The sequence below is a fragment of the Paenibacillus dendritiformis genome (genome assembly GCF_015845845.1).
Taxonomy (GTDB): Bacteria; Bacillota; Bacilli; order Paenibacillales; family Paenibacillaceae; genus Paenibacillus_B; species Paenibacillus_B dendritiformis_C.
This window is the reverse complement of sequence record NZ_LDIG01000095.1, coordinates 1-57,671: the sequence shown is the minus strand read 5'-3', so window position 1 is coordinate 57,671 and position 57,671 is coordinate 1. Positions and strand designations below refer to the sequence as shown.

The following is a 57,671-nucleotide window of genomic DNA, read 5'->3' as shown; positions in this document are numbered from 1 at the left end:
CATCAAAGGGATTGCGGCCTATTTGAAAGCGCAGCTGAAGCTGATCTCGATTACGTTCGGCATCATTTTCATCTCGCTGCTGCTTCTTGGCGTGAGCAATGCGTTTCTTATCGGCCTCTTGTCCGCTTTGTTCGATCTGCTGCCGCTGCTCGGGGTTCCGGTCATCTTTATTCCGTGGATCGTATACCTGTTCATCGCGGGGAACAGCTGGCTCGCCATCTGGCTCACTGTCGTTCTGGGCGTCACGCTGATCACTCGGCAAATACTGGATCCGAAAATTACGGGCAATACGTTAGGCGTGTCTGCGTTTACGATGCTCTCCTTTATGATATTGTCTTTGTCGTTATTTGGTGTCGTCGGGGTCGTGCTGTCGCCTATTCTTCTTATTTTGGTCAAGGCTCTCTATGATCAAGGGTATTTGAACAAATGGATTCGTATGCCAAAAGAAGAGTTCGATGCCTCCCCGTTTCCGGAAGGACCGGCGGCGAATGACGGAGCCGCGCGGGATTCGGACAATAATTAATTTTCCCGCCGGCACGAAGCGCAGCGCGCAGGACAAGCCTGAACAGGCGGTTACCGCGTGCTGCGGCTCGGCAAGCCGGAATTTTCATGGGCCGCGAGCAAATCCATCACTTTGCCGAACAAGGCGGTTGCCCGGTGGTGGGACGTCCCGGCAGGCTCATCCTCAAAGACGACGCTGACCGCATATTTGGGCTTCTCGACCGGACCATACCCGACGAACCACGTATGAAGCCGTCCGCTTCCGTAGGCATCCGCCTGTGCGGTTCCGCTCTTGCCCGCCAGCCGCCACGCCGCTTGGCGAAGCGACCGCCCCGTCCCGTAGGCGACGGTATCCTCCATCCAACGGCGTATCTGTCTCGCCGTCTGCGGCTTCATCACCCGTTCGCTTCCCGCTCCGGCAGCGAAGCGGGCGAAGGAAAGCCCGTTCGCATAGCGGAGCTCCTGAACGAGGCGAGGCTCCCCTTCGGCTCCGTCCTGAAGCAGAGTGGCGACGTAATTGGCAGCCGCCAACGGCGTCAGACGCACATTGCGCTGTCCTATGCCAAGCTGCGCCCGCTCTCCCCCGTCTATCATCCCGTTATCCTCTCCCGCCGCAAATATCCGGCTCGTCTCCTCTCCGTCAAAATGCTTCAACCCGTTGTGCCCGCGGCCATCCGAAGAACTCATGCCGACAGTGCCTGCCAGCCCTGCCCGCCTGGCATACGTCTCCAGATCGGCGGCGCTCATTCGCTCGGCAAGCTCGGCGAAGACGACATTGCAGGATTCCGCCAGCGCTTCGCGCAGCGACAATGTTCCGTGCCCGTCCTTAAGCCAGCATGACAGGCCGTATTTGCCATAGTCTCCGCTGCAATGGAATTGCTCCCGCGGATCCGTGACTTGAGCTTCAAGCGCGGCAGCGGCGATGAAAAGCTTATACACGGAGCCCGGGGGCAGCGCCTTGACTGCGCGGTTATTCCAGTTCTCCTCCTCCGGCGTCACATGATTCGGGTCGGCGGACGGGCGGGACACCATCGCTACGACATCGCGCGTCGCCGCATCGAGCACGACGACAGAGCCCTTCTTCATCCCCGCTTCATCCGCGGCTCGCCCGATAGCAGCCTCGATCTCGCGATCCGCCGTCGTGACAAGCTGCACCGGATAATACGGATTGTCCGGACGGCGGAGCCGGACGTCGAGGCCATAGAGCGGGCGCTGATCCGCATCGGTATAATGAACGAGAATCGTAGGTCCGAGACTCCGCAGCAACGGCTCGAACGACCGCTCCAATCCTGACATTCCGCTCGTCCCGGACACGCCGGTCTCGGCTTGCCCCCCGGCTGATTGCGCGACAAAGCCGATCCATTGCGGCGTATCCTTGCCGAGCGGATACCGCACCGTGATCGGAAGGGATCGCACCCCGTCCCAGCCGGAAGCATTCAGCCGCCGGGACTGCTCCGGCGTCAGCGGATAGGGCAGCTTGCGGTCGCGGGACGATGGCCATACGAGCGGTTCGGCCGCGTTCTCCCAGCGCGCCCGCACGTCCCGTTCCGTCGTATGGAACCAGAGCGCAAGCGTGCGCACCGCTTCGGATGATATCGAATCGCGATGAACGGGGAAAAGGACGGCGGCCTGCACGGCCGCTCCGGTATAGGGACGGCCGCGGCGATCCAGGATCGGCCCCCGCCCGTCATCCAGCACAATGCCTCGTTCCCGCTGTATAATGGAACGCTGCAGCAGCGTATGTGCGCCCCCCTGCACGGCACGATGCGGCTCGATCAACTGCAGCCAGCCGAGCCGCATAACGTAGACGCCGAGCACGACGGCAATCAAGAAGCTTGCCGCCGCTATGCGTCCCCGGGCAAGCGACAGCAGCCCGGCGAGCTGCGACATGCCGATTTTCCATTTGCTCCCCTTCATGCCAACCCTCCTTCCATCGATGATCCTATCGAATATGCTTCTACGTCCAGTATCGACGGAAACGCATACAAAAAAACTGCCCCCCTTCAAATAGAGGGCAGTGTAAGACCGGCATTTCTTTAATTCAAATGAAATTGGGCGAGCCGCTCCATCAGATGCTTCGAGACGGCTTCCAGCTCTTGCGACAACGAGACAAGCTGCTCGGATACCGACTTCTGCTCCCCGCTCAAGGAAGCGACTTCCTCCGTTGACGCCGCCGACTCCTCCGCCACTGCCCCGACATTCGTCATCGCTTCCGTCAGCATGCGCTGCGTCTCATCCAGCTCGTTGACCGCTTCCGTCGCCTGATCCAGCTTCGCCATGAAGAGGCCCATATGCTGCTGAACTTCCTGGAAGAGCGAATCGGCTCCATGCACGGCAGCGAGCTGCTCCTCGAACACCGGCCGGACCCCGCTCAGCATCTCAATCGTCTCCGACATCTCCCGTTCAATCGCTTCCGTTCGTTCCCTGACATGCTCAATCGCCCGCGCCGACTCATCCGCCAGGCTGCGGATTTCATCCGCGACGACCAGGAATCCGCGTCCCGCAGAACCTGCCCGCGCCGCCTCGATCGCGGCGTTCAACGATAAAATATTGGTCTGCTTCGCAATCTGCGTCAGCAGGTCAAGGATATTGCGAATCGCCCCCGACCCGCTCTTCAACGCATCGACCTTGCCGACAAGGGCGTGAATGCGTCGCTCGGTCAGCCCGGTTTTGCGCCCAAGCTCTTCCATATATGCGGAGCCGCGCTGTCCGGCCGCCTCCACTTCCGCTGCCGCACGGTACATTTCCACGTTCAAATCGATGACATGCAGCATCTGCGCCGACGTGCGGCCGGTCCACTCATTGCCCCGCTCCGCTTCGGCGGCCAGCATCGTCGAACCGCGCGCAATCTCTTCCGTCGCCAACGCAATCTCCTCGGCGGACTGAGAAGTCGCGCGGGATGCCTCCGTCAGCTTCCCTGCCGTCGCCAGCACGGCCTTGGCCGACTCCTCCGTCCGCCCGACCAGTTCGCCGATTCGGGCCATCATCGCATTGAAGCTGGCCGCAACCCGCCCGATATCATCCTGGGAGCGGTGCTTCATCTGCAGGCCGAGCCGCCCCCTCGCACCCTCCTCCATCAGATGACTCAGCCGTTCAAGCGGGTAGCCGATGCTCCGGATGACATACCAGCCGATGAGCAGCGCGACGCCAAGCGAGATAGCGATCGCCGCCCACGAAATATTCCGAATCGTGATCGTATCTTGCAGCAACACACTGGACGGCGTGAAGGCGTTCAATGTCCAGCCGGTTACCGGGGAACGGTAATAAGCGCCAAGAAGCTCGCTCCCGTTCGAATCCAAGGTCCGACCCCGCCCGCTCGCAGTGTCCGCCTCGGCCTCAAGCCGGATGCGCGGCGGCTCGGCCTCAAGCCGGATGCGCGGCGGCTCGCTAACGGCTTCCGTCTGCTCCGAGAAGACCAGCTTGCCATCGGCATCGATAATCTGGGCAAAAGCGCCCTCCTCCGTTTTCCAGCGGATCTGCTCCTGCAGCCCCGACAAATAGATTTCCACCAATACAACATATTGCGTTTTCCCCGTGTATGTATTTTTAACGGCTCGGGCGAGCCCGAACGCCGGATCCGGGCTGCCGCCGGAGATTCCTGTCGCCTTCGTAGGCAGCCACAGCACCTCTCCCGGCCGCTCCTGCGCCTCCGTGAACCAATTCTCCTGGCGCATCTCCTTAATCCCTTCCGACGATGCGCCGGATGCGCCGGATGTGAAGGAAGGCTCTTTCTCACTCACGGGTAGCAAGTAGATGCCATGCAGCGTCGGATTGCCGATCACATAGGATTTCAAGTGATTCTCGACCCGAACCCGATTTTGGAGCTTCTCATATTCATTGCCCTCACGCTGAAGCGCCGCTTCCAAAAAAGCGGCCTGTATATCTTGGTTGAACAGGATCTGCGTGGATAATTCGGAATAGTTGGTGAAGAACAAATCCAGCTTCTCCCCCACTTGAATCAACGTCTGTTCCTGGGCCTGAGCGCTCTGGCTCTGGATGATGCTTCGCGCTTGAAAAAACGAGAACAGCCCCACAGAACCGACAAGAAGCGCAATACTTACGAAAAAGATGAGAAACAGCTTCATCCCGACCGAACGCAGCGGATGGAAAGAATGTCTCGTACCAGAAGCACGCTGTTCCCCGGCCTGAAGCGGTTCGGATTCGCTTAATGGTGTACGCATGGACAGCACCTCTCCTCCAACACAATATCAAGGTCATTGTACCTACAACTATGTCTTATGCACTACTTCGACAGCTCCGTACAAAATCCCTTTCTCATATTTGGAAGCGCATCCACGATTTTGTGACTAAATATGTAACAAAATGAAATTGCATAGTACAAAACGCTAATATAATGAAGCAGCTAAATCGCCCTTCCCGGATTCCTGCCTTATTGTTGTCCTTCCAGCGCTCAGGATGTCCTGGCACAGATCTTATGAATATTCTCCCAACCGTTCAGGTACGGCATATCTTTTGCTGAGTCTCCCAACCAGTCAGATTCCTACACTAGTCTTAATGGAAACTGCCAACCGCCCAAGAGAAGTTGGTTCACAAACTAAATTGTGCTTAGTTAACTTCCTATCCAACGGGGATTCTGCTCATATGGAGCATTCACGGCATACTTGATGACTTCCTGCCCCACGGGGATAGCGCTCTTAAGGCAGCCAAGACTGCATTGAACACATTTTCTGAGCAGAAGGGATATTGCACATCCGAACAAATACGAATGGCGCACCTGAGGCCCAAAAGTTTGTTAAAGTTATAAATAGAAAAAGCCTCCCCCCTGAATGGGAGCAGGCTCAGATTCGGTTAGGCCTTTGCTGTCTTTTTCCGCATCATATCGAAGTAGCGAACCGGTTCGTTGACCTTCATTCGCACAAGCTGCAACGGATGGCGTGCGGCATCCAGTTCATTGCCCTCGGTATCCCACAGCTTGTCGATCGTTTGCTTGAAGAAGGTGCCGTTCGGGCCGAAGAATTCGACTTCCGCCCCCGGCTTAAAGTGGTTCCGCTGCTGGATCGTCGCCATGCCCGTCGCCGGATCATAGTCCATGACCAGTCCTGCGAAGTCATATGGCGCCGACTTCTCTTCCGGTTCATAGATATGATCCTCGTGATCCGGCTCGTCATAGAAGAAGCCCGTATTGACGGGACGGTTCGCCGCCTTGCGAATCTCGTCCAGCCATTCCTGCTTCAATTCATAATTGTCCGGATCGGCCATATAGGCATCGATGACTTGGCGGTACACGTTCACGACCGTAGCCACGTAGTGAATCGATTTCATCCGGCCTTCTATTTTGAAGCTGTCGACCCCGGCATCGATCAGATCCGGCAGATGTTCAATCATGCACAGATCCTTCGAGCTCATCGAGAAGGCATGATCCTCCTCATCCGCAAGGGCGAGTTGGTTCACGCCGAGCCGGAATTGTTCCAGCACCGGAGAGCCTGCAGCCTCCTCCGGAGTGACGACCCGATCCGGATCCGGCCGCCCGTCTTCGAACAGGTCATATTTCCAGCGGCACGATTGGCAGCAGCCGCCCCGGTTCGAATCCCGGTTGGTGAAGTGATTGGACAGCACGCAGCGCCCCGAATAAGAGGAGCACATCGCGCCGTGGATGAACGCCTCGATTTCGATGTCAACATGCTGCTTGATCTCCACGATCTCTTCCAGGCTCGTCTCCCGGGCCAGGACGACGCGCGGCGCGCCTTCTTCCTTCCAGAATTGGACCGTCTGCCAATTGGCAATCGACTGCTGGGTGCTGACATGCACCTCGAGCCCTGGCGTCACGCGCTGTGCCGTCTCGATAATAATCGGGTCCGCGGCAATGATGGCGCTGATGCCGACCTGCTCCAGCTGGCGCAGGTAGTCCTCAATGCCTTCCAGATCTTCATTATGAGCATAAATGTTCGTCGCCACGAATACTTTCGCTCCGTACTTCCGGGCGAACTCTACGCCTTCCCGCATTTCCTCGAAGCTGAAATTGTCTGCGTTCGAGCGCAGACCGTATTTCTGTCCGCCGATATAGACGGCGTCTGCGCCATAATGAATCGCGAACTTCAGCTTTTCCAGGTTCCCGGCGGGAGCGAGCAATTCGGGCTTATCCAGTCGATACCGCTTGCCTTTCCATTTGGCAGGCTTCGCTTCGGTTGTCATCGCTGTTCGCTCCCTTCTCAATACACCTGATCTTTATAGAAAAATCCAAACGACAGCTCGCGCTCCGGATCCTGTACGGCCCGGATGCGATCCATCCACTCTTCCTTGAAACGGTACTGCTCCGGATCGCGAAGATAACTGTCAATCGCTTCCCGATAGACCTTCACGACCGTCTCATTATAGGATACGGATTTCAACAGCCCCTCAATCTTGAAGCTGTCCACCCGCGCGTCCAGCAGCGGCTTCAGATCCTCAAGCACGCAGATGTCATCCGAGCTCATAATATGCGTGCCGTTCGCATCCTCGAAGATCGGATATTTCTCTTCCCGACGTTCCTGCTCAATAAGGAACAGCTTCCGGCTCATATCGGTACGGCCGATCTCGTTATGCTCCCCGATATGCGCGAAGTAATGATTCACCAGATGCCGCTTGGAATGATAAATATTCGTCATGCCATGCACTTGAATCTCCACATCCATGTCCGGCAGCTGCTGCTTCATTTCCAGCACCTGTTCCATATTCAGCTCTCGCGCCGCGACGATGCGGCTCGCACCGCGCTTCTGCCAATATTTCGCCGTCTTGTAGTTGGTGGACGTCATCTCGGCATTCCAGTGCAGCTTCAGCGAAGGCGCGGCTGAGCGCGCGGTCATCAGCACGGCAGGATCGCCGAAGACGATCGCATCCACCTTCAACTGCTCCAGGCGGCGCAAATAGTCGGCCAAATCTTGAAGCCTGTCGTTGTGAAATATATTGTTCACCGCAACATACAGCTTCGCCCCGCGGGCGTGCGCATGCGGCAGGCTTGCTTCAATGCGATCGGGCGTCATGTTGCCCGGCAGACGCACTCCGTACTTCTCTTCCCCTACCACGACCGCAGTCGCGCCGGCTTCAAGCAGACGCGCGACCTCTTCCGTGCTGCCGGCGGTGACGAGCAATTCGGGTTGATACGTCATCGTTCCTTCCCCACTTTCTATTCCCCTGCTGTCTGTTTGCTTTGCTCGATATTTTTTAAATGCTCTTCATACGTTTTGGCGAACAAATGAGTGTGGCTGCCGTCTTTTTTCGTCACATAGAACAAATAGTCGGAAGGCTCCGGATGCAGCACCGCCTCCAGCGACGCGCTGCTCGGACTCGCGATCGGACCCGGCGGCAAGCCGTCAATCTGATACGTATTATAAGGGCTCTGAATATCCAAGTCCTTATAATACAGCCGTTCCTTCGGCTTGTCCAGCGCGTACTGGACCGTAGCGTCGATCTGAAGCTTCATGCTCTGCTTCATGCGGTTGAAGATGACCCCCGCCACAAGCGGACGCTCCTCATCGACGACGACCTCCCGTTCGATGAGCGACGCGGCCGTCAGCCATTGATGAAGCGTTAAATTTTGCTTTTGCAGCTCGGCTTCCCAGTTCGGGGAGATATCCGCTAGCCGCTGCTCCATCTCCTCCAGCATGCGGACGATGATCTCTTCCTCGCTGCTGCCCTCTTTCAGCTCATACGTCTCCGGGAATAAATAACCTTCCAGCGGATGCTTGATGTCATCGTCGGTCGGAATATGCGCCGCCAAATCGGATTGCCCTGACAACCATGCGATATCATCCGTCAGCTTGAGGAAGGTTTCCTTGTTCACATACCCTTCGTCAGCCAGCTTTTCGGCAATTTGCGCGATCGTATAGCCCTCGGGAATCGTAAAGCGGATCATTTTATCCGGAACGACATCGCCCTGATTCAGACGGGCAATAATCTCGTCATACGTAACACCCGGATAGAAAGCATAGGTCCCGGCCTGAAAGCGGGAGCCTTCATTTTTATATCTCAAATATCCTTTAAAAATAAGTGCATTCTTAATGATGCCCTCTGCTTCCAGACGGGAAGCGATGCTTGACGTTCCCGTGCCCGGCTCGATAGTGACTCTAATCTCGCGATCCTCGGTCGGCAGGGGCTGCATGCCGTTCCACACATAACCGATTACGCCGGCTCCCGCCACGATTATCAGAATGAGGAAAGCGGTCATCACCTTCGTTCCTGTCTTCATTCATCCACGCTCCTACATGGAAAAAGAGCGGATACTCCGCCCTTTTTCACGAGTTCAATATCACTGTCTGCGATGAAGCGGCTAGAATTGATCGGCGAACGCGATCTCGTCGTAGCGCTCCATCACGTCTTCCCATTCTTCGTCATCGTCTATCGTCTCAAGCTGCCAGCCGCCATCGCCTTCCGGCACGATGCGGAACAGATCCGGCTCCGCATCCTTGCCTTCGCCCGGTTGCAGCACGGCGTACGCCCGTCCGCGGTACTCGAACTCCGCGACAAGAGACCAGGTTCGGCTCTTCCCGCGCTCGTCCGTCATCTCCAGCGCATCGCCATAGACGCTCTTCAACCGTTCAATGAACCGGATGCCCTCATCGGTGCTCACGCTTCATCCTCCTCGGAGCTGACCAGCGTATTGAATGTCTCTTCTACGATATTCCATTCTTCTTCATCTTCGATGATGTACAGCTTGAGATCATCACCGTCTTCTTCATAGCGGAACGCATATACTTCATCGGTCTCTTCGTCTTCGGAATCAACAGGAACTACCATCATATATTTCCGATCAGAACCATCCACTTCGAATTTCATGATGACCTCAAATTCTTCTTCATTGCCCTCATCGTCCGGGATATAAATAATTTCCGGTTCCTCTTGCAAATAATTGTCCTGTGTCATGGTAACCCCTCACCTTCTTGATTGATAGTCAAGATACGTCTGCAAAATTATGGTTGCCGCCATCTTATCAATGACTTGTCGGCGCTTCTTCCGGCTTACATCCGCTTCGAGCAAAGCGCGCTCCGCCGATACCGTACTCAAGCGCTCATCCCACAGGTGAACGGGCAATCCGAACGACTGCTTCAAGACTTCAGCATATGTCATACTTAATTCGCCCCGCGGTCCAATCGTTCCGTTCATGTTCTTCGGCAATCCGATAACAATTTCCTCGACGCCGTGCTCCTTGATGATGTCGCCAATCCGGCGCAGGTCGTCTTCGGGCTTCCGCCGAACAATGACTTCGAGGCCTTGCGCCGTCCAGCCGAACGCGTCGCTGACCGCGACCCCGATCTTGCGGTCCCCGTAATCCAAGCCGAGAATCTTCATTATCGTCTCCTATGTCTGCTTCCGATGAACTCGGGAGCCCGTACGCTTCTTAGCGGTGATGATTGAGATAGAAGCGCACCAGCTCCTCGATCAATTCATCCCGCTCCTTCTTCCGCACCAGGCTTCGAGCATTGTTATGCCGCGGGATATAAGCGGGATCCCCGGATAGTAGGTAACCGACGATTTGGTTGATGGGATTGTATTCCTTCTCGACAAGGGCATCGTAGACAGACAGCAATATATCTTGGCTGGATGCCTCCTGTTCCTCTGCCTTCACATTGAACTTCATCGTCTTATCCATGGAATTCATCGCCGACACCTCGCTTTACTCTTATCATAACACATACCCGAACAAACGCGAAAATATTCCGCTTCATAGCCTGTCTTATTCAATAAATTTTTGTCGAAACGATGAAGCGGCGGGTTTGCTCTTATTTTACTATTTTCCAACCCGCTGGATCAACAGCCCTATTTGCCGCTTTCCGCCTGCTTCGCCACCAGCTCGTCCAGCAGACGAAGCGCCTCGTCGATCTTGGCCGGATCCTTGCCTCCTGCCTGGGCCATGTCCGGACGGCCGCCGCCGCCTCCGCCGCAGACGGAAGCCAGCTCCTTGATCAGCTTGCCGGCATGCAATCCTTGCTTCACCAGCTCCGGGGCGACGGCGACGACCAGGTTCACTTTGCCGTCGGCTGCGGATGCCAGCGCGATGACGGAGCCTGGAAGCTTCGCCTTCAGCTCGTCGGCCGTCGTGCGCAGCGCGTCCATGCCGCCGGCGTCAACCTGCGCCGCCAGCACCGGAATCCCCGCCACCGACCGGACCCGGTCGGCAAGTTGACCCGCTTCCAGGCTGCTCAGCTTCGCCTTGAGCGATTCATTCTCGCGCGCCAGCTCCTTTTCGCGGGCGAACATCGCCTCGACTCGCTTCGGCACGTCGGCTGCGTTCGCCTTCAACAGGCCGGCCGCCTGCTTCAGCAGATCCAATTGGGACTCCATATACTGATAAGCGTGGCGGCCCGTAACGGCTTCCAGACGGCGGACGCCGGAGCCGATCCCGCTCTCGCTCACCACTTTGAACAATCCGATCTCCGACGTGTTGCGGACATGGCAGCCGCCGCAGAGCTCGATGCTGTAATCGCCCACTTGGACAACGCGCACGATATCGCCGTACTTCTCGCCGAACAGCGCCATCGCGCCCATCGCCTTCGCTTCGTCAATCGGCTTGGACTCGATAAGGACGCCGATGCCGTTCCAAATCTGCTCGTTGACGCGGCGCTCGATCTCTTGCAGCTCATCCGGTTGGATAGCGCCCAGATGCGTGAAGTCGAAGCGAAGCCGCTCCGCCTCCACCAGGGAGCCGGCCTGATTGACATGCTCGCCGAGCACCTGCTTCAGCGCTTTGTGCAGCAGATGGGTCGCGGTATGATTCTTCACGATGTCTTCCCGTTCCGCGCGGGCGACCGCCGCCTGCACGGTCATGCCCATGCGGAGCGAGCCTTCCGTTACCCGGACGACAAGCACATGCTGTCCGTGAGGCGCCTTGAACACCTCTTCCACGACGGCTGCCGTCCCCGGTGCGGTCAACGTGCCGCCATCGCTCACCTGTCCGCCGCTCTCCGCGTAGAACGGCGTGCGATCGAGCACGATCTGGCCTGTGTCTCCCGCCTTCACTTCCTCGACGGCTTCATTGGCAGCGAACATCGCGACCACGTTGGATTGGGTTACCAACTCATTATAACCAACGAATTCGCTTTTAATCGTCAACTCCGACAGCGGTCCGCCCTGAATCTTCATGCTTGCCCCGTCCTGTCTCGCGGCACGGGCCCGTTGGCGCTGCGCCTGCATCGCTTCATCGAAGCCTTCATGGTCGACCGTCAACCCGTGCTCGGAGGCATAATCCTCCGTCAGATCAAGCGGGAAGCCGTACGTGTCGTACAGCTTGAACGCTTCCGCGCCGGTAATCTGCGTCCGGCCTTCCGCCCGAGCGGCTTCCGCCATTTCCCCGAGAATGGCCAAGCCGTCGGCCAGCGTCTCGTGGAAGCGCTCCTCTTCATTGCGAATGACCTTCTCGATGAACTCGCGCTTCTCGACAATGTCCGGATAGTACCCTCCCATCACGTCGCCGACATGCGGAACGAGTTCGACGAGGAACGGACGGTCGATTCCGAGCACTTTGCCATAGCGGACCGCCCGGCGCAGCAAGCGGCGGATGACATAACCGCGGCCTTCATTGGAAGGCAGTACGCCGTCGGCGACAGCGAACACCACCGTGCGCACATGGTCGGCAATCACCTTCAGCGCGATGTCGCGCTTCTCATTGTCCTTGTAAGTAACGCCGGCAATGCGGGCGGTAGCCTGAATAATCGGCTGGAACAAGTCGGTATCGAAGTTCGAATCGACATCCTGCAGGATGGAAGCGAACCGTTCGAGCCCTGCGCCGGTATCGATATTTTTGTTCGGCAGCGGAGTATAGCTGCCGTCCTTGTCGTGGTTGAATTGAGAGAATACGAGATTCCATACTTCAAGATAGCGCTCGTTCTCGCCGCTTGGATAGCATTCCGGATCGTTCTCCAGCGTGCCGTATTTCTCGCCGCGATCGTAGAAAATCTCCGTGCAAGGACCGCAAGGCCCTTCCCCGATATCCCAGAAGTTGTCGTCGCCGGTCTTGATAATATGATCCGCCGGCAGCCCGATTTTCTCACTCCACAGCTTGTATGCCTCTTCGTCCTCGTTGTAGACCGTGACATACAGCCGGGACGGATCGAACCCGATCCAACGCTTGTCGGTCAGGAACTCCCATGCCCAGGTGATCGCTTCTTCCTTGAAATAATCGCCGATGGAGAAGTTGCCGAGCATCTCGAAAAACGTATGGTGACGGCGGGTTTTGCCGACATTCTCGATATCGTTCGTGCGGATGCACTTCTGCGAATTGGCGATCCGCGGGTTGTCCGGCTTCACGCGCCCGTCGAAATAGGGCTTGAGCGGCGCCATGCCGGCATTGATCCATAACAAGGACGGATCGTTATGCGGGACGAGCGAAGCGCTCGGCTCGATATGATGGCCTTTGCCTTCGAAAAATTCCAACCATTTTGCGCGAATCTCACTGGCTTTCATGCGTACTGACGCCTCCATTTATCACAAAGTTATTCTTATAGCCCGGGGTGGCTGCGAGGAAGCCGTTCTTGGTCTGCCGCTGCCAAGGCCCCTTATAATGAGACTTCAAAAAGCCGGTTTTCAGCACGGACTGATTGAATCGCCCCATATACAAATAAATCGCCCCTGAGAAATCAGGGACGATTGAATCCATCGCGGTACCACCCTGGTTATCCCCCGGCAAGAGACCGTCCCCGGACGGGCGGCTCGTCGTTCAGTCATGCCGCGGTGTCCGGCGGCCGTCCAGCGGGCGATCGCCTTAGCGTTGATAACGGGTCCGACCCGGTGAAGTTCGTTCACGCTCCAAAACTAGCGTTCAGCTGTTCTTCTCGATGAAGATTCTTCCACCCGGCTCCTCAAATCGATGCCGGAATCTTCTCTCTGGATCAAGGGCTGCAGCCTACTATGGGTTTTGTCTTCGCTTTATGCCTATTTGTGCCTATTTATCCGATAACATAGTATAAATAAACCGGAGACGCTTGTCAATAATTCCGCTGCTCCACGGAAGCCAGTCTGAAGCCGCGTCCGATTCCGATTTCTGAAGCGATGGCCGGCGCCGTCCCGGGCGAGTGTCATTGGACCTGCCAGATTCGGCTATGGGGACTTGCTTACGACGCCGAAAAGCACTGCAAAACTACAGCTTTTCCCCGCATCCCCCCACCGAAAAGAAAAAATCCTGCCAGGATGCATCAATTTCACATTTTTCTCGCTTGTTTTAGGCCAAATCCGGCGAAAGGATGCAGTTATGCAGCAATTCTATCGAATTCATCACGCAAGTGATAAAAAAACTGCACCCGTGCAGCTTTTTTCAATTGGGTGTACCACGATGTGCATTCGAGACAGGAAATCGCCAGCGCGACTTCGGAATCAGTGCTCCAGTTCTGCGCCCGGAGCCGGTTCATTTGCTCCGGTCGCCGCTCCCCACGCAAAAAGAGCCCCCTGCCGAAGCCTTCTCTCTTCGACAGGGGGCCGACGGCCGCCCAAGGGCGCCATAAGCCAAGCGCACTGCAACAAAAGCGCCAGCTAGCCCAAATATTTAATCTGCTCCAACATCCGCTTCAGCATCGCGGCCGCTTGCGCCCGCGTCGCCGTGCCCTTCGGGTCGAAGGTGGTCGACGTCATGCCCTGCACGATGCCGCTCGTCACCGCCTTGCCGACCCCGGTCACGGCATAGCGTCCGATCTTGTTGCGGTCCTTGAACCGGTTCAGGGCCGCCGGATCGGCGGTAACGGCATAGCCGGCATAATCCATGGCGCGCACCAGCATGACGGCCATCTGCTCGCGGGTGATCGACTCGTTCGGCCGGAAGGTCCGATCCTCGAAGCCGCCGATAATGCCAGCCTTCGTCGCCGCGCCGATATACGGCGCCAGCTTGCCGGACGTGCTCACGTCACGGTAGCCGCCGGCTGCGCCCGCATCGCCCTGCAGCCCGAGCGCACGGGCGAGCAGCGTCGCGAACTGGGCGCGCGTAATGTTCGCGTTCGGCGCGAAGGCGGTGGAGCTGACGCCTTCAATAATATATTTGGAAGCCAGCTCGCGGATCGCTTCCCGCGCCCAATGGCTTCGAATATCTTGGAAATCCTTGCTGCGGTCCATCATCGCGACCGCTTGATTGCCTCTGAATTGGAAGCCGAACACCGTCACTCCGGCTGCCTGCTTCATCACGGTCGGCACGAAGCCCGCTTTCGCCAGAGCGGCATCGTACCGGACAGCCGAAGCGTTGCCGCTGTCGACATAGCCGGTCGTGCGCACCTTGTAATCAAGCTGCGCGTCAAGCGCCCGCGGGCCGGCCGATCCGGCGTAGGTCGAAGTGTAGAAGTCGATCGGCTGCACGCGGATGTTCGCCCCTGTCGCCTGGAGATAGCTCGTAAGCGCAGACGCGTCCGACCCGGACGCCTTCTCCGCCTGCAGGAGCAGATAGGCGGCGCTGCCGCCCCACTCGCGCTCAAGCCGGCTGAAGTCGAGCTCGCGAAGCGGCACCGAGTACAGGATGTCGCCGTACCGGATCGAGAAGACGGCATCGCTCGCTTTTAGTGTATACATCCTTCAGCGCAGACAGCGGAACGGCCACCATCGCCGCGCGCTCGGAGACCGGCACATCGAATGCCAGATGGTTGCGCGAGCCGTTATGCATGACATAGTCGAATGAGGACTTCAACTTGCTGGCCGGCAGCGTATACCGCTTGACGGACTGGCCGTAGCGCGAGCGAGCGGAGGCCGTATCCGCCGCCGAGCTCGACAGCACATACCATCCGCTGTCAAGGAACCAGTCATACGAAGCAGGCTGAAGGTCGCCGGGCCGCACCGAGCCGTCCGTCTCATTCGTTGCCGCCGCGTTGGCGAACGAGGAGACCGCATTGCCGTTCAGATCCCGCAGCGGATTCGTCCCCGGCGCATAGGAGACCGTTACGGCGCTGTACGGGTTCACGCTCTCTTCGAGCGCGAGCGTCACCTTGTCGCCCTGGACGGAGGCGCTCTTCACCCGCATCCCGGCATGGTCCGCCTGAACGGAGAACTGGGATGACGCCGGCGCCGGCGATTCCCGCAGCTTCTCCGTGAAAGTCAGCGTCACGGTGGCGCCTTTGACGGAGGCGCTGCGCAGCGCCGGCGCCTCGTTGTCCGTCTTGTTCGCGACCTTCGCCAGCGTGAAGGCGGCGGCCGCATTGCCCGACAAATCCCTCAGACGGGGCTCGGCCGGCGCATAGGATACCGTTACCTCGTCATGGTCGGAGACGCTGGAATCAAGCGCCAGCTCCACGACGTTCCCCCGGATCTGAACAGCATGGACGTAGCGTGCCGTCCGGTTCACGAGCACGGAATAATGGCTGCGATGCGGCACTTGATCCGCCGCCAGCCCTTCGTTATATACAAGCCGCAGCAGGCTGCCGTTCACTTCGGCCGCTTCCAGCACCGGAGGCTTCGTGTCGTTCAGATTGCGCACATATTGCTCGCTTATCGCGGGTACCGGATTGCCGGCCCGATCCTTCAGCGGATACCGGTCAGGCGCATACCGGATCTTCACGACCTGGCCGTTCGTAATGAGGTGAAGCAGCGACAGCGTCACCTTGCGCCCGTCCTGGGAAATGCGGGCAATGGCTCTCGTCTTGCCGTCCACCCAGACGGTGAACTGCTCAGCGGCCTTGGACGAAACCGCATCAAGCTCTTTGTTGAACTCGAAGACGACCTGCGTCCCCTTGGCCGTCACCTGCTGCAGCTTCGGCAGCGTCGCATCCGTCGTATCGCTGACCGGCGTCCGGTCAAGCGCGGCTGCGGCGTTGCCGGCAGCGTCCTGAATATTCCGGTCCTTGCCCGGCGTATAGCTGATCCGCACGTCTTGACCGTAGGCGATCCCGCTCTTCAGCTTCACGTCGACGGCGCTTCCCGCTACCGCCACATTGGCGACGCTCCGCGAGTCTCCGTTGACCGTGACAGAGAAGCGGGATGGCGGCGGTACCGATGCGGGGTCAAGCCGCTCGTTGTAGGTCAGCCGGATCGTATCGGCACTCTGCATCGAAGCCGAGACCAGCACCGGCGCCGTTACGTCCTGCTTGCCCGTGGCGAACCGCCAGGCGTTGTCGCCCTGCAGCCCGGGATAGGCCTGTTTGGTGCCGTTGCGCAAGGCGCCTGCCGTAATTTCCACGATATATTCCGTATCCGGCTTCAGATCCAGCACCGGATCGATCGTAATCGTCTTCGTGCCGTCCCCGCTAATCCGGTTCGATGACACGGAGACCGCCTCATGCACCTTGCCGTCCTTGTCCGTTTTGATGAGAACGCTGCCTTCCGCCTTCCATACCGGTTCATTGAACGTCAGGACGAGATTCGCATCGGAGCGCACATCCTTCTGTCCACGGGCGGGCGACAGCTGCTCCAGCACCGGAATGCCCTGCTCCGCCTTCGTGGTGAACGACCAGACCGCCGGATCATAAATGCCAAGGAATGCCCCATTTTCGTTCGTGAAGGCACTGTAGTCGACCTGCACCGTATACGTTGTGCGATAATCCAGCTTGACCGAAGGCGTAACGACCGCCTTGGTTTGTTTGTCGTCGAGCCGTACCTGATCGCTTTCCACCGCAATCGTCTCGACGGCTTCGCCGCTCCGCTTTTTGATCGTAATATGTCCCTTGCCCTTGCTTACCGCCTCGCGGAACTCCATGGTCAGCTGCGGTTGAATGTCGATGTCTTCCGAGCCGGAACGCGGCGTGACGGAATCAACGATAATGATATGCCAGCCTTGATCTGCGCGAGCAACTTCGTCGGGTGACTGCGCCAAGGCCGTGCTGATGGACAGCTCCATCGCCATTGCCGCCGTGAGTAAGACGGCCACTGCTCTTTTCACGTGTGAACCCCTCCTTTGGTCGAACCGACCGATGTATCCATGCGGATATGCCGTACGGCGGTACTCCTTCGCCGCACCCACTTTCTTTAACGCAAGCGGGGCACGAATTGTTGTTCGCCAGAGAGAGGCCTTAACAATTTCACATCTTAGGTAGGGGGTCAAAAGTTCGGCTGGGGCCTGTTCATTTCCGGCGCTGCTCTTCGATTACTGCTATAGTCCTCCCGACTTCGGTCATACCGTTTTGCGCCGCACGTAATAGGTGAACACATGGGACAAGACGACTTTCAGCGCCGCAAACACCGGTACGGCCAAAATCATTCCGATGATGCCGGCGAGCTGTTCTCCGACGAGCAGGGCAAATATAATCGAGAGCGGATGCATATGCAGCGTCCGGCCAACCACCTGGGGGGAAATAATGTTCCCTTCGAGAATTTGGCAGACCGTATTGACGGCAATGACGAAAATCATCATTTTCAATGACATGGTCGAAGCGACGATCAGGGCAGGAGCCGCTCCGAAATACGGTCCGAGATACGGAATAATATTGAAGATGGCCACGAACAGCGCCAGCAGCAGCGGATAAGGCAGTCCGATCAGCCAGTAGCCGATATAAGCCAGCACCCCGATAATGGCGCAGACGAGGACTTGCCCCCGGATATAGCTGCCGAGCGCATTATCGATTTCTTTGAGCATCATCACCATATGCTTGCGGTGCGTCTTCGGCATATAGGCGATAACGGTTCGTTCGAACACATTGAAGTCTTTCAAAATATAGAAAATCAAAAAAGGAACGATAAGCGCCATCATAAGGATGTTGAGCATATCGCCGAGGTTGTTCATAAATTCCGTGATCACCTTGCCCACCCGCTGCTCCATGCCGTAAATCCAGTCGTTCAGACTGCTCCGGACCGACGTCGGCATGAGAGACGACTCGCTGAGCCCGTCCATCAGCTCCGCCGCCTTCGCATTGAAGTGAGGCATCTGCTCGTTCAATTCCTCCAACTGCTTCATAATCATCGGAATCATATTGATGAGCAGCACGGTGACGCAGGCGATGAATACCGCATAAATGAGCAGCACCGCGATCGGCCGGGGAACTTTGCGCTCGGACAGCATATTGACGACCGGATTGAGCACATAAGCGATAATCATCGCGATGAGGAACGGGGCAACCACCGACTTTACAATCCCGTATACATTGCCGAGAAGCGGCTTCAACAAGTACAAGTAATACAGGATGAACAAAGCGAGCAGCACATATACGCCATAGACGAACAGCTTGTTTTTCCAAAAACGCTCCACTGTATTCCACACTCCGTTCGGACGAGCATCATACAGTAAAGTATGTGTAGCTAAGTGAAAATTAACTCGTCCGGCCGGCCGTTCCTCATCTTCCAGATGCGCTGATTGTCGCTGCCGCGGAAGCGAAGGCCGGGACGGCGGCGTTCGATCAGGAACCGACCGTCCACGAGCACATCCGTCAGCCGCAGCAGATCCCGCTGATCCCGGGTTCCGTCCTGCAGCAGCTCCTCCACCGTATAGCCCGTGTAGCACCAGACCGTTCGGCCCGCCTCCTTGACGATGCGGGCCAGCTTGGCCAGCCCCCGGGCCTGGAGGAACGGCTCGCCGCCCGACAAGGTGAGATCGGTAAGCGGATTGGAGAGCACATCGTCCGCCACCGCCTCGACGCTCATCAGGGTGCCGCCGTCGCTGCGCCAGGAGCTGGGATTGTGGCATCCCGGGCAGCGGTGGGGACAGCCGCTGACGAACACGACCGTCCTTAACCCCTCGCCGTCCACGACACTGTCATGGAGTATCGACATCACGCGCAAGCTCATCGATGCTTCACCCGCTCGCTCTCCTCGCTGCGCTTGGCCGAATTCCATTTGCTCATATCGCCGACCAGATAACCGGTAATGCGGCGAATGCGCTCAATGTCCTCTTCGGCGCCGCCGCATACGGGGCATGCATCCTCGATCATGTCCTGATGGCCGCAGCGGCGGCAGCGGTCGACCGGATGGTTCATCGATCCGTAGCCGATCCCGTGCTCTGCCATCGCGCGCACAATCCGATCGAGCGCTTGCGGATTCGCTTTGGCGCTGCCGTCCAGCTCGACATAGGTAATATGACCGGCGTTGCACAAAGCATGGTATGGCCCTTCGATGCGGATTTTGTCATACGCCTTGATCGGATAATAGACCGGAACATGAAATGAGTTCGTATAGTAATCGCGATCGGTCACGCCCGGAATGCGGCCGAAATCTTCCCGATCGCGCTTCGTGAATTTGCCGGACAGCCCTTCTGCCGGGGTCGCGATAAGCGAATAGTTCATCCCGGTGGCGGCCACGGCTTCGTCCATCCGCCGGCGCATATGGCCGACAATCTCGAGACCGAGCCGGCGCGCCTCCTCGGACTGGCCGTGATGGCACCCGGTCAGGGCGACCAGCGCTTCGGCGAGCCCGATGAAGCCGACGCTGAGCGTGCCCTGCTTCAAGACGTCGCGCAGCTCGTCCTCCGGCTCAAGCCGTTCGCTGCCGCGCCAGACGCCCTGCTGCATCAGGAAAGCGAAATCGCGAGCCCGCTTCCGCCCTTGATATTCATAGCGAGCGGCAAGCTGTCTCACGGCAATGGAGAGCATATCATCCAGCAGGGTGAAAAAAGCGTCCTTCGTGCGGGCCAGCAGCGCCATGCGCACCAGATTCAGCGAGGTGAAGGACAAATTGCCGCGTCCCTGCGGCGTCGACGGGCCGTTCACATTGGCCATGACCCGCGTGCGGCAGCCCATGTAACAGACCTCGCTCTCCGGCGTTCCGTCGTCATGCTCCTTGTTGAAGGGCGCATCCAGGAAGGCAAAGTTCGGGAACAGCCGCTCTGCCGTCGTGGCCAGAGCCAGCTCGTAAAGATCGCGGTTCGGGTCCCGCTCCGCGAAGTTAACGCCGGTTTTTACTTTGAAAATCTGGATCGGGAAGATCGGCGTCTCTCCCTTGCCCAGACCCGCTCTTGTCGCCAGGAGCAGCTGTCTGATGAGCATGCGCCCTTCCCGCGACGTGTCTGTGCCGTAATTAATCGAGATGAACGGAACTTGCCCCCCGCCGCGCGAATGCATCGAATTGGCATTATGAATGAAGGCTTCGCAGGCCTGGTACACGTCGCGCTCGGTCAGGCGCCACGCTTCCTGCTCCCGGTCAAGCTCCGGCTGCAGCGGCAGCGATTCCAGATAGGCCAGGTGGCGCCGGAACGTCTTGCCTACATAAGGGGCCAGATCGTAATCGAAGGCGGGATACGCTTGTCCGCCATGCTGCTGGTTCTGATTCGCCTGCAAAATGATCGAAGCGAGAGCGAGCGCGCTCTTGATATCCTGCGGCTCCCGCATATGGCCATGGCCGGTATTGAAGCCTCGCTTCAAGAGCTGTCCGAGCGGGATCTGGCAGCAGGTCGTCGTTCCATACGCATAGAAATCAAGATCGTGAGGATACAGCAAATTATCCTCCACGGCTTCCCGCGCTTCCGGGGCAAGCAAATAATTTATCGCATACCAGCGCGAGCATTCGCTGGCCATCTTGCTCATGATGCCCATCGGCGAGCGGCCGTCCACATTGGCATTTTCGCGCATCAGATCCGAATCCGCGTCCTGTACGATTTCGTGCAGCGACGCCGTCAGCGGATGATGCTCCGGCAGCGCTCGGCCATCCCCCTTCCGTGCGCTCCCCCATGATGTCCAAGGCATCGGTTCGGCGCCTCCCGCACTATCTTCGGCAACGTTCGCATCGCGCAATCGCGGCATGATCGTCATCGCTACTCCACCCTTCCATATCGTCTCTATTGATATTTCAACACTCTAAAACACTATATGTAGTATGAGTATTTAGAAAAAGACACAATATGTATTATCTACAAATGAGGAAGCCCGCAATATGAGATCGGTCACAGCCGGGCAGCCGCCGGAACGGCAAAAAGCGCCCATGCACCGCGCGAGGCGGAGCATGAACGCTTTTGTTCGCTTTATTCTGACTTGTGTCCATTCCGTTATGAAGAAGCATGCGCTTCCGGATAAGGCGGTGTCATAAACTCATCGCCAAAAAATAAATCGTCGAGCGAGCTCAACGTCCCGTCTTCTTCCACCTGGAACACCGACATTTTATCGCCGTTAACGGTCAACTCGATAAAGCATCCCCAGCAGTAGAACTGGTGGGCGCCAATCTTCCCGATATCTTTGGAATTGCAATTCGGGCATCGCATCATCGTTCTTCACCATTCCGTCCATTAGACTAATTTGATTGTGCACTTGCGCTTCCGCTCTCTTCCACGACGATTACATCGGTGCCCCATTTTAAGCGGCTCATTCCTTCAATCTGCCGTCTTCCTTCCAGAAGGTCCGCAAGCAGGCCGTCTGAAATTTCCAGACCTGTTATCTGGTTACCCATATTGGGCTGAAAATAAACATCGGCGACCCATCCGAGCTGGGAGCCTTCCGAAGTCATGACCGGCAATCCCTTCAATGCCGCCTGTCCCGACAGAAATGACCGTTCCAGCGTGGCGCTGTCCGTCATCTGCACGGCTTCGCCGCTCGCAATCATGACCGCGTCATCCCCGCAGGCGGTCACATCCTCCCACCGTACCAGCATGTCCTGCTTGCGGACGCGGCTGACAAGCTGAAGATGCGTAATCTCCCAATCGGGAGTGATGCAGATATCTTTTACTTTGGAAATTTGCTTGCCCGTACCGATATCAAACACGGGCAGGCCGATCAGCTCCAGCAACTTCATTCAGGGGACCCTCCTTCGGTTCATGGCACATGCGGGTGCGCCGCACAGGCGCGCCTCTCCGCCGATAGCGCTCCATTCGCCGCGGATCCCGCCCCTTGATGCGGTCTGAGGAACTTCTTAATTTCTATTACGGACGCGGTTGGCGATGGTTGCAATTTGTTGCGACACAATATCGGCTTGCTCAATAGTATTGCCCAATCCGAAGCTGAATCTAACGGCGGTGCTCTTGCGCAGCTCGGAGAGCTTCATCGCTTCGAGCACATGCGATACTTCCAGGGAACCGGAAGTGCAGGCGGATCCGCTGGCTGCCATGATGCCTGCCAGATCGAGATTCATCAGCAGCGTCTCTGTCGGAACGTCCAGCACGCTCACATTGAGAATGTGAGGGAGATGCAGCTCCGGATGCCCGTTATACGCGACCCGATCTCCCAATCCCTCCACGAGCTTCGACCAGAGCCTCGCCCTCACTCGCTTGGTCTGGCGTACCTTGTTCTCCCGTTCGTTCTCAGCTACGCGAAGCGCCGCCGCGAACCCCGCGATTCCGGCCACATTTTCCGTCCCCGCCCGGCGCTTCCGCTCCTGATTGCCCCCGTGCAGCATCGGCTCCCACTCCGTCCCTTGACGGATATACAAGCAGCCGACTCCCTTCGGACCATTGATCTTGTGGGCGGAGAAGCTGGCCATGTCGACCGGCCAATCCGTCAGTTGGAACGGCAGCACTCCCAGCGCCTGAACGGCGTCGGTATGCATCACAATCCCCTGCTCGCGCACCAGCTCGCCGATCTCCCGAATCGGCTGCAGCGTGCCCACCTCATTGTTGCCCGTCATGACGCTCACCAGGCAAGTATTCGGCTGAAGCGCTTCCCGAATGCGCTCCGGCGCGACAAGGCCCGTCTCGTCCGGCGCGACGTAGGTCACTTCCACTCCGAGCTGCTCCAGATAACGGCAAGCGTGGAGCACCGCATGATGCTCCACTTCCGTCGTCACGACATGAGGCGGACGTTCCCGTCCGTGTCTCCGCCAGGCGGCATGGACCACGCCGAACAGGGCCGCGTTGTCGCTCTCCGTCCCGCCGCTCGTAAAGACGAGATCCTGCGGCCGGCAGCCGAGCCGTTCCGCGACGCCGTCCCGCGCCCGGGTCAAGGCCGCGGTCGCTTCGCGGCCGGCCGCGTGAACGCTGGAGGCATTACCATACACGTCCCGCATGACCGCGATCATCGCTTCCGCCGCCTCCGGGTGAAGCGGCGTCGTCGCGGCATGATCGAAATAAATTCGTTCCATTTCGCTTCCCTCGCGATCGTTAAATATAGAACATATAGCTTTCCTGCACGTTCTCATCCTTGTACGAGATCAGATCCGCAAGCGTTGTCGAATCAAGCACCTGAGCGATGCTGTCGCGAATGCGCAGCCACAGATCGCGCTTGGCCGGATCGTCCTCTTCCGTGAAATCGACCGGTGAAATCGGGCCTTCGAGCACGCGGATAATTTCGCCTGCCGTGACCTGCTCCGGGCTCTCCGGCAATATATATCCGCCGTAGGCTCCCCGTATGCTTTTGACCAAGCCCGCGTTGCGGAGCGGCGCTATCAATTGTTCAAGATAATGCTCGGAGAGATTGTTCTTCTCCGCGATGCTCTTCAAGGAAGTCGGGCCCTCGCCGTAGCTCCTGGCCAGCTCCATCATAATCGTCAGCCCGTAACGGCCCTTTGTTGATATTTTCATTGTTACACCTCATTTATTGGTTGTTCCTGTCCAATTCAATGTATTCCGATTAAGGCACCCCGTATATCGTAACATAACTATCTCCGTTATGGACAATAATCTGACAGGGTATTCGGATAAAGTTCTGCATCGATCCATGCATGTTCACATAATAGGGTATATATGGTAAATTGTTGATATATGTGATGATAGCGTATTCATGCAATTCGCAGTTCGAAAGAAGGTGATTCTGTGAGTTCGGAACAAAGACTCGTCGGCGAATTAATATACGAGTATCGGAAGAAGGCAAGGTATACGCTTCGTCAGTTGTCGACCTTATCTGGCATTCCCAAAGGAACGATATCGAAAATCGAAAGAGGGGAAACAAAGCGCCCTGAATTGGCTACCGTTCTGGCGCTGACTTCCCCCTTGTACGTTCCATATGCAGATGTCGTGAGTCATTACCTTGTGAAGGAGAGACGCAAGAGTGTTCTGCAACCTTTGCTGCAGGAAGCGATTCGGACAGGTGACGTAGAGGTCATCGAGAAGATTGCTGTCCGGTTTTTGGAATGCGACGGCACGGACAGCTATGACCTAACTGCGGAATTATACAACATGGCAGAGTCTGTAACCGATGTCACGGTCAGACTTGGATTGTTCCAACTTATCACAACCTACGCCAGAGAGCATGGTATACAGCCTTATTTGGCCAAAGCTTTATTCCAGACGTACTTGATTCAACGAAATGATTTCAGCAAGCTGGATCTCACTTTCCAAACCGGAACCTACCTGCTGAATTACATCAATTTTTTCTCGGAAGAGGATAAGGTGTTGCTGCACTTCAAGCTGGGGTTTCATGCCTACGCGCTGCAGCTTTATGAGAAGTGTATCGAACTGTGTCTCCCTATCGGCAAAAAGTATAAGAGCGATGACCTTACGAAGGCGCGTGCCCTGCTCCTTATTTGCAATTCCTATTACTATTTAGGCGATTACTTTTTGGCGGAGCAGTATCTATATGAATGTAAAAAGTATCCTTTCGCAGAGATTCAAGAAAACGTTGCACTTAATGAGGCTTGTATAGCGGGGCGAAAAGGAAATAGCAAACAGGCCATATCGCAACTCCTCATCTGCTTGGAACAGTCCTCGCCCAATAATGCGATCCATGTCGTGAACGAGCTTCTTGAGTTATACCTCCAAGATCAAAATATTGATGCTATAGAACAATTAATTGACGATGAATCCCGAATTCTGAATGCCCACTATCACACGCCATTTAAAAAATCTGAATTAGCCCTATATTTTAAATTGAAGGCGGGCTATTACATATTGATGAAAAAATATGAAGATGCGATTGACTGTTACACGTTAAGCGTACTGCACTATATAGATGTCGATTCTCGTATTAGAGCGAATGATTGTTTTAATTTAATCGTGTTTATATTACCCAAATGGGCACAGCAACAAATTGTAAAATCATATATGCAGGGGGAAGGGCAAATTTCGATTTGACCCTTCTTTTTTCGAACTCTGTTTTTGTCTTATTTTAGTTGAATATGTCGAAAAGTTTTATTGGTGGATAATTTTAGGGAATCCAAGAAACCTCAAGTATATTTTTTAGTGAGAAAGGGGGAAATGCAGTCTAAATGCTCACTCATGCGGAAGAACAGTTAATTTTGCAAAAGGTTGAAGAGTTGCGTCAACGTTTAACAAGAGCAGTTGGCAATATGAAAAGCCTAAGTGATGAGCATGTAGTTATACTTAGTCAGGAACTTGACTCTTACATATTGCAGCTTCAAAAAAAGAACTACTTAAACAGAGTTAAGACTAGTAGCACCAAAAAGATAACGAAAATGACGGGTTGAGTTAGTCGAATTCTGAAATTTCGCAAAAAAAAGAGCAAAATTGCATCCGAGAAGCAAGATGAAGAAAGAAATAGAACTCGAAATATCAGGCTGGTGGAAAACCCCTGTTTTTTACGAAGGGGTGGAGATGTCCATTTACCTGATCAAAACTTGGCACTCAGAGCGTTTTAAGTCGATTTTTCTACTGAGAGACGAGATCCACCATATAAAAAATGAAGTGGCGAAAATTCCCATAGACTTCTCAACGGCCTGATTTTACGGGATCCAAGAGACCGCGTCGGATCCAGAAGGCATCATCGCCTTCAGGAGGCATCATTGCCTTCTGTAGGCATCGTTGCCTTCTGGGGCTTGAACGTGTGGAGGGAATTGCTGCTATTTTACAGGAATTTCGGCTCAATGAGTCCACATCCCGAGTAATTGCTGCAAATCTACATCATTTTAGGCCCTTTTGCTTCAAGTCGAAGCGAAACGGGTGAAATTCCTGCCGTTTTGCAGGATTCCTTTCTGGGAAAGTCGTCCATATCGAATTGCTGTATTTACGCAGGATTTCGCTTACCGAATAGGCGTGTCTGGAGAAATCGTGCAGTTTTGCGGATTTCGCTTACCGGATAGACGTGTCTAGGGAAATGGTGCAGTTTTCAGGCCGTTGGAAAACCCCTGTTTTTTACGAAGGGGTGGAGATTGTCCATTTTCCTACTCAAAACTTGGCACCCATCGCGTTTTAAATCGATTTTTTCTACTGAGAGACGAGATCCTCCACATAAAAAATGAAGTGCAAAAAAATCCCTTGGACTTTCTCAACAGCCTGAAATATGCAGGTATTTTCAATCCGAATGAGGGGGCATGAGGCAGAAGCGTTGATCACGGCTCGTTCTGAATTGTGGTCCTGCAAGCGCTTTAGCGTTAATCAACTATCGTTGGGCAACTCCACATCAATCAAAGCTTGCAGCAGACTGGGATCCGAAGAATAAGTCGTATGGGATGAATACAGAAAAATACAAAGGAACTACATCTCCTGATATGGCACGGTCTATTAATTATCACATCGGTTCCAATTATTATACTGCTTCAAAAGTGAGTGACAAGGATACTCTTCGGAGATACATTATTAATGATGTTGGTACACTAGCGTTGCATCAATCTTTTTACGAAAATTTTCACCCTATAATTCTCTATATTTGTAACTTATTGAACTATATTCGTGGACAAAAATAAAGAAATCTCCTATTGTTGAGTTACCCTAAGCGTTATCCATAAAACGCCTCAACAAAGGAGATTCCTATGGATAACGTACCGAATCAAAACGTCATTTGTCAATGCCTAAAGTGGTTACATGTGAATTCCACTAGAGATGAGTCATTGGATTACCGAGCCCAAAAGTTGTTTGTCGGCGCTTCGACACTCTTGTTTGTAGAGGCACAGCTCCAGCAACGAGACTCATACAAAGGTGTTTCTGTTCCATACGGATTTCGATTATACTGTTCCTATGCAACATTCAAAATTACATATCTTACCTCACGGGAAAGGAATGGCGCTCGTTGATAAATGAAAAATTAGCGACCTTACGGCCGACGGAGCTCGGTGTCCGGTTCACTCCGCTCGACATACATAACCAAGAGTTTGACCGCACGTTTCGAGGGTATGATGAAGATCAGGTGAACGAATATCTGGACCTGATTATTAAGGATTATCAGACCTACAACCAAATCATCCAAGAGCTGCAGGCGCAGATCGCGGAGCTGCTGCAGGAAGACGCTCCCGCAACGCCTGACATGGACAATATTCAGCAGCGCATTCGGGAGCTTGAAATTTACTCCTTCGGGAGAACAAAAGACTAGCGGGAACGATCCTTCTGCACCCGATAAGGCCGAGGGTGTATCACAGACATAAAGCAGCCCATACTAGAGCATACGGGGCATCGTTTTGTTGAACGTTTATTTTCCCCCGCCTAGTTTCAGCCGAATATGTTACAATAGAGTGATACTACAAATCGACGGGTTGCGGCCAGCGGGGCGGCTTCAAGCGCCTCAACCGGCCGGCCCGCAGCAAAGACGGTGATATCATGACAACTGCGAATGCCCATACCCGTGTCGTCGTCGGCATGTCGGGGGGCGTCGATTCCTCCGTAACGTCCTTGCTGCTTAAGCAGCAGGGGTACGATGTAATCGGCATATTTATGAAAAACTGGGATGATACCGACGAATTCGGACATTGCACCGCCGAGGATGATGCCGAAGACGTGCGCCGGGTCTGCGAGCAGATCGGCATCCCTTATTATACGGTCAACTTCGAGCGTCAATATTATGACAAGGTATTCTCCTACTTCCTGGAGGAGTACCGGCGCGGACGGACACCGAACCCGGATGTCATGTGCAACCGGGAGATCAAATTCGGAGAGTTCCTGCAAAAAGCGCTCGATCTCGGGGCCGATTACGTGGCCACGGGCCATTATGCCCGCGTCGTGCGGGAGAACGGCCAAGCGAAGCTTCTTCGCGGCATCGACCGCAACAAAGATCAGACCTATTTCCTGAATGCCTTGAACCAGGAGCAGCTCGCGCGGGCCATGTTCCCGATCGGCCATCTGCCGAAGCCGGAAGTGCGCCGGATTGCGGAAGAAGCCGGACTCGCCACCGCGAAGAAAAAGGACAGCACCGGCGTCTGCTTTATCGGCGAGCGCAATTTCAAGGAGTTTTTGAGCCAATACTTGCCGGCGCAGCCCGGGGACATGATCGACATCCGGAGCGGAGAAGTCAAGGGCCGGCATGACGGCTTGATGTACTATACGCTCGGACAGCGCCAAGGCCTCGGCATCGGCGGTTCGGGCACCGGCGAGCCTTGGTTCGTAGCCGAAAAGGATCTCGACCGCAATATTTTGTATGTCGTCCAGGGCGAAGCCCATCCAAGCCTGTATTCGACCGGGCTGCGAGCGGCCGACGTGAGCTGGATCGCGGGCGATGCGCCGGACAAGCTGCATTGCACGGCCAAGTTCCGTTACCGGCAGCCGGATCAGGAAGTCACGGTCGAGCGAAGCGGCGACGGGACCTATGAAGTGACGTTCGCCGCGCAGCAGAAGGCGGTTACGCCGGGACAAGCCGTCGTGTTCTATGACGGCGAGGTCTGCCTGGGCGGAGGAACGATCGACGCCGTTCATAAGCTCAAGTACTAAGCGCAACCGGGCTCCGTTCGGCAGCCGATAGATGACAAATCCCCCCTCGCTCCCGGAGCAAGGGGGGATTTGTTCATTCTATACGGTCGTCGAGGCCGAAGTATCGACTTCGTCGCGGGCCGGCGCATCGAGCTTGCGGACATGCAGCCGCGCGATGCGAAGATGATCGGTCTCCTCCACGATGAACTCGAACTGAGATTCGACCGCGATGGTCTGGCCTACCCGCGGCGGCACTTCCACCTGGGCGTAGATCCAGCCGCCGATGGTATCATAATCGTCCGATACGATATCGGTGCCGAAATAGGAGTTCACTTCCTCGATCAGCAAGCGGCCGTCAATCGAATAATTCGACTCGTCCCGCTTCTCAATCTGCGGCCGTTCCTCGTCGAATTCATCCTGAATTTCGCCGACGATCTCCTCCATAATATCTTCCAATGTGACCAGACCTGCCGTTCCGCCGAACTCATCGATGAGCAAGGCAATCTGCACCTTGTTCTTCTGCATCATCTTCATCAGCGCGCTGATGGAGATCAACTCCGGCACGCTCATCATCGGCCTCATCACTTGGCGTATATCTTCAATCCCCGGCGGCGCCTTCACCAAATCCTTGATATGGACAAAGCCGATAATATTGTCCTTGTCCTCGTCGCACACCGGATAGCGTGTATGCATTTCCGTAATTGCTTTCTCTTTGTTCTCCTCGAATGAATTCTGCGCATAAAGGCAGACCATATCCGTGCGCGGAATCATAATATCGCGCGCATGCGTCTCCGTGAAGTCAAAAATGTTATCGACCAAGGCAAGCTCGGTATTGTCAATCAGACCGCTCTTGTAGCTTTCTTTCATCAAAATGCGTATTTCTTCTTCCGTATGAGCCGACTCATGCTCGGAAGCAGGCTGAATACCGAATAACTTCAGCAGCAGGTTCGCGGTTCCGTTCAACAGCCAGATGAACGGATACATGATCTTGTAAAAGTAACGGAGCGGCGCCGCCGTCAACAACGTAATCGCCTCGGCTTTGCGAATGGCCAGAGATTTGGGAGCCAGCTCGCCGAGCACGATATGAAGCACGGTGATAATGATGAACGCAATCACCGTCGATACGGTGTGCAAGACGACCTCGCCGAGGCCAATCGCCTCCAGCGGCTCTTTCAGGAGCTGGGCCACCGTCTTCTCCCCGATCCAGCCCAGGCCGAGTGAAGCAAGCGTAATGCCCAACTGGCAAGCCGATAAATACGCGTCCAGATGATCGGTCACATGCTGCGCGAACCGCGCCTTCGCATTGCCTTCCTGCACCAGCGTATCAATCCGGCTGCCGCGCACCTTCACCATGGCGAATTCGGCGGCGACAAAGAAACCGTTCAAAAATACAAGAAATAGAACCGAAAAAATGCCTAAGCCTATCGGTAACGGATCATCCAAACCTTCCCTGTCTTCCCGTCATCGGAACAGACAGGTACACCTCCCCATCATCAGAAAATAATTGCATTAAGAACATTATATAAGAAAGTACATAACCGTCAAATGGCGGCACGGCCCGAAAAACCGATGAAACGGCATCCCCTTGCCGTGCGCCCGGTTGACATTAAGTATATTCCACCTCTACGGCGTCCTATCACCCGTTTTGCTCGGAAACGGGCCTTTTTTATAATTTGGAAGCATACCGCACCGCTTCATTCAACAATCCGATAATATAGTCGTCGTCGCAAATGTATAATATATTTTGTCCTTCCCGCCGGTAACGGACAAACCGGTACGCCCGCAGCGTCTTCAACTGGTGGGATACCGCCGATTGGGACAGCTGCAGCGTCTCCGCAAGCTGGTTCACGGCGCATTCTTCCTTGGCCAGCATGGACAATATCCGAATCCGCGTCGGATCTCCCAGCGCTTTGAAGGTTTGCGATACATGCTCGAGCACTTCAGGATCCAGATCTTTTCCCAGGAAATATTCCATCATTGTCTCTCCTTTGTCCTTTGGTCCATCCCCTGTATATTCCGGCTCCGGACGGGGAATGAACATATCCTCATATGTTGGCAAGCTGTTGCCTGTAGGATATGACAAAGCGGCTCAATTTAAACATGGCGTTTCAAGGAAATTGACATCACGCGAATCGGCGCATCCCGCTTATGCGGCCGGCATCGGGGTAGGCGTAGGCTCCGCATATCCTTCTTTGTATTTCTCGTCGATGGCGTTGCGGATGTCGATGTCGCTCATCCCTTCGCTCTTCAGCTTCGAAGCCTCTACCGCGATATTGAGGCATACGCCGCAGCGGGTGCCGTGATCGTCCCATACGACGGCTCCGTCTTCTTCGATCTCCGCGACGAAGCAGTTCAGATTGTTCTGATGTCCTGCCGATTCTCCGCAGCCGCAATAGCAAGGCATCGAGGCGAGCAGTTCATGGTTGGCGGCCGCCAGCTTGTATATCAATTGCATCTCCTCGCTCTTATCGTCCATAAAAGGCGGAAGCTGATCCGCGGATGCCGTCGTTTGCCGCAGATCTCCGTTCGGCATTAGCCGCTCTGCCGCTTCCGGCTTCCCCGTCACGGCATGTCCGGCGTCGCCGGCGCTGCATCCGGCGGCCCCGAGCACCGATACCGTTACAATAACCGCTCCGATAAGCTTTTGAATCTTATACCGTCCCGTTAGGGAATGCCTCGCTTGGAACATGTCGACTCCTCCATTTTCTTTTCAATTTCATCGATACTGCGCTTGACGATGCGGCCCGCGCTACCCTGGCAGACCGGCCAGCCATCGTCCCCCCGCCGCAGCGGCGAGCCCGACGGCCGCCGTCAGGAACAGATACAGCGCGCAGCGGCCGCGCTGCTTGTCCTTCCATAGCGTCAATGCTTCGAAGCTGAAAGTCGAAAATGTCGTAAAGGCCCCGCACCATCCGACCGCGGCGAACACGTACAGCGGAGCGGGCAGCGCCTCACGCATCCCGGCCAACAGGCCAAGCAGGAAGCAGCCGCCCCAATTGACAAGCAGCGTCCCCCACGGAAAGCGGCTGCCTGCCCGCCTTGCAATATAAGCGCCCAATATATAACGGCTCCAGGCCCCGCACGCCCCGCCAATGGCTACCCACAGCATATTCATCGCTGTCCCTCCTCGCATGCGCCTGCCGGCTTGGACCGCGCCGCCCAGCGCATGCCGAGCCAGGCCAGCCTCAGTCCGAGGCCGATGCTCGCCGTCAAATAGATAACCGCGACGGCATACCGCTGGGCCGCGAACAGGTCCAGCGCCTCGACCGCGAAGGTCGAGAACGTCGTCGTTGCCCCCGTAAGCCCGGTTCCGAGCAGCGGCTTCCATAGCGGCGACAGGCCGGGCCGCTCATGCAGCCAGGTGAAGAACCAGCCGAGAAAGAGACAGCCGGCCAGGTTGACGGCCAATGTCGCCCAGGGGAAGCCTGCCGACGGGTCGAACGGGAGCAGCAGGCCGATGCCATAGCGGAGACAGGCTCCTGCGCTTCCCCCTGCCGCGACGGCGGCTCCCGCCGCTCTCCGCATCGCTGCGGCCCCCGCTCTGTCTGTATGCTTGGCCGTCATACTTCCCTCTCCCTTCCGAATGCTGTCTGTTCGGCCTCTGGATGCTTGGAGCCGGTCATCTGCGGGAACCTGCTCCACCCTTAGTCCCCGTTATCCGGCTTTGCTTGGCGTCTCCGTTCCTGATTCAGGCGCATCTTCGCCTCGGTCCCTTGCTCGCTCGCCATGAAGAAGACCCGATTGCGGATCGAATCCGGCAAATATTGCTGTTCAACGTAATGTCCGGGATAATCATGCGGATATTTGTAGCCCTTGTGCCCGAGCTTCTCGGCTCCCTTATAATGCGCATCTCGGAGATGAAGCGGCACAGGAGCCGACGGATAGTCGTCGAAGGCCGCCATGACGCGGGCGATGGCCGCCGGAATCGAATTCGACTTCGGACTCTCAACGGCGAACAGAATCGCCTGGGCGACAATATACTTCGATTCCGGCCACCCGATGCGGTGATACGCCTCCATCGCGCTGACCGCCTGAACCATCGCCTGCGGATTGGCCAAGCCGATATCCTCGCTGCAGGCGACCGTCAGGCGGCGGATGAAGGTCATCGGATCCATGCCGAGCTTCTCCACCGCGTAGAGGAACCAGTACAGCGCCGCATCGCTGGAGCCGCGGATGCTCTTGTGGAAGGCGGACAGCACATCGTATTGAACCGATTCGTCCGCCTGCACGAGCGGCCGGCGGACAGACTCCTCCGCGACCTCCATCGTGATGCGGACCGTTCCGTCCGCCTCCGGCGAGGTCGTCATCGCCGCGAGTTCCAGCGCGTTAAGCGCCCGCCGGATATCGCCGTTCGCCATCGCGGCGATATGCTCCAGCGTTCCCGGCTCCGCCTCCACCTTCATGAAGCCGAGACCCCGTTCCGCATCGGCCAGCGCCCGCCGCATCGCGATGAGCGAATGCTCCTTCGTCAGCGGCTTGAGCTGGAACAGCGTCGACCGGCTCATCAACGCCCCGATGACGTGGTGGAACGGATTCTCCGTCGTGGCGCCGACGAAGATGATCGTTCCCTTCTCGACGGCGGGCAGCAGCGCGTCCTGCTGCGACCGGTTGAAGCGGTGCACCTCGTCCAGGAACAAAATCGTCTTCGTATTGTACAGATTGCGGTTGTTCTCCGCCTGCTCGATGACCGCGCGCACGTCTTTGACCGAGGCGTCTACCGCATTGAGGCGGACGAACTCTCCCTGCGTCCGCTCCGAAATAATATTGGCCAGCGTCGTCTTCCCGCATCCCGGCGGCCCGTACAGCAAAATCGAAGAAATGCGATCCCCTTCGATTGCCCGCCGCAGCAGGCGGCCCGGACCGACGATATGCTCCTGGCCGATATACTCGTCAAGATTGCGCGGGCGCATCCGATCGGCGAGCAGGCGCATCCCCGGATCCCGCTCTTCCTGATAGGAGAATAAATCCATGTTCATCACCGTGATTCTAACGTAGTAAGCAGATCGCGGACGACGACGCTGACCATGATCAGCCCCGCCACCGGCGGAACGAAGGAATTGCTGGCCGGCGGCTGCTTCGCCTTGCGGATATCCGGCGCCGTCTCCGGAACGATCTTCTCGGTCACGTCAACCCGAGGTTTCAACGGCTCCTCGGTCGAGAAGACGACCTTGACTCCTTTTTTGATGCCGTCCTTGCGCAGCTTCTGCCGGATGACGCGCGCGATCGGATCGACGGTCGTCTTCGAGATGTCCGCCACCTGGAAGCGCGTCGGATCCATTTTATTGGCCGCTCCCATGCTTGAGATAATCGGGATGTTGCGGCGCAAGCATTCCTTAATGAGGTGAATTTTATAAGAGATCGTGTCCGAAGCGTCCACGACATAATCGAGATCGTAGGCGAACAGCTCCTCATACGTCTCTTCCGTATAGAACATATTCAGCGCGATGGCGTCGCACTCCGGATTGATGAGCTTGATCCGCTCCCGCATCAGTTCCGCCTTCTTCTGTCCGACCGTCGTCGTCAAGGCGTGAATCTGGCGGTTCACATTCGTGATGTCGACGACATCCTTGTCGATCATGATGATGCGCCCGATGCCCGTGCGCGCCAGCGCTTCCGCCGCGATGCCGCCGACGCCGCCGATGCCGAGCACGGCGACGGTGCTGTTCTTCAGCTTGTCCAGCCCTTCCGGGCCGATGGCTAATTCTGTACGCGAAAATTGATGCAACATCAGCTATTCCTCCTGCGGGCCTATTGCCCGAGTATAATGGCAACGCCCCTGGCCGCCTGCTATATAGCATAGATCGGCAAGGGGCGTTCGTTCAAGCTGCTCGAAGCAGCGGGCGAATTATTGCTCTTCTTTCTTGTCCTTCTTCTTGAAGGTCGATTTGATATGAAGCTGCTCCAATTGAGCCGGCTCCACGACGTTCGGCGCGTCCATCATCAGATCGACCGCGCTGGCCGTTTTCGGGAACGCAATCGTCTCGCGAAGATTCGTGCGGCCTGCCAGCAGCATGATCAGACGATCGAGACCGAGGGCGATCCCGCCGTGCGGCGGCGTGCCGTATTCGAACGCGTTCAGCAGGAAGCCGAACTTCTCTTGCGCCTCTTCCGGAGAGAAGCCGAGCGCCGTGAACATTTTCTCCTGCACGTCGCGCTTGTAGATCCGCAGCGAGCCGCCGCCGACTTCGTAGCCGTTCAGCACGAGGTCGTACGCCTGAGCCCGGATCTGGCCCGGATCCGAATCGAACAGATGCAGGTCTTCGTCTTTTGGGCGGGTGAACGGATGATGCGCCGCCACATAGCGCTTCTCGTCCTCATCATAGTCCAGCAGCGGGAAGTCGACGACCCAGGCGAACTTGAACGCGCTGTCGTCGATCAGATTCAGTCTGCGTCCGATATAGAGGCGCAGGTTGCCGAGCACATCGTAGACGACCTTGCGCGTATCGGCGGAGAACAGCAGCAGGTCTCCGTCCTCGGCGCCTGTGCGCTCGCGCAGGGCGGCGATTTCTTCCTCGCTCATGAACTTGACGATCGGACCGCGGAACTCGCCGTCCTTCACTTGAATCCACGCCAGGCCCTTGGCCCCGTAGCGCGCGGCATACGGCCCCAGATCGTCGATATCTTTGCGGCTCCATGTGCCGCAGCCTTTGGCGTTCAGCACTTTGACGACGCCGCCCTTCTCGATGACGGAAGCGAATACTTTGACGCCGCTGTTCGCCACGAGATCGCAGACGTCGACCAGTTCCAGGCCGAAGCGCAGGTCCGGCTTATCCGAGCCGTATTTCTCCATCGCTTCCTGATACGTGATACGCTGGAACGGCGCCGGAATGTCGACGCCGATCGTCGACTTGAACAGGCGGACCATCAACTGCTCCATCATGGTCTGGAGCTGCTCCTCGGACAGGAAGGACGTCTCGATGTCGACTTGCGTGAACTCCGGCTGGCGATCGGCGCGCAGATCCTCGTCGCGGAAGCAGCGGGCGATCTGGTAGTAGCGCTCCAGACCCGATACCATCAACAACTGCTTGAACAACTGCGGGGATTGCGGCAGCGCGAAAAATTCGCCCGGATGCACGCGGCTCGGCACGAGATAATCCCGTGCCCCTTCCGGCGTGCTCTTCGTCAGAATCGGCGTCTCCACCTCGACGAAGTCCTGTTCGTCCAGGAAATCGCGAATCACTTTCGACGCTTTGGAGCGCAGCTTCAGGGTGCGCTGCATTTCCGGACGGCGAAGGTCCAGGTAACGGTAGCGAAGGCGAAGCGACTCGTCGATTTCGATGCCGTCTTCAATGAAGAACGGCGGGTTTTTGGCCCCGTTCAATATTTCAATCTCCGTCACGCGAACTTCGACGTCGCCTGTCGGCAGGTTCGGATTGACCGTCTCGGGGTCGCGCAGCACGACTTGTCCGCTCACCGCCACGACGAATTCATTGCGCAAGCGATCGGCAATCTCATGGGCTTGGCTTGAAAATTCCGGGTTGAATACAATTTGCACGAGACCGGTGCGGTCGCGCAGATCGACGAACAATACGCCCCCCAAATCCCGCCGGCGCTGCACCCAGCCGTTCAAAGTGACGGTCTCTCCGATGCGGGCCTTCGTTATGTCTCCGCAGGAATGCGTCTTATACATCATGAACTCCACTCTCCTCATAATCTATCTTCTTCATCTATGTTTCTTGCATTGTCTGCCTCTTGCCAGCACGCGGCTCCTCATCAGGTCAAGCCTGCTTCAACTGCCGCGCCAATTCGGCCAGCGGCACGAACCGCTGCTCCCCGGTGGCCAGCTCCTTCAGCGCAATCTCGCCCCGGGACAGCTCGTCATCGCCCAGTATCCCGGCGTAACGCGCCTGCATGCGGTCGGCCGATTTCATCTGCGCCTTCATCTTGCGGCCCTGGTAATCCTTCTCGGCCGCCAGTCCTTCGCGCCGCAGATCGTTCAGCAGCTTCGTCACCTCGGCCTCCGCCTGCTCGCCGAGACCGATCAGATAAATATCGAGCGGGGACGCCTCGTTGCAGTCGACGCCCTGCTTTTCCAGCAATAGCGCGATTCGTTCGAGCCCGATGCCGAAGCCGATGCCTGGCTGATCCGGCCCGCCGATATCCGCCACCAGGCCGTTGTAGCGGCCGCCGCCGCCGACCGTATCGATGGCGCCGATGCCCTGCGCCTTGTACTCGAAGGCCGTATGCGTATAATAATCGAGTCCGCGAACGAGGCGGTGGTTCACTTCATAGTCGACCCCCATCGCCGACAAATACTGCTTCACCTTGGCAAAATGGGTCGCGCATTCTTCATCCAGGCTGTCCAGAATGGAAGGCGCATCGCCGAATTTGTCCTGATCGACCTTGCAGTCGAGCACGCGCAGCGGATTGCGTTCCATCCGGGACTGGCAGTCCTTGCACAGCGATTCCTTCATCGGCTCCAAAAATTGCAGCAGACGCTCCCGGTAAGCCGCGCGGCTCGGCGCGTTGCCGACCGAATTGATCTCCACGCGGACGCCGGTCAGACCGACCTCCTTCATGAATTCATACCCGAGCGCGATAATCTCCGCATCCAGGCTCGGATCCGCAGCCCCGAACGCCTCCACGCCGAATTGATGGAACTGGCGGTAGCGTCCCGCTTGCGGCCGCTCGTAACGGAACATCGGCCCGATATAATAGAGCTTCGTCACATCCGGCTCGCCATACAGCTTGTTCTCCACATAGGAGCGTACGACGCCTGCCGTATTTTCCGGACGCAGCGTCATGCTGCGATCGCCCTTGTCCTTGAACGTATACATTTCTTTTTCCACGATATCCGTCGTCTCGCCGACGCCGCGCTCGAACAGCTCGGTCTGCTCGAATATCGGGGTCCGGATTTCCTTGTAGTTGAATCGACGGCACAAATCGCGGGCTTTGCGCTCGACCGTCTGCCATATTTCGACGGTGCCCGGCAGCAGATCCTGCGTGCCTGTCGGCTTCTGGTAAGCCATGTTCTTCCTCCTCCTGCCTGCTTCCTGAAAATAAAAAACTCCCGTCCCGCAAATGTAACATTTGCTAAGGGACGAGAGTTGGTTGTCGATTCCAATCACCCGTGGTGCCACCCACATTCCGCTGTCCGCTCTCCTTCGCCGGCACTCGCCTCCGGATCGCTTCCCGCGCTTCATTTACGTATAACGCACGCCAGGCGCCGAACGGCTACCCATCCATTCCGTTCCGAATGGAGTTCGCCGCCGGTTCTCGGGGATGTCCTTCGTCCGTCCATCATCAAGGTTCTTCCAGCCAAGGAACCTCTCTCTGCGCATGTGGGGCGGGTTACTTGTTCCCGTCATTGAATCGGTTGGTATGTCAAATATAAAGAACATTGTAAGGATGTAACACGCTAAAGTCAAGAAAAAAACCTACATCAGATGTAGGTCCAGCAAAAGAATATATTAAAAAGGGGGTCATGCATTCAGTATAGGTCGCAAATATTAAAGGAACATGAAGCAAAGATTACAAACAGATTACAAAAAAGCAAACGTTTCCTTTAGGCTTCTTTGAACAATTCCTTCATCATTTCTATTTTTTTGCGCGTCACTTCGACATAATTGTCATTGTATACTTTCGGTTCCTTCGGGTTGGCGAAGCGCGTAATCGCCCCGGTGCGCGGATGCACCCATTTGGAGGATGCGCCGCAGCCCAATCCCAGAATCGATTGAATTTCTTCGATAATGAGGATATTGTACAGACTCTCGGTGCCCGGCAGCGCATAGCCGACATTTTCCAGGTTGCCGAGTATATTTTTTTGGCGGTACAAATAATACGGAACATAGCCGTGAGCCCCCGTCCATTCCGCCGCCATCGTCATCATCCGCTCGACCTCTTCCCGGTCGGCCACCTTGAATTTCTCCTCCCCGCGGTGGCGGGTCATCTCGGAAGCGCGCTTGAACGACAGCGTATGGACCGTTACCGATTCCGGCATGAGCCGTTCCGTCTCCCGCAGTGTATGGGCGAACTCCGCCGTCCCTTCCCCCGGCAGTCCGAGAATGAGATCCATATTGATATTGTTCATGCCGAGCTCGCGCGCCAGCTTATATTTCTCCACGGTCTCTTCCACGCTGTGATGGCGGCCGATAATATCAAGCGTCTCCTGAATGTAAGACTGCGGGTTGATGCTGATGCGGTCGATATTCCATTTCCGCAGCACTTCCAGCTTCTCCGGCGTGATCGTATCCGGGCGTCCCGCCTCGACGGTAATCTCACGCACCTGCTCCACATTCGGGAAGGAGGTCATCATTTCCTCATACAGCATGTCCATCTCTTCCGCAGTGATGCTGGTCGGGGTCCCGCCGCCATAGTAAATCGTCGTGATCGGAATATTCCGCTCCTTCAGGAAGCGTCCGATCTCGCGCATTTCATAGTGAAGGCCGCCAAGGAACGAATCGACCGAGCCTTGACGCCCGTTGATGTCGTACGCCGGGAAGGTGCAATAGGCGCATTTGGTCGGACAGAACGGGATTCCGATATAAATGCTTAACTGGTGCTGAAGCTGATCCAAATCGGGCAGTGCCGTCAACTGGCGTTCCACGATCTGTTCCATCAGCGCGATCTTGCTGTCCGTAATCAAATATTCTTCGCGAAGCATCTTCTTCGCTTCGTCCTGCGACAGCCCGCGCCGCCGGGCATCATGCATCAGCTTCGTCGGGCGGACGCCGGTCAGAATGCCCCATGGCTGCTCGATGCCGGTCCATGCGGTCAGCACCTGGAGCAGCGCATGGGAGAAGGCATTCTTTACCTGTTTGCGGTACTGCTCATAGGTCGCTTCCGCAGGAACCGGACGTTCATTGACAGCTTCCACCGGAGAGCCGTCCTTCCGCTCCAGCGCAGCGCGGACGCAAACCCGCCCCGGTGCCGCAAGCGGGAACGATTCGGGCGCGAGCCCGCCCTCCGGCTCGGTCTGCGCGAGACGGATGACCGCCTCGGCTTCCTCCGCCCGCTCTGCTTCCGGCTGCAGGCTGACCTGATACGTAACCTCCGGCTGCTCGATGAACAATTGAACAATATGAATAAGCGAACGTTCAAACGCCGCTTCATTGGCGATTAATGTAATGCGCATTTTCCTGCAAGCTCCCCCTCATAAGGCCCAAGTTGGCTCTTCGTCCCAAAAAGGCGCCCAACCATGCGGGCGCCAGTCCTTATCCTATCATATTGACTTTCCGAAATAAAGGGAAGATATTAGCCCTCTTCTCCCGGATCGAAATATCCGCCGTTCTCGCGGATGAGCCGCGCGGCAGCATCATAGTCCGCTTCATCCACCTTCGCGGTGACGACATAGCGCAGCCCGTCCGGCGGCTCCATGCGTTCGGAGGAAGCGGTATCGGCTCCTCCTTCGTTATCGGTCAAATCCGTGGCCGGAGTCGTCGTGAGCGCCTCCTGCCCGTCGTCGCGGGTCGTCACGATGCCGCCCGGACCTACGGCGGAGATGCCGCCGTTATAAGCGGACCCATTCGCATTGCCGGTTATGAACGGTGCGAACAGCATCTGCTTGCTGCCAAGCGGGCCTCCCAATTCCCCGACCTCGATATTTGCCGCGCCGGCCGCGGTAAGCCGTGTGCGCAGCGTCTCTGCATCGTCCTCCGTCCGCGTGTATGCCTGAATTCGTTTCATCTTCCGTCACCTCGCCGTCTTCTGGTATCGTTATTTTGTCACCCTCTCCTCATCCGGTGCGATGATGCGCCGCAAGATGAAGAGGCGGATTGCTGGCGGAAGTCCTTCCGTACGACTTTATACCCCGGCGCCCCAGCCGGCGAAACAGACAGCAATGCCCGGTCCCTTCCTGATGGAAGAAGACCGGGCATCGAATGACCGCGGCTATCGCTTTACATTGGCTCCTTGGCGGCGAAGGGCATCCTGCTCGGCCTGCTCCTCCCGCATAAGCGCAGCCGCTTCCTTGACGGATTGAACGGCTGCCCAGGTGCTGTACTGGATCGCGAGCTGCTGCAAAGATTGTCGCACGATACGGCTCCTTTCCGCAGCTGCCGGCCGGTCCCGGATGCCAAGCGAAGCATCCGGCCGGGCAGGGCAGCACGCGCAGGGTTCCTCCCTAGTATGAGCCGCGCCCGCGATCAATTATTCCGCGCTTCCGCCCGCGTTCTCCTCAAGCTGGCGGGACAAGGCTTGTCCAACGCGAGACTACTCCCGGCTGTCCACGATGAGCGTCACCGGCCCCCAGTTCACGAGCCACACATCCATCATCGCTCCGAAGCGGCCGGTCTCCACGGCGAGCCCCAGCCCGCGCAGCCGCTCATTGAAGCTGTCGTAGAGCCGCTCCGCCTGCTCGGGACGGGCGGCAGCCATGAAGTTGGGACGCCGCCCTTTGCGGCAGTCGCCGTACAGGGTGAATTGCGAGACGGACAATATCGCGCCGCCGATATCCCGGACCGACAGATTCATCTTCTCGGATTCATCCTCGAAGATCCGCAGCCCGGCAATTTTGTCAGCCGCCCAGATGACGTCCTGCTCCGTATCCTCATGCGTCACGCCGACGAGCAGCATCAAGCCCGGGCCGATGCTCCCGACCGTCTCTCCCTCAACCGTTACCGCCGCTTCCTTGCATCGCTGAACCACGATTCGCATGCTTGCCTATCATCCCTTCCTGCAGTTGAACTGCCTCTTAACATGCCAAAAAAGTGCAGCGAGTTCATTGCATGATCCGCTGCACCGTATACACGTCCTTCACACGCTTAATCTTCTCGACCACCGAATGGAGATGGTCGGTATTGCGGATAAGAATCGTCATATGAATCATCGCCAGCCGGTTGCGATCCGAACGGCCCGACACAGCGGCGATATTCGTCTTGCTCTCGGAGACGGCCTGCAGCACCTCGTTGAGGAAGCCTCTCCGATCCATCCCGGTAATCTCGATGTCGACGCTGTAATTCGCCTCGGAGGAATCGCCCCACTGCACATCGATAATCCGTTCCGCCTCTTCCCCGTCGATCGTCGTCGGGATGTTCAGGCAGTCGGCGCGGTGAATCGAGACGCCCCTTCCGCGGGTGACATACCCGACAATCTCGTCGCCAGGCACCGGATTGCAGCAGCGGGCGAACCGAACGAGCAGATTGTCGATCCCTTCGACTCTGACGCCATGGGCGGGACGGGCTTTCCGCTCCGGCTCCTTCTTGACTTCCTTGACCTCGTGAGTCAATTCGATCTGATTGGCCTCTTCCGTTTCCTTGCGCAGCTTCTCCGTCAAGCGGGTCACGATCTGGGAGGCGGTAATGCCGCCGAAGCCGATTGCGGACATCATGTCCTCGATATCGTTGAAGGTGAATTTCTTCGCGACCTCAAGCAGCTTGTCGTCGGTCATCCAGGCCGAAGGCTCCAGCCCCAGCCGCTTCAATTCCCGTTCGATCCCTTCGCGTCCCTTTTGAACGTTCTCCTCGCGCTTCTCTTTTTTGAACCACTGCTTAATCTTGGAGCGCGCATGCGAAGACTGCGCGATTTTGACCCAGTCCGCGCTTGGCCCGTAAGAATGCTTCGATGTCAATATCTCGACGATATCGCCGGTCTTCAGTTGATGATCGAGCGGCACGATGCGGCCGTTCACCTTCGCCCCGATCGTCCGGTTCCCGACCTCCGTATGGATGCGGTACGCGAAATCAAGCGGCACGGAGCCGGACGGAAGCTCGATGACTTCTCCTTTGGGCGTGAATACAAACACCAAATCCGAGAAAAAATCCATTTTTAGCGACTCGACGAATTCCTGAGCGTCGTTCGTCTCCTGCTGCAAATCGAGAATTTCGCGCAGGAACGTCATCTTCTCTTCGAAGCTGCCCGAATTGGATCCGCCCTCCTTGTAAGCCCAGTGGGCCGCAATCCCGTATTCGGCCGTGCGGTGCATCTCCCAGGTCCGAATCTGCACCTCGGTCGGTTCCCCCGTCGGACCGATGACGGTCGTATGGAGCGACTGATACATATTCGTCTTCGGCATCGCAATGTAGTCCTTGAACCGGCCTGGCATCGGCTTCCAGAGCGTGTGGATAATGCCGAGGGTAGCGTAGCAATCTTTTATATTGTCGACGATGATGCGAATCGCCAGCAGATCGTAAATTTCATTGAATTGCTTGCTCTTGGCCGTCATTTTTTTGTAGACGCTGTAGATATGCTTCGGTCGGCCGGACAGATCGGCGGTGATGCCCATCTCCTCCAGCTTCTCCTGAATGCGCGCGATGACGTCGGCAATGTACTGCTCCCGTTCGGCGCGCTTCTTGTGCATGAGGTTGGCGATGCGGTAATACTGCTGCGGATTCAAATAGCGAAGCGCAATGTCCTCCATCTCCCACTTGATGGCCGAGATTCCAAGCCGGTGAGCGATGGGACAGAAGATTTCCAGTGTCTCGTAGGCAATGCGCCGTTGACTCTCTTCCGATTGATACTTCAGCGTCCGCATATTGTGAAGCCGGTCGGCCAGCTTGATGACGATAACGCGGATATCATTGGCCATCGCCACGAACATTTTCCGGTAATTCTCGTTCTGCTGCTCTTCCTTGGACCGGAACTGAATCCGCTCAAGCTTCGTTAATCCATCGACCAGCATCGCGCATGTATTTCCGAATTTGGTGCGCACTTCCTCCAGGGAGACGGACGTGTCTTCCACGACATCGTGCAGCAGCGCGGCTACGACGGAAGTCGGATCCATCTGCATGCCCACCACGATGTCGGCCACAGCCAGAGGGTGCAATATATAAGGTTCGCCGGATTTCCGGACCTGCCCCGAATGAGCCTGCTCCGCGAACAGATATGCTTCGCGGACGCGATCCAGATCCGATTCTTTCATATACGCCGAGGCCTTCTCTAATAAATGCTCGATGCCCATTGGAGTCGTTTCGGTTCCTTTCTTCCGTCGGGGATCATAATCTCCCAGACTAAGATTTATATCCTTTAATTATGCCTTTATTCGGTGTCTCCCGTCAATGGTCTCCCTGGGCTTTCACGATCACCATTGTCTTTTCTTGTCGAAAATTAGGTTTTTCATTCGAAATAACTCGGATTTTTCTCCAATTTATTGCCCCATCACAAAAATGTTGTTGAAAAACAGGCCGAATAGCATGTAAATTATATAGTTGGGTCTAAGGGATACTATCCAGAAACGGATTGCGACAATTTCATATTAAAGGAGTGCATTCGACTTGCAACGCGAAATTCAAGTGCATGAAAAACCGGCTTTCGGGCCCGGACTGCTGCTAAGCATCCAACACATGTTCGCCATGTTCGGATCGAACGTGCTGGTACCGAACCTGTTCCACGTCGATCCGGGCATCGTACTGCTCATGAACGGATTGGGCACCATCTTCTATCTTGTGCTGTGCCGGGGGCTGATCCCTGCTTTTCTCGGATCGAGCTTTGCGTTCATTTCTCCGGTTACGGTCGTTCTCACCGGCAATGGCGGGAGCTATGCCCAAGCGCTGTCGGGCTTCATCGTATGCGGACTCATCTTCGTCGCGGTTGCGCTTATCGTGAAGTGGGTCGGCACTCACTGGCTGGATGTGCTCTTCCCGCCGGCCGCCATGGGAGCCATCGTCGCCGTCATCGGCCTCGAGCTTGTTCCGGTCGCTGCCGGGATGTCGGGATTTATTCCGTCCGCTCCGGGAGCCGCGCTTGACCCGACTGCCATTACGCTCGCCTGCGTCACGCTCGGCGTCACCGTGCTCGGGAACGTGCTCTTCCGCGGCTTCTTCAAAATCATTCCCGTTCTTATCGGTATCATTACCGGCTACGTCGTCGCTTACTTCATGGGCGTGGTCAGCATGAATCCGGTCCGGGAGGCCGCGCTGTTCAAAGTGCCAACGTTCACATTCCCTGAATTCAACTGGACGGCGATCGCGATTATCGTGCCTGCGGCACTGGTCGTCGTCGTGGAGCATATCGGCCATTTGATGGTAACCAGCAATATTGTAGGCAGCGATCTGTCGAAAAATCCGGGGCTTCACCGCTCCCTGCTCGGCAACGGGCTCTCGACTATCTTCTCGGGCTTCTTCGGCTCCACGCCGAACACGACATATGGAGAGAACATCGGCGTCATGGCGCTTACCCGCGTCTATTCTGTATATGTCATCGGCGGCGCAGCGGTCATCGCCATCATCATGTCCTTCTTCGGCAAAGTCTCGGCCCTCATCGCCAACATCCCGGTTCCCGTCATGGGCGGCGTATCCCTGCTGCTGTTCGGGGTTATCGCGGCATCCGGACTTCGGGTGCTCGTCGATGCCAAGGTCGATTACGGCAAGCCGAAAAATCTGCTGCTGACAACGCTTATCATCGTCATCGGCATCAGCGGCGCCACCTTGAAGCTGGGCGCTGTGGAGCTGAAGGGCATGGCGCTGGCCACGGTGCTCGGCATCGTGCTCAATCTGTTCTTTATCATCATCGACAAGCTGGGCTGGTCTAACGAGCAAGCCTGATGCATGCAGAAAGCCCCCTGGAACGGGCAGAAGCCCGATTCAGGGGGTTTTTGACTTCCTCGCTTATCAGTAAGTCACCAGGGAACGCACGTCAATGTCCGGCAGCTTGCCGCGTCCGTTCAGGTCGCTCAGCTCGATCAGGAACAATGCCCCGACCACTTCTCCGCCAAGCTGGCGCACCAGATTGACGGCCGTCGAGATCGTGCCTCCGGTCGCCAGCAGATCGTCGGCAATCAGCACCTTCTGCCCCGGCTTGATCGCGTCCTTGTGCATAGCCAGCTTGTCGCTGCCGTATTCCAGCGCATAGCCCGCTTCGATCGTCTCGCCCGGCAGCTTGCCGCTCTTGCGAATCGGAACGAAGCCGGCCCCGATCGCCAAGGCGAGCGGAGCGCCCACGACGAACCCGCGCGCCTCCGGACCGGCAATCAGATCAATTTGCTTATCCTCGACCATCTGCTTCATTGCGGCGATCGCGGCCTGATAAGCCGAGCCGTCCTTCAGCAGCGTCGTAATATCTTTGAAGCTGATTCCCGGCTGAGGAAAATCGGGAATGACCCGAATATACGATTTAAAATCCATCTGAACTCCTCCTAAGTAATGAAACATCGCGGTCTTCGTCCCAGCAGGACCACAGCCATGCCGCGAACGCGTCAGTCGCGGGCTCGTACCAGCGCCGCTCCCAGGCTGCTGCGGCTGCCCAGTCCCGGTAACGTTGGGAAGCTTCCAACGAGGTCTTCGCCGGCTGTGCCGCCATTTCGAATGTCGTTGTATGTTTATGATGAGTGCAAGTTAAAAATTGCAGCTCCTTGAACATATCGAGCAGCAGCATGAATTCCCGCAGGGACAGGTTGACGCGCTTGGCCAGCGACCGCATCGGCTCGGGTTCATTGGTCCATGTATGTACCCGTCTCAATTCCGCATATGCCCGCTTGATTCGATCGCGGGTCGGCATATGAAGCCGTCCTCCGATCGGTTCGCGGGGCAGCACGACATGCAGCCGTTCCATATGGCGAAGCTGGCGGATTAACCGGCTCCAATCCTGCTCCGATGGCGGCATCCCGAACAGCACCATCTCGCGAACGCGCTCCGACATCGCGGCAATGAACGGCTCGTCTCCCCGCCACGCGCCCGGAACGACGACCGGTCCGTCCTCCTCGTCGCTGTACAGCCACGCGAAGGATTCCGCGGCATGCATGCCCGCCTGCTCACGGGTCGTGACAAGCACGCTAGCGCCGTCTCCGTCCTGCTCCAATATGCGCGCAAGCTGCACGGCGGTCTCCCAAGCATCCGGAATCCCCCGCAAATCGAACAGCTGCCGTTCTTGGATGCGGATATCCTGCATGAACAGCTGCGTTCGGCGCCGGCCGTTCCATTCGTTGACGGACAGTTCGCCCAGCACATCCGCCTTCACGTCACTCGCAATCCTCCGGGCCAAGCTTCCCCGGTGAAAAGCTACCGCATCCAATGTAGCACGGTCTTGGCTCAACATCAACTTCAAATGTTGGCCTTCCTTGCCCATCGTCCGGATCTCGCGCACCCGCGCGTTGCGGATGACGACCCGGGGGCTCGGATTGCCCATGCCGAACGGGGCCAATTGCTCGAGTTGGTCGATGACTTCCAGCGTGATCTCACTCAAGCCGCATTCCGCATCCACTTCGACGCAAGGAAAGAAGTGCTCCTCTGTCAGTATTCCCTCCGCAATCTCTTGCAAGCGCCGCTCAAGCTCCGCGAGCTTGTCTGCCTGAATCGTCATGCCTGCCGCGGCCTGATGGCCGCCATAATGCTCGAACAGCTCGCCGCACGCCTGCATCGCCTCGTACAGATCGAAGCCCGGGATCGATCGGGCCGAGCCCTTGCATAATCCCGTCTCGCCATCGATACCGAGCACGAAGGTCGGGCGGTAATATTTTTCGAGGATTTTGGAAGCGACGATGCCGATCACCCCGACATTCCAGCCCTCCGCGGCCAAGACAATGACATGAGGAGGCTCGCCCGTCTCCTCCATCTTCTCTGCCAGCTGCGCTTCCGCCTCCTTGACGATCCCGTCGACGATCTTCTGCCGCTCCTTGTTCAACCGATCCAGCTCCCAGGCGAACGCCTCGGCCGCCGCGTCGTCTTCCGCCGTCAGCAGTTGGACCGCGATGTCGGCGTGATCGAGCCGGCCGCTGGCATTGATTCGCGGAGCCATCGAAAAGGCGATATGCGTCGAGGTCACTTCCTTCGGATCGATGCTGCACACTTGAAGCAGCGCCCGAATCCCGGCATAGCGGGAACGCTTCATCCGCTGCAGAGCCGCCCGCACGAGAATACGGTTCTCATCGAGCAGCGGCATCAGATCGGCGACGGTGCCGATGGCTGCCAGCTCCAGCCACTCCTCCGGAATCCGTCCGAGCAGCGCGTGCGCCAGCTTGAAGGCTACGCCGACACCGGCCAGCCCTTTGAACGGATAAGGGCAATACGGCAGCTTCGGATTGACCAGGGCGCAGGCATCCGGAAGCTGCTCCGGAGGCTCATGATGATCGGTCACCACGATGTCGATTCCGAGTTCGCGGGCATAAGCGATTTCTTCCACGGCGCTAATCCCGGTATCGACCGTTACGACGAGAGTGACGCCGCAAGCCTTCGCAGCGTCCAGCGCCGCCTTGTTCAGGCCGTACCCTTCGTTGGCCCGGTGCGGGATATAATAATCGAAATCCGCCTCCAGGTGCCTCATCAAGTAAATCATAAGCGATGTGCTCGAAACTCCGTCCGCATCGTAATCGCCATAAATACGAATGCGCTCGCGGTTCTCCAGCGCTGTCCGGATTCGGGCCACCGCGTCTTCCATTCCCGCCAATAAATATGGATCGTGCATCTCATCAATATCCGCATGCAAAAACCGGTGTGCCTGCTCCGCGTCCGCAATCCCCCGTACGGCCAGCATACGGGCGACCAGCTTCGAGACCCGGGCTTCCTGGGCCAGCTGGTCGATGCCGGTATCCGGCACGTCAGAGCAGATCCACCGGGAGCGTGGATGAAGCATCCTCCCACTCCTTTAACATCCTCATTGCAGCAGCGTGGACTCTCCGTTATTTTCCGGAATCCGGTACGGATTGCCGGTGTCGAACGGGTTCACATGGACAAATACGTCTGCCACATGCAAAAAACGCTGCATTAAATGATTTTTGACCCGCTTCGCAATCGCATGGCCTTCCGCCACCGATATGCGGGGGTTTACACTGATTTTAACATCGACGATAACATAATGGCCAAGCTCCCGCGCCCGCAGATTGTCGACGGTAATAACGCCGTTGACCGACTGCACGGCCCGGATAAGCGGATTCGCCTCTTCCTCATGAAGCACATGGTCCATCGTCGAGTGAATCGCTACCTTCACCAGTCTGGTTCCCATATGCAGCACAAGAAGCGCCACGATAAATCCGGCCGCCGGATCGAGATACAGCAGCCATTCGATATGATACATCCCGCCGAGCATCGCGGCTCCTACCCCGATAAGCGCCGCGATGGAGGAATAGACATCGGAACGATGCTCCCATGCGTTCGCAATCAGAGCTTGCGACGATAAGCGCTTGCCCAGCCGGAACTTGTACTGGAACATCGCTTCCTTCACCACGATAGACACCATAATCGCGGCGAGAGCGTACCATTTCGGGATATCCATCTGCCCTTGCCATACCGATTTCACGGCCGAGACGGCGAGCTCCAGCCCGACGACGAGCAGCAGCACCGAGACGATAATGGCCGCGATGGATTCCGCTTTGCCGTGTCCATATGGATGATCCTTGTCCGGAGGGCGCTTCGCTGCCTTCAAGCCGACAAGGACGGCGCCGGATCCCGCCACATCCGAGGCGGAGTGCCAAGCATCCGCAATGAGCGCCTGACTGCCCGCGAAGAAGCCGGCGATCCCTTTGAGCAGGGCGAGCAGCAGATTTCCTATAATTCCCATCCACGCCCCTGCCTCGGCCCTTGCAAACCGATCGGTCGTCATGTCGCAACCCTCGCAATTCATTTTTTCATTCTTATTGCGGATTCGACTTCGCATGAGTCTATTCTTGCTTGCAACATCAAAGCCGCGTCAGCATCCTGTACTGACGCGGCTTCATCTTTATGCTTGCGCCGCAGGCTGCGGCAAGGAAGCCAAGCCGGGGCCCGCTCCATGGCCGCCGCATCCTTCGGCTTGAAGTTGGCGGTTATGCCTGCTTCGGCTTCGCCGGAGACTTGGACTTGTTCTTCTCCTTGCTCTTCAGGACGACCCACAGCGGGCTCGCGATGAAGATGGAGGAATAAGCGCCGAATGCCAAGCCGACCAGGATGGCCAGCGAGAACATGCGGATCGACTCGCTCGCGAAAATAAACAGACAGAGGGCCGCCACGAGAACGGTCAACACCGTATTGATGGAACGGGTCAGCGTCTGATAAATACTGTCGTTCACGAGACGGGAAAGGTCATGAATATTCTTGATCTTGGCAAATCTCATATTCTCCCGAATCCGGTCAAAGATAACGATCGTATCGTTGATGGAATACCCGATGATGGTCAGCACCGCGATAATGAACGGCAGATTGACCTCAAGCCGGAATATCGAGAAAATGCTGATAACCATGAACGCATCATGCAGCAAGGCGACGACCGCCGAGATGGCGAAGCGCCATTCGAAGCGGATGCTGATATAGATAATGATGCCGATGCTCGCGATCAGGACCGCGAGCAAGGCATTCCGCTGCAGCTCCCGCGCAATCTCGACATCGACCGTATTGATTTCGAACGAAGCGCCCGCGTCCAGCTTTTTGAAATCGGCCTTGAACTGGTTCTCCATCTGCTCGGTCAACACTTCCGTGAACCGGATCGTCACCCGGTCGCTGCCCATCGTAATGGTCGGCTCCTTCTTCAATTGGTACGGCTCCAGCATCTGCTCGATCTGGGCCTTCTCCACCGGCTTCGAGAGCGTAATGTCCACGTTCGTGCCCGAGCTGAAGTCTACCCCGTAGTTCAGGCCGAGCACGCCGAGCGAGATGGCGCCGACAATCGTAATAATGATCGAGAAAATAAAGAAGTATTTGCTGGAATGAACAAAGTTGAACGTTCCTTTAAAGCGCACGGATTTCACTCTCCTTCACGCCGAAATATCCCGGTTTGGACAGCACGTTCGCTTTGACCAGCGCATGCAGCATGACGCGGGAGAGGAATACGTTCGTCAAAATACTGACGATAACCGTCATCATCAGGATGAGCGCAAAGCCCTTGACTTGGCTCTCGCCCAAAATGTACATGACGACGCCGGCAATAATGGTCGTGATGTTCGCGTCCATAATCGTACGGAACGAGTTCTTGGAGCCCGCCTTCATCGCGGATTTGATCGACTTGCCGCTGCGCAGCTCCTCCTTAATCCGTTCATAGGTAATAATATTCGCGTCGACGGCCATGCCGAGACCGAGAATGAAAGCCGCAATGCCCGGCAGGGTCAGCGTAATCTCGGACAGCCAGAAGACAATCAGCAGAATCCATGTAAACAGAATCAGCGAGACGCTGGCAATGACGCCAGGCAGCCGGTAGATGACAAGCATAAATAACAGAATCAGCGCCGTGCCGATAATTCCGGCCTTCACTGTCTGCTCCAGCGACATCTTGCCAAGCGTAGCCGTAACGGTCTGCGAGTATTTCTCGGTCAGCTTGAGCGGCAAGGAGCCGAGATTGATCGTATCCTTCAGCTCGTTCGCTTCTTCCTTCGTGCGCTGGCCGGTAATCGTCGCTTCCCCGCCTGGAATCTCATAATTGACGGACGGATCGGAGATGAGGGTGTCATCCATGAAAATCGCCAGATGGTTCCGCGCTTTAGTCGGATCCGGATCATACAGACCGGCGAGACGTTTTGTAATTTCGGCGAATTTGCTCGCATCCTTCAGCTTAATCGCTACGATCGGACGCTGCAGCTCGTCAAATACGACGCTCGCTCCGCCCTCGACGAAGTCCGTTCCTTTCAGTTCAATCTTGCAGTAGTCGGACGCGTCTTTACAGCCTTCAGAGCTGCGGAACGTAAGAACAGCCGGCTCTTTCAGCTTCTTCCGCACCTCTTCTTCGTTCTGAACATCCGCAATCTTGACGCGGATCCGGTCGGAGCCTTCAATCGTAATCTCCGGTTCGCTCGTACCGGTTGCGTTAATCCGTTTATCCAGACTTTTGGCGGTCTGTTTAAGCGCATCGTTAGTCACTTTCCCGCCCGATTCCAGCGGAGAGGCTTGGTATAGAATCTCGAAGCCGCCCTTGAGATCGAGTCCGAGACGTATGTTGTTGACGATCGAAGGGCTAGTCCAGACAACGACACCTAGCGATACGACAACGATGAGCAGAAATGCTAACACCCTTTTCATATCGTCCCTATTCCCCTTTCATATTCAATATTCCTATTATATCGACCGTCATTTTTCGAGTCAATTTTTGTGATCATGGCATAAAAAAATCTCGCCTTATAAAAAGGGAGACCCGCGATAAGCCGCCATCGTCATAAAGTTCATGAATTGCGTTGCTTTCAATGACAAAATATCATTGACTACCTGATGCATGGCCGGCTCAGCATCCTCTTTTTTATACTTGGCGCTGACGCATTCCCATACATCCTTCCCCGTTACCTGCTCGTAGCCGAGCAGCCTTAGTTCTTCCGCCTTGCTCTCACAGCACATTTCGATCGCCTCGACCCGCTCCTGTTCCGTCCATGGCTCAGACACGCCGCTCACTCCCTTCCGTGTCTATCTATTATTCGCGCTCCTTCACGCAATTCCTGCTTCGCATACCATAGCAATCATTGCCTCCCCTGACTTTTCGCTTCCATCGGTACAAGCCAATCGTCATGGAATAGGGACAACCGCATATTTATGGTTATATCAGGTAGACAAGTCTTCAGGGGAAGAGGGATGATCGGAACGTGAAGAAGCAGTCATTCATACAGGGAACGCTGATTTTATTGGCCGCAGGCATTGTCAATAGGATACTCGGGTTCATTCCGCGCGTTACTCTTCCGCGCATCATCGGAGCGGAAGGGGTGGGAATCTACCAGCTCGGCTATCCTTTCCTGCTCGTCATCATCACCTTAATTACAGGCGGCGTTCCGCTCGCCGTAGCGAAGCTGGTCGCCGAGGCGGACTCGGTCGGGGACCGCGCCCGCGTGCGGCGCATTTTATCGGTAGCGATGAAGCTGACCGTCAGCGCGGGCATCGTCTTCTCCGCCGCCTGTCTGTTGCTTGCGCCCTGGATTACGACCCGCGTTCTGACGGATAGCCGGGTGTACTATACATTCCTTGTCATGACGCCTATCATCGTGATGGTCGCCATCTCCGCGGTGCTCCGCGGCTATTTCCAAGGCATGCAAAATATGGTTCCGACCGCCGTATCCCAAGTGACGGAGACGTTCATCCGCATCGTGGCCGTCATTGGCTTCGCCTATCTGTTCCTCCCTTACGGGCTGGAATGGGCTGCGGCGGGGGCCATGGTCGGCGTCGTCGTGGGCGAGCTCGGCGGGCTGCTCGTCCTCGTCTTCCTGATGCGCTCCGCGCGCAAGCCGAAGGAGAGAGGCGCCGGGGCTCCGGATTCGCCACAGCCGCCGGAGCAAGGGGCTGCGCCCAAGGTGGCTCCCCGTCTGCTCCGCATCGCGCTGCCCGTGACGGGAGGCAAGCTTATCGGCTCGCTGTCCTACCTGCTCGAGTCGATTGCAATCGCCCGCAGCCTGGCGGCGGCCGGCGTTCTCACCGCGATTGCGACGGCGCAGTACGGGGCCCTGCAGGGGATGATTATCCCGATATTGGCGCTGCCCGGAGCGCTAACCTATTCCCTCGCCGTCTCTCTCGTGCCTTCGTTATCCGAGGCGCTCGGCCGCAATGACATGCGCACGATTCACAAGCGGATACACCAGGCGCTCCGGCTGGCGCTCGTATGCGGAGCTCCGTTCGCCGTGATGATGTTCGTGCTCGCGCTTCCGCTATGCGTGCTGCTCTATAACGATGCCAGCGTCGCGCCGATGCTGCGGTGGATGGCTCCGATCGCGGTCTTCATCTACTTGCAGGCGCCGCTGCAGGCTGCGCTGCAGGCCCTGGAGCGCCCGGGAACCGCCCTCGTCAACACATTTATCGGAGCCGCCCTGAAGCTTCTGCTCATTATTCAGTTGGCTTCTCAGCCTCAATTGGGCATTTATGGAGCAATTATCGCGATATGCATCAATATTGTCGTCGTCACGCTGCTCCATGCGGGGAGCGTCATCCGCCATCTTCAATTGAAGATGCCATGGCTCGATTTCATCAAGGTAGGGGCTGCCATGGTGATTATGGCAGGCTGCATTCAGGCGGTCTATGTGCGCGCTCCGCTGCCGGAAGGCTACGGTCTGCTGCGCTTTGCCGCTGCGGGGACGGCGGGGGTCATTGTCTATCTGCTGCTGCTTATTATTATGGGCCTCATCAACCGCGATGATGTGACGCGGCTTCCGCTGGTCCGGCATTGGCTGCCGCCGAAGCCGCATCGCAAATAATCATCCGGTTCACGCTACTTATGCTTCCGATCCACGAATAAGTGGCCCCGATGATCGATAGAACAGAAAAAAACGTCTTTAAATTCGTTGACGCCTTTCAACGCAAGCTGATTTTTCAACCAGAAGCGCGTCTTATTGATGGTCGACAGGTTATGATCCTGCACCTTGCCATCCATAATCAGCGGCAGCGGCAATGTCGTGAAATGGTAACGCTCCGGCTTGCGCAAGGCGGGGCGCTGCTTTTTGGCCTTCTTGCGGCGGCCCGGCGAGGAGGCTGAGCTGCCGGCGGTAACCGGGCCGGGACCTTTCGTATCCCCCGCATAATCCTCCTCCAGTAGGCCGCCCGATTGCTGGGCGCCGCTCTGGGCTTCGTTGGCGGTCGGGGTGTCCGAGTCCTGTTTCAGGAAGACGGTCAGCTTACCGTTCGCCTCCAGAATCGCGTAGCGAACATCTCCGATATTATCCACGCCCTGCTCGCGGAGCTGCTGCATCAGGTCGTCCAGATTGTACCGCTGCCGCGCCATCTCCGGGCGGTCAAGCTGGCCGTTCTTGATGATAATGCTAGGCTTGCCATCGAATAAATGTCTTATCCATTGGCTCTTCAAGGCTATGTAAGCCACGCTGATCTGAATGATAATAAGAACGATGATCGGGACCAGCCCCTGCCATAGCGGCTTCTTGCCGTCTTCGATGACAAAGACCGCAATCTCCGCGATCATGATGGAGATGACGACATCGAAGACGGACAGCTTGCCGATCTCTCTTTTGCCCATTAGACGAAGCACGACGAAGACAACAATATACATCAGGATCGTGCGCAATACGAGAGTCCAGACTTCCATTAGCAACGCCTCCCGGTGCCATTTTCGGTGTGCCAGTACGTGTATTCTGGCCCCGGGCTTCGCGAGGCATGCAGCTTTTTCTTATCGAAATGTTCCCATCCTGCATCTTACAATCCGGTTAACCGTTGTTCCAAGAAGTCCCTTTCCCCGAACGATTACAAGATGAAAAGGAAAATATAGACGGTGGAAATCGCCAACGACAAGAGCGTCAGCGGAGCCCCGATTTTGAGAAAATCCATATAGCCGAAGCCATGTCCCTCGCGCTGCGCCATTCCTGCCACAATCACGTTCGCCGATGCGCCGATCAAGGTGCCGTTGCCGCCCAGGCAAGCGCCCAGCGCCAGTGACCACCAGAGAGGATTCAATTGGTTCGGATCGGTAATGCCCATCTGGCTCCCGACATCCTGCAGGAGCGGAATCATCGTCGCCACAAAAGGGATATTGTCTATCGTCGCCGACGCGATTCCCGAGCCCCAGAGCACGAACATGGCGGTACGCGTCATATCGCCGCTCGTGACGCTCAACATCCATTGAGCCAATTGATTGATGACGCCGACTTCGATCAGCCCCCCCACGAGGATGAACAGGCCGATGAAGAACAAGATGGTCACCCATTCCACCCGATGAAGCGCTTCTTCCAGTTCTTCTTCGCCCTTCAGGCCGATGAGCATCAGCAGCGTAGCTCCGGCCATCGCGATGACCGCCGGCTCCACATGAATGGCCGAGTGAAGCACGAAGCCCAAGATTGTCAATACGAGGATCGTGACCGATTTCCTTACGAGCCGCTTGTCCGAAATATACGACTCCGCCGACAACTGCATCAAGGCATGGCGCTGACTGTCCGTGACCTTCAACTGCTTTCGGTATATAAAGACGAGCAACGCAAGCATCACAGCCATGATCACCACGATGACCGGGGCCAAATAGATCAAAAACATATTGAAAGTCAAATGCGGGTTCGCAGACCCGATCATAATATTCGGCGGGTCGCCGATCAAGGTCGCGGTGCCGCCCACATTCGAAGCGATAACTTCCGTGATCAGAAACGGAACCGGATTGATATTGAGCATCCGGGTTATGGAAAACGTAATCGGCACGACCAGCAGCACGGTTGTCACGTTATCCAGAAAAGCCGACCCGACCGCCGTTAAGGCCGCCAGAATCACCAGGATGCGGATCGGCCTGCCCTGGGTTCGCTGCGCCGCCTTCACGGCTGCATATTGAAAGATGCCGCTCTTGTTCGTAATCCCGACCAGTATCATCATCCCGACCAGCAGGAAAATCGTGTTCCATTCGATATGCTCGGTGAACGCGCGGTGCACATCTACGATTTGCAGCACGAGCATCGCCGCCGCTCCAAGCAGGGCGATAATGGCCCGGTTAATTTTTTCTGAAATAATGATGGCGTAGGTCACCAGAAATACAATTACCGCGATCGTGACCTGCCAGGTCGACGCATCATGTCCCATGTCATTCCATCCCTCTCTGCGCAATAACTTCAATTCGGATCCGGGCATTGCATGTCGGATTCGATATTTTTGCTCACACATTATAACGCCGTTCTATATTTTTCGTCTATGCCTTGTACTATTTCTATCTGCTTGCCCATACGATCTGTACTACGCATATATTTGTCCATCCCCGCACGGGAACGATAATTCAAGCCGAAAGGAGAATTCCAATCATGAATGCATTGCAGCGTGTATCTCAATGGAAGCCGAATCACCCCATTTTGGCCGGCATCGTCAATTCATTTATCTGGATGGCCATGGGCGCCTTGGCCTTATCCGTTCTGCTCTACTCCAGTTCCGCCAATGAGGATAAGACGCTCGGCTATATTTATCTTGTCCATATCATCGCTCTTTTTATCGGGGGCTGGACGGCAGGCCGGCGCAGCGGGCGCAAAGGCTGGTACTATGGCGGTCTGACCGGTTTTTGCTACGCCATGCTTGTGATCGTTATCGGCTTTCTCGCCATGGATGTCGGCATCACCTTGCAGAAGCTGATTCTCGTTGCCGCGGCCTTCGCCTGCGGCGCGCTCGGCGGCATATTCGGCGTCAACATGAGCCGCAACAAATAAGGATCCGAACCATCGGCCGCAAGAAATGGTCGCCTGGGTTCATATGTTCCCCCTGCTCTTTATGGTATACTATATGAATTAAATAACCGTTTACCGGAATTATATAGGGGGATAGTTGTGGTATTATTTCACTCCATGCAGACGGTCACCTTATGGACTATCGCGGTCGTTATCCTGCTGCTATGGTTCGGATCAGGCAAGCAGCCGCTGGCTGTCGTCTCTGCATTTTATCAGGCTTTGCGGCATTCCCGCTCTTTCCTGTTCGCTTTTATTGCTCTCATCCTTATCTTGCTCGTGAACAATTTTGAGCTGACTATCGAAAAAGCGCTGGCCGTCAATTGGGACTTTACCTCCCATATTCATCAGCTGGAGGGCCAATTCGTGCACAGCATCCAGAAGCTGTTCCATCATCCGCTTCTTACCCAGGTCGTCGCTTTCTTTTATATTGTGGTCTTCCAGTCGCTCATTGTCGGATCCATCGCCATCTATATCGCGAAAGATAATCTTCGCATGGCCCGTGCGGTATGCTATGCGGTCATCATCAATTACGCGGTAGCCATCCCGTTCTATCTGTTCTTCCCGGTGAACGAAGTATGGTCCTACCCGCCGGCCGCCGTAGAGTTCCGCATGCTGGACGTGTTTCCGTCCTTCGAAGAGAACTATCGGCAATTATCCGGATTGGATAACTGCTTCCCGAGCTTGCATACGTCGATTTCCGTGACGGTGGCGCTGCTCGCGTCGCAATCGGGCAACCGCCGTTGGGCGATCTTCACCTCGATTAGCGCCCTTATCGTCATCTTCTCGATCTTCTACCTCGGCATTCATTGGCTGACAGATATGATCGCGGGAACGATACTGGCCGTTACGGCCTCCTGGCTCGGCATGAAATGGGCGGGGGTCCGCGCTTCCTGGAAGACGGAGTTGTCCAAAGGCGGCGGCAACGCGTATACCAAATCGTATCCGGATTCGAAAATCTGAAAATGGGCAATCGAGTAGGAGGGGGCGCCTAGCCCCCGACCTCTCACACCACCGTACATACCGTTCGGTATACGGCGGTTCATGTTATATTCC

50 protein-coding genes and 1 pseudogene (1 of these 51 running past the window's edge) are annotated in these 57,671 nt (G+C 56.4%); 9 read left to right on the top strand and 42 right to left on the bottom strand.

Annotated features, from left to right (window positions below; all coding sequences use genetic code 11):
• Positions 1 to 523, top strand: partial view of an AI-2E family transporter gene (locus ABD76_RS07845; RefSeq protein WP_197255747.1) — the 3' end only. It extends 626 nt beyond the left edge of the window; 523 of the gene's 1,149 nt are visible here — the last part of the coding sequence; its start codon lies beyond the left edge, outside the window; the stop codon is at positions 521 to 523.
• A 50-nt stretch (positions 524 to 573) separates the two neighbouring features.
• Here ABD76_RS07845 and ABD76_RS07840 read toward each other — a convergent pair whose 3' ends face one another.
• The 20 genes from ABD76_RS07840 to cymR all read right to left on the bottom strand — a co-directional run bounded on the left by ABD76_RS07840 (position 574) and on the right by cymR (position 23,761).
• Complete coding sequence (locus ABD76_RS07840) at positions 574 to 2,418, bottom strand: peptidoglycan D,D-transpeptidase FtsI family protein (RefSeq protein ID WP_197255745.1); 1,845 nt, start codon at positions 2,416 to 2,418, stop codon at positions 574 to 576.
• 119 nt (positions 2,419 to 2,537) lie between these two features.
• Complete coding sequence (locus tag ABD76_RS07835) at positions 2,538 to 4,682, bottom strand: methyl-accepting chemotaxis protein (protein WP_242069436.1); 2,145 nt, start codon at positions 4,680 to 4,682, stop codon at positions 2,538 to 2,540.
• A 628-nt stretch (positions 4,683 to 5,310) separates the two neighbouring features.
• Positions 5,311 to 6,654 (bottom strand): peptidase U32 family protein, encoded by a 1,344-nt coding sequence (locus ABD76_RS07830; protein WP_197255743.1) that lies wholly within the window; start codon positions 6,652 to 6,654, stop codon positions 5,311 to 5,313.
• A gap of 17 nt (positions 6,655 to 6,671) precedes the next feature.
• A complete protein-coding gene (locus ABD76_RS07825) occupies positions 6,672 to 7,607 on the bottom strand; it encodes a peptidase U32 family protein (protein WP_197255741.1) in 936 nt (311 codons plus the stop codon).
• Positions 7,608 to 7,624: 17 nt separating this feature from the next.
• A complete protein-coding gene (mltG, locus tag ABD76_RS07820) occupies positions 7,625 to 8,686 on the bottom strand; it encodes an endolytic transglycosylase MltG (RefSeq protein WP_197255739.1) in 1,062 nt (353 codons plus the stop codon).
• Positions 8,687 to 8,767: 81 nt separating this feature from the next.
• The gene (locus ABD76_RS07815) at positions 8,768 to 9,067 is read right to left on the bottom strand and encodes a DUF1292 domain-containing protein (protein WP_197255737.1); all 300 of its coding nucleotides are present in this window, start codon (positions 9,065 to 9,067) and stop codon (positions 8,768 to 8,770) included.
• Positions 9,064 to 9,360 carry a DUF1292 domain-containing protein gene (locus ABD76_RS07810; RefSeq protein WP_168182241.1) on the bottom strand — a complete coding sequence of 99 codons (297 nt, stop codon included), beginning with the start codon at positions 9,358 to 9,360 and terminating at the stop codon, positions 9,064 to 9,066. Before ABD76_RS07810 ends, ABD76_RS07815 begins: the two co-directional genes overlap by 4 nt.
• Positions 9,361 to 9,369: 9 nt before the next feature.
• Positions 9,370 to 9,786, bottom strand: coding sequence for a Holliday junction resolvase RuvX (ruvX, locus tag ABD76_RS07805; RefSeq protein ID WP_168182240.1), 417 nt, complete (start codon positions 9,784 to 9,786; stop codon positions 9,370 to 9,372).
• A gap of 49 nt (positions 9,787 to 9,835) precedes the next feature.
• Entirely contained in the window at positions 9,836 to 10,096 is a 261-nt protein-coding gene (locus ABD76_RS07800; RefSeq protein WP_006287029.1) for an IreB family regulatory phosphoprotein, read from the bottom strand.
• A 158-nt stretch (positions 10,097 to 10,254) separates the two neighbouring features.
• A complete protein-coding gene (gene alaS, locus ABD76_RS07795; protein WP_197255735.1) occupies positions 10,255 to 12,897 on the bottom strand; it encodes an alanine--tRNA ligase in 2,643 nt (880 codons plus the stop codon).
• Entirely contained in the window at positions 12,884 to 13,090 is a 207-nt protein-coding gene (locus ABD76_RS07790; protein ID WP_197255733.1) for a hypothetical protein, read from the bottom strand. The genes alaS and ABD76_RS07790 overlap by 14 nt, the downstream gene beginning before the upstream one ends.
• An 869-nt stretch (positions 13,091 to 13,959) precedes the next feature.
• Positions 13,960 to 14,979 (bottom strand): S-layer homology domain-containing protein, encoded by a 1,020-nt coding sequence (locus ABD76_RS29355; protein WP_242069435.1) that lies wholly within the window; start codon positions 14,977 to 14,979, stop codon positions 13,960 to 13,962.
• Positions 14,882 to 17,275, bottom strand: a complete 2,394-nt coding sequence (locus ABD76_RS07785; RefSeq protein ID WP_338125071.1) for a SwmB domain-containing protein — start codon at positions 17,273 to 17,275, stop codon at positions 14,882 to 14,884. Before ABD76_RS07785 ends, ABD76_RS29355 begins: the two co-directional genes overlap by 98 nt.
• Positions 17,276 to 17,506: 231 nt before the next feature.
• Positions 17,507 to 18,577, bottom strand: coding sequence for an AI-2E family transporter (locus tag ABD76_RS07780; protein ID WP_197255731.1), 1,071 nt, complete (start codon positions 18,575 to 18,577; stop codon positions 17,507 to 17,509).
• Between the two features lie 50 nt (positions 18,578 to 18,627).
• Entirely contained in the window at positions 18,628 to 19,113 is a 486-nt protein-coding gene (gene nrdG / locus ABD76_RS07775; protein WP_197255729.1) for an anaerobic ribonucleoside-triphosphate reductase activating protein, read from the bottom strand.
• Positions 19,110 to 21,068 carry an anaerobic ribonucleoside triphosphate reductase gene (locus ABD76_RS07770; protein ID WP_197255727.1) on the bottom strand — a complete coding sequence of 653 codons (1,959 nt, stop codon included), beginning with the start codon at positions 21,066 to 21,068 and terminating at the stop codon, positions 19,110 to 19,112. The genes nrdG and ABD76_RS07770 overlap by 4 nt, the downstream gene beginning before the upstream one ends.
• Positions 21,069 to 21,301: 233 nt before the next feature.
• Positions 21,302 to 21,517: a hypothetical protein gene (locus ABD76_RS07765; RefSeq protein ID WP_006679674.1), complete on the bottom strand. Its 216-nt coding sequence runs from the start codon at positions 21,515 to 21,517 to the stop codon at positions 21,302 to 21,304.
• 26 nt (positions 21,518 to 21,543) lie between these two features.
• Positions 21,544 to 22,041 (bottom strand): PRC-barrel domain-containing protein, encoded by a 498-nt coding sequence (locus ABD76_RS07760; RefSeq protein ID WP_197255725.1) that lies wholly within the window; start codon positions 22,039 to 22,041, stop codon positions 21,544 to 21,546.
• 117 nt (positions 22,042 to 22,158) lie between these two features.
• Positions 22,159 to 23,322: a cysteine desulfurase family protein gene (locus ABD76_RS07755; protein WP_197255723.1), complete on the bottom strand. Its 1,164-nt coding sequence runs from the start codon at positions 23,320 to 23,322 to the stop codon at positions 22,159 to 22,161.
• A gap of 19 nt (positions 23,323 to 23,341) precedes the next feature.
• Complete coding sequence (gene cymR, locus ABD76_RS07750; protein WP_006679671.1) at positions 23,342 to 23,761, bottom strand: cysteine metabolism transcriptional regulator CymR; 420 nt, start codon at positions 23,759 to 23,761, stop codon at positions 23,342 to 23,344.
• A gap of 231 nt (positions 23,762 to 23,992) precedes the next feature.
• Here cymR and ABD76_RS07745 point away from each other — a divergent pair, with 231 nt between their 5' ends.
• The 4 genes and pseudogenes from ABD76_RS07745 (at position 23,993) to mnmA (ending at position 28,768) form a co-directional block, all read left to right on the top strand.
• The gene (locus tag ABD76_RS07745) at positions 23,993 to 25,249 is read left to right on the top strand and encodes a helix-turn-helix domain-containing protein (RefSeq protein WP_197255721.1); all 1,257 of its coding nucleotides are present in this window, start codon (positions 23,993 to 23,995) and stop codon (positions 25,247 to 25,249) included.
• Positions 25,250 to 25,383: 134 nt separating this feature from the next.
• Positions 25,384 to 25,602, top strand: a complete 219-nt coding sequence (locus ABD76_RS30180) for an aspartyl-phosphate phosphatase Spo0E family protein (protein WP_197255719.1) — start codon at positions 25,384 to 25,386, stop codon at positions 25,600 to 25,602.
• A 1,541-nt stretch (positions 25,603 to 27,143) separates the two neighbouring features.
• Positions 27,144 to 27,335, top strand: a pseudogene (locus ABD76_RS31400) (DivIVA domain-containing protein); the annotation flags it as partial.
• Positions 27,336 to 27,664: 329 nt separating this feature from the next.
• On the top strand, positions 27,665 to 28,768 hold the full coding sequence (gene mnmA, locus ABD76_RS07730; protein ID WP_197255715.1) for a tRNA 2-thiouridine(34) synthase MnmA: 1,104 nt from the start codon (positions 27,665 to 27,667) through the stop codon (positions 28,766 to 28,768).
• 78 nt (positions 28,769 to 28,846) lie between these two features.
• On the opposite strand, the gene ABD76_RS07725 is transcribed toward mnmA, so the two are convergent.
• From ABD76_RS07725 to ABD76_RS07660, 14 genes are all read right to left on the bottom strand, one after another.
• Positions 28,847 to 30,190 (bottom strand): hemolysin family protein, encoded by a 1,344-nt coding sequence (locus ABD76_RS07725; protein ID WP_197255713.1) that lies wholly within the window; start codon positions 30,188 to 30,190, stop codon positions 28,847 to 28,849.
• 223 nt (positions 30,191 to 30,413) lie between these two features.
• The gene (locus tag ABD76_RS07720; RefSeq protein ID WP_006679667.1) at positions 30,414 to 30,722 is read right to left on the bottom strand and encodes an ArsR/SmtB family transcription factor; all 309 of its coding nucleotides are present in this window, start codon (positions 30,720 to 30,722) and stop codon (positions 30,414 to 30,416) included.
• Between the two features lie 171 nt (positions 30,723 to 30,893).
• On the bottom strand, positions 30,894 to 31,436 hold the full coding sequence (locus tag ABD76_RS07715) for a PCYCGC motif-containing (lipo)protein (protein WP_197255711.1): 543 nt from the start codon (positions 31,434 to 31,436) through the stop codon (positions 30,894 to 30,896).
• A gap of 60 nt (positions 31,437 to 31,496) precedes the next feature.
• A complete protein-coding gene (gene crcB / locus ABD76_RS07710; protein ID WP_197255709.1) occupies positions 31,497 to 31,862 on the bottom strand; it encodes a fluoride efflux transporter CrcB in 366 nt (121 codons plus the stop codon).
• Entirely contained in the window at positions 31,859 to 32,311 is a 453-nt protein-coding gene (gene crcB / locus ABD76_RS07705) for a fluoride efflux transporter CrcB (protein WP_242069434.1), read from the bottom strand. The genes crcB (ABD76_RS07710) and crcB (ABD76_RS07705) overlap by 4 nt, the downstream gene beginning before the upstream one ends.
• A gap of 80 nt (positions 32,312 to 32,391) precedes the next feature.
• Entirely contained in the window at positions 32,392 to 33,717 is a 1,326-nt protein-coding gene (locus ABD76_RS07700; RefSeq protein WP_197255761.1) for a replication-associated recombination protein A, read from the bottom strand.
• Positions 33,718 to 33,722: 5 nt separating this feature from the next.
• A complete protein-coding gene (locus tag ABD76_RS07695; RefSeq protein ID WP_197255707.1) occupies positions 33,723 to 34,475 on the bottom strand; it encodes a tRNA threonylcarbamoyladenosine dehydratase in 753 nt (250 codons plus the stop codon).
• Positions 34,476 to 34,592: 117 nt separating this feature from the next.
• Positions 34,593 to 36,380, bottom strand: coding sequence for an aspartate--tRNA ligase (aspS, locus tag ABD76_RS07690; RefSeq protein WP_197255705.1), 1,788 nt, complete (start codon positions 36,378 to 36,380; stop codon positions 34,593 to 34,595).
• 85 nt (positions 36,381 to 36,465) lie between these two features.
• Entirely contained in the window at positions 36,466 to 37,716 is a 1,251-nt protein-coding gene (hisS, locus tag ABD76_RS07685) for a histidine--tRNA ligase (protein ID WP_197255703.1), read from the bottom strand.
• A gap of 536 nt (positions 37,717 to 38,252) precedes the next feature.
• Entirely contained in the window at positions 38,253 to 39,821 is a 1,569-nt protein-coding gene (locus ABD76_RS07680; RefSeq protein ID WP_197255701.1) for a coproporphyrinogen III oxidase, read from the bottom strand.
• Between the two features lie 119 nt (positions 39,822 to 39,940).
• Positions 39,941 to 40,372, bottom strand: a complete 432-nt coding sequence (locus ABD76_RS07675) for a flagellar basal body rod protein (RefSeq protein ID WP_197255698.1) — start codon at positions 40,370 to 40,372, stop codon at positions 39,941 to 39,943.
• 204 nt (positions 40,373 to 40,576) lie between these two features.
• Positions 40,577 to 40,720, bottom strand: coding sequence for a hypothetical protein (locus ABD76_RS07670; protein WP_197255696.1), 144 nt, complete (start codon positions 40,718 to 40,720; stop codon positions 40,577 to 40,579).
• A gap of 177 nt (positions 40,721 to 40,897) precedes the next feature.
• Entirely contained in the window at positions 40,898 to 41,341 is a 444-nt protein-coding gene (gene dtd, locus ABD76_RS07665; protein WP_197255694.1) for a D-aminoacyl-tRNA deacylase, read from the bottom strand.
• A 64-nt stretch (positions 41,342 to 41,405) separates the two neighbouring features.
• The gene (locus tag ABD76_RS07660; protein ID WP_197255692.1) at positions 41,406 to 43,583 is read right to left on the bottom strand and encodes a RelA/SpoT family protein; all 2,178 of its coding nucleotides are present in this window, start codon (positions 43,581 to 43,583) and stop codon (positions 41,406 to 41,408) included.
• Positions 43,584 to 43,896: 313 nt separating this feature from the next.
• On the opposite strand from ABD76_RS07660, the gene uraA reads away from it, so the two are divergent.
• Positions 43,897 to 45,165, top strand: coding sequence for a uracil permease (gene uraA, locus ABD76_RS07655; protein WP_197255690.1), 1,269 nt, complete (start codon positions 43,897 to 43,899; stop codon positions 45,163 to 45,165).
• Between the two features lie 66 nt (positions 45,166 to 45,231).
• Here uraA and ABD76_RS07650 read toward each other — a convergent pair whose 3' ends face one another.
• The 6 genes from ABD76_RS07650 to ABD76_RS07625 all read right to left on the bottom strand — a co-directional run bounded on the left by ABD76_RS07650 (position 45,232) and on the right by ABD76_RS07625 (position 51,843).
• Complete coding sequence (locus ABD76_RS07650; protein WP_197255688.1) at positions 45,232 to 45,744, bottom strand: adenine phosphoribosyltransferase; 513 nt, start codon at positions 45,742 to 45,744, stop codon at positions 45,232 to 45,234.
• Positions 45,734 to 48,187: a single-stranded-DNA-specific exonuclease RecJ gene (recJ, locus tag ABD76_RS07645; protein ID WP_197255686.1), complete on the bottom strand. Its 2,454-nt coding sequence runs from the start codon at positions 48,185 to 48,187 to the stop codon at positions 45,734 to 45,736. The genes ABD76_RS07650 and recJ overlap by 11 nt, the downstream gene beginning before the upstream one ends.
• 21 nt (positions 48,188 to 48,208) lie before the next feature.
• Positions 48,209 to 49,153, bottom strand: coding sequence for a cation diffusion facilitator family transporter (locus ABD76_RS07640; protein WP_197255684.1), 945 nt, complete (start codon positions 49,151 to 49,153; stop codon positions 48,209 to 48,211).
• 202 nt (positions 49,154 to 49,355) lie between these two features.
• Positions 49,356 to 50,264: a protein translocase subunit SecF gene (gene secF, locus ABD76_RS07635; RefSeq protein ID WP_197255682.1), complete on the bottom strand. Its 909-nt coding sequence runs from the start codon at positions 50,262 to 50,264 to the stop codon at positions 49,356 to 49,358.
• Entirely contained in the window at positions 50,254 to 51,534 is a 1,281-nt protein-coding gene (secD, locus tag ABD76_RS07630) for a protein translocase subunit SecD (protein WP_197255680.1), read from the bottom strand. Before secD ends, secF begins: the two co-directional genes overlap by 11 nt.
• A 96-nt stretch (positions 51,535 to 51,630) precedes the next feature.
• A complete protein-coding gene (locus ABD76_RS07625; protein WP_172879099.1) occupies positions 51,631 to 51,843 on the bottom strand; it encodes a post-transcriptional regulator in 213 nt (70 codons plus the stop codon).
• 242 nt (positions 51,844 to 52,085) lie between these two features.
• Here ABD76_RS07625 and spoVB point away from each other — a divergent pair, with 242 nt between their 5' ends.
• Positions 52,086 to 53,678: a stage V sporulation protein B gene (gene spoVB, locus ABD76_RS07620; RefSeq protein ID WP_197255678.1), complete on the top strand. Its 1,593-nt coding sequence runs from the start codon at positions 52,086 to 52,088 to the stop codon at positions 53,676 to 53,678.
• A gap of 14 nt (positions 53,679 to 53,692) precedes the next feature.
• Here spoVB and ABD76_RS07615 read toward each other — a convergent pair whose 3' ends face one another.
• Together ABD76_RS07615 and ABD76_RS07610 are read right to left on the bottom strand one after the other, a co-directional pair.
• Complete coding sequence (locus ABD76_RS07615; RefSeq protein WP_197255676.1) at positions 53,693 to 54,520, bottom strand: DUF421 domain-containing protein; 828 nt, start codon at positions 54,518 to 54,520, stop codon at positions 53,693 to 53,695.
• A gap of 155 nt (positions 54,521 to 54,675) precedes the next feature.
• Positions 54,676 to 55,989 carry an ArsB/NhaD family transporter gene (locus ABD76_RS07610; RefSeq protein WP_197255674.1) on the bottom strand — a complete coding sequence of 438 codons (1,314 nt, stop codon included), beginning with the start codon at positions 55,987 to 55,989 and terminating at the stop codon, positions 54,676 to 54,678.
• Positions 55,990 to 56,204: 215 nt separating this feature from the next.
• Here ABD76_RS07610 and ABD76_RS07605 point away from each other — a divergent pair, with 215 nt between their 5' ends.
• Positions 56,205 to 56,600: a TIGR04086 family membrane protein gene (locus ABD76_RS07605; protein ID WP_197255672.1), complete on the top strand. Its 396-nt coding sequence runs from the start codon at positions 56,205 to 56,207 to the stop codon at positions 56,598 to 56,600.
• A 117-nt stretch (positions 56,601 to 56,717) separates the two neighbouring features.
• Complete coding sequence (locus ABD76_RS07600) at positions 56,718 to 57,578, top strand: phosphatase PAP2 family protein (RefSeq protein ID WP_197255670.1); 861 nt, start codon at positions 56,718 to 56,720, stop codon at positions 57,576 to 57,578.
• The last annotated feature ends 93 nt before the right edge of the window (positions 57,579 to 57,671 follow it).

Excerpts from the sequence above, each read along its gene's own strand:
- secD (WP_197255680.1), bottom strand. The coding sequence starts at position 51,534 with ATGAAAAGGGTGTTAGCATTTCTGCTCATCGTTGTCGTATCGCTAGGT.
- aspS (WP_197255705.1), bottom strand. The coding sequence starts at position 36,380 with ATGATGTATAAGACGCATTCCTGCGGAGACATAACGAAGGCCCGCATC.
- crcB (WP_242069434.1), bottom strand. The coding sequence starts at position 32,311 with ATGACGGCCAAGCATACAGACAGAGCGGGGGCCGCAGCGATGCGGAGA.
- ABD76_RS07680 (WP_197255701.1), bottom strand. The coding sequence starts at position 39,821 with ATGCGCATTACATTAATCGCCAATGAAGCGGCGTTTGAACGTTCGCTT.
- mnmA (WP_197255715.1), top strand. The coding sequence starts at position 27,665 with ATGACAACTGCGAATGCCCATACCCGTGTCGTCGTCGGCATGTCGGGG.
- alaS (WP_197255735.1), bottom strand. The coding sequence starts at position 12,897 with ATGAAAGCCAGTGAGATTCGCGCAAAATGGTTGGAATTTTTCGAAGGC.
- ABD76_RS07615 (WP_197255676.1), bottom strand. The coding sequence starts at position 54,520 with ATGGAAGTCTGGACTCTCGTATTGCGCACGATCCTGATGTATATTGTT.
- ABD76_RS07760 (WP_197255725.1), bottom strand. The coding sequence starts at position 22,041 with ATGAAGTTGCTGGAGCTGATCGGCCTGCCCGTGTTTGATATCGGTACG.
- ABD76_RS07660 (WP_197255692.1), bottom strand. The coding sequence starts at position 43,583 with ATGGGCATCGAGCATTTATTAGAGAAGGCCTCGGCGTATATGAAAGAA.
- ABD76_RS07700 (WP_197255761.1), bottom strand. The coding sequence starts at position 33,717 with ATGGATTTATTCTCCTATCAGGAAGAGCGGGATCCGGGGATGCGCCTG.
- ABD76_RS07605 (WP_197255672.1), top strand. The coding sequence starts at position 56,205 with ATGAATGCATTGCAGCGTGTATCTCAATGGAAGCCGAATCACCCCATT.
- dtd (WP_197255694.1), bottom strand. The coding sequence starts at position 41,341 with ATGCGAATCGTGGTTCAGCGATGCAAGGAAGCGGCGGTAACGGTTGAG.
- ABD76_RS07675 (WP_197255698.1), bottom strand. The coding sequence starts at position 40,372 with ATGAAACGAATTCAGGCATACACGCGGACGGAGGACGATGCAGAGACG.
- ABD76_RS07790 (WP_197255733.1), bottom strand. The coding sequence starts at position 13,090 with ATGGATTCAATCGTCCCTGATTTCTCAGGGGCGATTTATTTGTATATG.
- ABD76_RS07755 (WP_197255723.1), bottom strand. The coding sequence starts at position 23,322 with ATGGAACGAATTTATTTCGATCATGCCGCGACGACGCCGCTTCACCCG.
- ABD76_RS07825 (WP_197255741.1), bottom strand. The coding sequence starts at position 7,607 with ATGACGTATCAACCCGAATTGCTCGTCACCGCCGGCAGCACGGAAGAG.
- ruvX (WP_168182240.1), bottom strand. The coding sequence starts at position 9,786 with ATGAAGATTCTCGGCTTGGATTACGGGGACCGCAAGATCGGGGTCGCG.
- ABD76_RS30180 (WP_197255719.1), top strand. The coding sequence starts at position 25,384 with ATGCTCACTCATGCGGAAGAACAGTTAATTTTGCAAAAGGTTGAAGAG.
- ABD76_RS07695 (WP_197255707.1), bottom strand. The coding sequence starts at position 34,475 with ATGTTGCATCAATTTTCGCGTACAGAATTAGCCATCGGCCCGGAAGGG.
- ABD76_RS07800 (WP_006287029.1), bottom strand. The coding sequence starts at position 10,096 with ATGAATTCCATGGATAAGACGATGAAGTTCAATGTGAAGGCAGAGGAA.
- ABD76_RS07765 (WP_006679674.1), bottom strand. The coding sequence starts at position 21,517 with ATGATGCGATGCCCGAATTGCAATTCCAAAGATATCGGGAAGATTGGC.
- recJ (WP_197255686.1), bottom strand. The coding sequence starts at position 48,187 with ATGCTTCATCCACGCTCCCGGTGGATCTGCTCTGACGTGCCGGATACC.
- ABD76_RS07610 (WP_197255674.1), bottom strand. The coding sequence starts at position 55,989 with ATGGGACATGATGCGTCGACCTGGCAGGTCACGATCGCGGTAATTGTA.
- mltG (WP_197255739.1), bottom strand. The coding sequence starts at position 8,686 with ATGAAGACAGGAACGAAGGTGATGACCGCTTTCCTCATTCTGATAATC.
- cymR (WP_006679671.1), bottom strand. The coding sequence starts at position 23,761 with ATGAAAATATCAACAAAGGGCCGTTACGGGCTGACGATTATGATGGAG.
- ABD76_RS07840 (WP_197255745.1), bottom strand. The coding sequence starts at position 2,418 with ATGAAGGGGAGCAAATGGAAAATCGGCATGTCGCAGCTCGCCGGGCTG.
- ABD76_RS07625 (WP_172879099.1), bottom strand. The coding sequence starts at position 51,843 with ATGTGCTGTGAGAGCAAGGCGGAAGAACTAAGGCTGCTCGGCTACGAG.
- ABD76_RS07650 (WP_197255688.1), bottom strand. The coding sequence starts at position 45,744 with ATGGATTTTAAATCGTATATTCGGGTCATTCCCGATTTTCCTCAGCCG.
- ABD76_RS07830 (WP_197255743.1), bottom strand. The coding sequence starts at position 6,654 with ATGACAACCGAAGCGAAGCCTGCCAAATGGAAAGGCAAGCGGTATCGA.
- ABD76_RS07835 (WP_242069436.1), bottom strand. The coding sequence starts at position 4,682 with ATGCGTACACCATTAAGCGAATCCGAACCGCTTCAGGCCGGGGAACAG.
- hisS (WP_197255703.1), bottom strand. The coding sequence starts at position 37,716 with ATGGCTTACCAGAAGCCGACAGGCACGCAGGATCTGCTGCCGGGCACC.
- ABD76_RS07770 (WP_197255727.1), bottom strand. The coding sequence starts at position 21,068 with ATGACGATCATGCCGCGATTGCGCGATGCGAACGTTGCCGAAGATAGT.
- nrdG (WP_197255729.1), bottom strand. The coding sequence starts at position 19,113 with ATGAGCTTGCGCGTGATGTCGATACTCCATGACAGTGTCGTGGACGGC.
- ABD76_RS07810 (WP_168182241.1), bottom strand. The coding sequence starts at position 9,360 with ATGACACAGGACAATTATTTGCAAGAGGAACCGGAAATTATTTATATC.
- ABD76_RS29355 (WP_242069435.1), bottom strand. The coding sequence starts at position 14,979 with ATGTATACACTAAAAGCGAGCGATGCCGTCTTCTCGATCCGGTACGGC.
- ABD76_RS07720 (WP_006679667.1), bottom strand. The coding sequence starts at position 30,722 with ATGGAATATTTCCTGGGAAAAGATCTGGATCCTGAAGTGCTCGAGCAT.
- ABD76_RS07715 (WP_197255711.1), bottom strand. The coding sequence starts at position 31,436 with ATGTTCCAAGCGAGGCATTCCCTAACGGGACGGTATAAGATTCAAAAG.
- ABD76_RS07640 (WP_197255684.1), bottom strand. The coding sequence starts at position 49,153 with ATGACGACCGATCGGTTTGCAAGGGCCGAGGCAGGGGCGTGGATGGGA.
- crcB (WP_197255709.1), bottom strand. The coding sequence starts at position 31,862 with ATGAATATGCTGTGGGTAGCCATTGGCGGGGCGTGCGGGGCCTGGAGC.